A 57,671-nucleotide genomic window follows, 5' to 3' on the forward strand; every position below is an offset into this window, starting at 1 on the left:
GGACTCCATTTCCTCCGGGGCGTGCAGCCGTTTGGTGATCGCTGGCAGGATGATCACCTCCGGTACATGCTGTCCCATTCCTCCCAGCCAGGCCAGTGCATGCGCGTGGCCATGCTCTCCAGTGTTGGCCAGGGTTTCCAGTGTGTCCATGAGGTGGGTGGCCGCATAGGGGTCGGCATCCTGCTCCACCTCACTCAGGTACAGGTGCTGCACAAGCCAGTAGACCGCCTCCGGGTCTTCCTCCAACGCGGCGTCCACTACCAAACGGGCACTGTCCAATTCGCCTTTGGTTATGTACAACCCCAAGACGCTTTGGGCGGAGGTATACAACGGATACGTCTTGTGCGCGTGCAGGGCGCTATCCAATCCTTCGGCCACACTATCCCGCAAGGCCAAGGCCGTAAGGCGGTGCATGGCTTGAGCTTTCAGCTGGTATTGTTGTCCCCCCTCTTCAAGACTCTCTGACATGGACTGGCTGGCCTCGGCGCTGGCTGCGATAGCCATTTGTCCGCCCATGCTGAACAACAACCCCTGGAGGAAGGGGCACACAGTCGACTTCACAAAGGCATGTTCGGTTTCTTCATACCAGCTATCCATTCCACTCACTTCTATCGGGTCCGAGGCACACTCGGGCACGACCTGCAAGCTGGTGCTGAGCGGATCATGGTGGAAGTACTTGAACTCCGCCATGTCCTCCTCATTGTTGTGGAAGTGCTGTGAGCCGGAGCAATTGGGCGCGAAGGTGTTACCGGCTGGATCGGTTTGATCTTCATTTCCTCCCTGCGCATCACCGATCTTCACATTGGGTCCTGTGAAAGCCACGTCGAAATCGTTGGGGCTGATGAGGCTGTAGTCGTTGCATTTGATCACGAGGCCATCGCCGGGGTTGGGCCCATCATTATTGCCCATGATGATGGTGCCTGCGCTTTGCCCGCCAGCGTTGGTGAAGGCATTGAAGGTGTTGTTGTAGTACACGTTGCTTTCCGGGCCTATGGCGTTGAAGACCGCGCCCACAGTGGGCTCTTCGGCGCCATTGCCGGGGCCTGTGAAGCTGTTCTCCTCGAAGATGAAGCCCGAGGAGCCGTGCATGTAAGCACCGTAGGCGGCCGCCACACCGGTGAAGGACACATCCACATCCGGCACCTGGAAGGTGTTGCGTGTGATGGTGGCATGGTCGCTCGCACGGATGTACGCGCCGGCCGCGCAGCCAATAAAGTCCGCCTCGTCCACCATGGCCGCACCGCTGGTGATCGTGGTGGCGATGGTTGTCCCCATATGCAAGTTCATGAAAGTGCTGCGCCGTTGCTCAGAGGCCAGGATCCAGGGTGTGCTGCTGGAGGCGGTGATCCCTCGCCCCCAGAGGGTGGGCGAACCAGAATCCAGGCCACTGGTATTGGCGAAGGTGCAGCCGGCGATGGGCAGGTTGCGCACCCCGGCCAAATAGATATGGTGCTTGGGCTTCAGTACGGGGTTGTTCAAGGCCCGGGTGGTGAGGAAGCGGCTGTCTCGGATCGTGGCGCCGAGCAGTGGAATGGGGGCGGCCAGTGATAGGGGCGCCAGCACCACATCATGCTGGTTGTTCAGCAGGTAGGCGTCGGTGATGGTGAGCTCGGGCCGTGCACCATTGGTGGTGATGCCATAGATGGGGTCGCTGGGTGGTTTGTTCACGAAGAGCAGTGCGGTGTACGCATCGCTGATCTTGGCGCCGGCGGTCAACCCGATCGCGGGCCGCGTGGCATAGCCGCTGGGCGCGATCACGCCATCCCACATCGCGGGGGCTTCGCGATCGGGCAGGCTGGTGAGGTGGCCGTTGGGTGACACGTAGGAGGACGTCTAAGCTTGCACAGCCGTCACCAGCACGGCGAGCACCAGGCCGGCCCAACGTTCAGGACGCGCACCGCCCTGGCGGCGGCACAATGCTTCGGTACGAACGCTCTTTTCCATGGCTACCATATTTGGTGGTTGTGGTCATGGGAGTGTGTACCGGAGTGGAACGAATGTAATGGCATCGCAGGCCGATCCCAGATCTTTTCGGCAGCGTGTGCCGCTCGCACGCATCCTTTCCGCAGCAAGGCCGGCCCTTCGGACTATCTTCGATGCCATGTCCGCCCCGCCCCTGAAACGCTGGCGCCTGAAGCCTCCCGCCGATGAAGCGGTGGCGCGCGGCCTCACGCATGAGCGCTGCCCGGCGCCCGCCGCACGGATCCTGGTGCAGCGCGGCATCCACAGCCCAGAGGCGGCCCGCCTCTTCTTCCGTCCCGGCGTGGAGCAACTGCACGATCCCTTCCTCATGGCCGGCATGCGCGAAGCGGTGGAGCGCATCGAACAGGCGCTGGGCGATCAGGAGAAGATCATGGTCTACGGCGACTACGATGTGGACGGCACCACGGCGGTGGCGCTGGTGTACAGCTTCCTCTCGCGCTTCACCGGCCGCATCACCTTCTACATCCCCGACCGCTACACCGAGGGCTACGGCATCTCCTTCGCGGGCATCGACCACGCGCAACGCGAGGGCGTGTCATTGATCATCGCGTTGGATTGCGGTATCAAGGCCATCGACAAGGTGGCCTACGCGAAGGAGCGCGGCATCGGCTTCATCATCTGCGACCACCACCGACCCGGCGACACGCTGCCCGATGCGGTGGCCGTGCTGGACCCCAAACGCGCGGACTGCTCCTATCCCTACGATGAGCTCAGCGGCTGCGGCGTCGGCTTCAAACTGATGCAGGCCCTGGCGCAACGGAACGACATCTCCTTCGCCGAGCTGGAGCCGCTGCTGGACCTGGTGGCGGTGAGCATCGCCTGCGACCTGGTGCCGGTGACGGGCGAGAACCGCGTGCTGGCGCATCTGGGCCTGCAGCGCCTCAACACGGAAGCGCGCCCGGGCTTCCGTGCCATGATGGGCATGGCCAACGTGAAGAAGCGATTGACGGTGACCGATCTGGTCTTCGCCATCGGGCCGCGGATCAACGCCGCCGGGCGCATCGAGCATGGGAAACAGGCGGTGGAATTGCTGCTGGCGCGCGACATGGCCCAGGCCGAGCAGATGGGCCTGCGCGTGGACGGCAACAACAGCCAGCGGCAGGAGTTGGACAAGGACATCACGCGGCAGGCGCTGGAACACTTCGAGACCGATGCGGTGCTGCGCGACAGCTGGAGCACGGTGGTGTACAGCGAGGACTGGCACAAGGGCGTGATCGGCATCGTGGCCTCGCGGCTGATCGAGCGGCACTACCGCCCCACGGTGGTGCTCACCGAAAGCAACGGCAAGGCCGTGGGCAGCGCGCGCAGCGTGAAAGGCTTCGACGTGTACGAGGCCATCGACGCCTGCGCCGACCTGCTGGACCAGTTCGGCGGCCACATGTACGCGGCGGGCCTCACCATGCCGCTGGAGAACGTGCAGCGCTTCCGCGAACGCTTCGAGGAGGTGGTGCGCGCCACCATCGCCGACGAGCAACGCGTGCCCGAAGAGGAGGCCGACCTGGAGATCCGCCTGGCCGACATCACCGATCCGCTGGTGCGCGTGCTGCGGCACCTGGCGCCTTATGGACCCGGTCACATGCGGCCGGTGTTCCTCACACGCGGCGTGGTGGACACCGGCAACGCGCGGCTGGTGGGCGACACGCACCTGAAGATGACCCTGCGCGATCCCGCCGACCCGCAACGCATGATCGACGCCATCGCCTTCAAGCAGGGCGCCCACCTGGACCTGGTGCGCAGCGGCGAACCCTTCAGCGTGCTCTACTGCATCGAAGAGAACGAGTGGAACGGCCGGGTGACGGTGCAACTCAACATCAAGGACATCAAGCCCGGGGTCGTGGGGCTGCTGGCGGACGAGACGCCCGCAACGAAGCGATCCACCAGGAAGGAAGATCTGAAGGAAGCATGAAGCACACCGCGACCATCGTGCTCGCCGCCATGGGCATCGCCACGGCGCAGGCCCAAAGCCCCACCTGGCACGAGGACATCTCCTGCATCGTGTTCTCGCATTGCGCGCCCTGCCACTACGACGGCGGCCCCGGGCATTTCAGTCTGGCCGACTATCAGATGGCGCATTGGATGCGCGATGAGATCAAGTTCGCGACCTCCACAGGCTACATGCCGCCCTGGCCGCCGGATCCGAATTACCGGTCACTCGCCCATGAGCGGTTGTTGACCCAGGAGGAGGTCGACCTGATCGCCGCATGGGCCGACGCCGGTGGGCCCGAGGGCGATCCCGCCAACGCGCTGCTACCACCGCCCACGCCGGGGGCCTGGCTCATACCCCAGCCGGACCTTACCGCCATCATGGAGGACTACATGATCCCTTCCTCCAGCAGCGACAACTACCGCTGCTTCGTGCTGGACATCGACAATCCGACGGACCGCTTCATCACCGCACTGGAAGTGGTGCCCGGCAACGGCGAAATGGTGCACCACGTGCTGGTGTTCCAGGACACCAGCGGCCAGGCGCGCATCCTGGACCAGAATGAGATGGGGCCGGGCTACACCAGTTTCGGCGGCATCGGCGTGCAAAGCGCCAAGCTCATCGGCATCTGGGTGCCCGGCGCACTGCCCTTTGAGACCCCGCCGGGCTTCGGCATCCGGCTCTTCGCCGACGCGGACATCGTGATCCAGGTACACTACCCGGCCAACAGCACGCCGCAACTCGATTCCACACGCGTCAACCTGAAGCTCACCACCAGCCCGCTCACCCGCCCGATCAGCATCGATCCCGTGCTGGACCACCTGATCACAATCACCAACGGGCCGCTGGTGATACCGCCCAACCAGGTGAAGACCTTCCACGCGCAGTACACCACCACCTTCCCGGCGACGGTCACCGCCATCGGACCGCACAGCCACCTGCTGGGCAAGCGCATGTGGGCCTACGCGATACCGCCCGGTGGCGACACCATCCCGTTGATCGACATCCCCGATTGGGATTTCCGCTGGCAGGACATGTACCAGTTCCGCCAGCCGGTATACCTGCCCAGTGGCACCGTGCTGCATGGCCATGCCACCTATGACAACACCACCAACAATCCCAACAATCCGAACAACCCACCACAGTGGGTGTGGCTGGGTGAAAGCACCACCGACGAGATGATGCTCTTCTACTTCGCGTGGACGGTGGGCGTGCCTGGTGATGCGAACATCGTGGTGGATACCGCGGCCCATGGCGCGCACCACCAGGATTGTGTCCCGGGCCAGCTCGTGGGCATCCCTGAGCTGCCAGCGCCGACGATCTCCGTGTGGCCTTCGCCGGCACGCGGGGAGCTCTTCGTGGACGGTGCCACGGCGGGTGCCCGGCTGCGCATGTTCGATGCGATGGGCCGCGTGGTGCTTGACCTGCGGCTCACCGGTGGTGTGCAGCGCATCGCGGTGGCGCAGCTGGCACGCGGAACCTACCTGGTGGAAACGATCGCGCCTTCGGGTGGCAGGCCCGCGCGGCACAAGGTGATGCTGGAATGATCGCACCACCGGGCGACGAACACTTCATGCGGCAGGCCCTGCGCGAGGCCGAGCAGGCCTTCAAGGGCGACGAGGTGCCCGTGGGCGCGGTGATCGTCTGCGGCGACCGCATCATCGCCCGCGCGCACAACCTCACCGAGCGCCTCAACGATGTGACCGCGCACGCCGAGATGCAGGCCATCACCAGCGCCGCCAGCGACCTGGGCGGCAAATACCTGAAGGACTGCACGCTCTACGTGACGCTGGAACCCTGCGTGATGTGCGCCGGCGCGTTGCACTGGGCTCAGATGGGCCGCATCGTCTTCGGCGCCTTCGACGAGAAGGCCGGCTACCGCCGCATCGGCGCACGCTTGCTGCACCCCAAGACCCAGGTGGTGGGCGGCATTCTCGAAGCCGAATGCGCCGACCTGCTCAAAGCCTTCTTCAAGAAGAAGCGCGCGTTGTGATCGCCGCTCAGCGCACCACCAGTTTGCGGTCGTGCAACAGGGCGCCATCCGCGCCGAACACGCGCAGCAGGTAAAGTCCCGCCGCACCGCCGATGCGCAACTGTGCGCCGCTCCTGCCCGCTACGTGCGCTTCATCCACGCGGCGGCCCAGCGCATCGAACACCAGCAGATGCGTGGGTGGGTTCGTGGCGTTCGCCGGCCACTCCAGAAAGAACTCGCCCGAGGAGGGGTTCGGATGCACGGTGAAGAGGCCTCCGGCCAATTGCTCGCCGATGCCCACGCAGAGTTCGGTGCTGGCCGTGACGGCCGTGCGCGTGCTGACGCAGCCCGGCTCCTGCACCTCCCAGTCGTAGAAGTAGTACCAGTAGTTGAAGGCGTTCTGCACCACGGCGTTGGTCTCGGTGATGGTGATGGTATTGCCCACCTGGTAGGGGAATTGCGCGCCAGCATTGTTCCGGTACAGGTTCAGCGCGGTGCCGGTGAGCTTCAGCAGGTATTGCTGGCCAGGCGGTATGTCGATGTCCAGCGTGATGCGGCTCTCGCCGTTGGGAACGGGCACCACGCGCGTGGCCACCACGTTGCCCGCATTGTTCAACAGCTGCACGGTACGGCTGCCGGTGCTGTTGGCGTAGACCTTCACCGACATGAGCTTCACCGGAGCGGTGACATCGAAGACCAGGCCCCAGTTGTCGTTGGTGCTGAAGTAGCCGCCCGTGCCGATGTTGTTGCTGAAGGCGCCACCGAAGACCGGGGCTTGCAGGCTGCTGTTCTCCGCGTGGAAGGTGGTGGTCTCCGTGAGGAAGGGAGAATAGAGCGCACCGGTGTGGAGCAGGGTGCCGCCCGTGGGCTGGTCGTACCATTTCACGGTGTGCGAGGCCGAGGCGAAGAGCGGCACGGTGCCGGGACCGCAGATGCCGTTGTCATCGGCCACCGGCGCCTGCAACAGTTGCACATTCACCAGCGCGGCCTGCGTGGTGGTGGCCTGCCCGCTCGGGTTGGTCACGGTGAGGGTCACATCATAGGTGCCGCTGGCGGAGTAGGTATGCACGGGGTTCTGCTGCGTGGAGGTGCTTCCATCACCGAAGTTCCACAGCCAGGAACTCGGCGACTGCGTGCTCTGGTCGGTGAAGGCCACCGTGCCGTCGCAGGTGATGGTGGTGCTGGCGGAGAAGGCCACTTCGGGGATCAGCAGGCAGGAGGGGCCCAGGCAGGTGCGCGTGTTCTTGTGCTGCACTATGGAGCCGATGGTGACCTGGTCCCAGTTGACGTTGTTCACGCTGGCTGTGGGCGCCATGATCCACTGGCCCGGCGCGGTGGTGTGCTGGGCGTTCCAGTTGTGGCCCAGCTCGTGGGCCTGCACCACGCTGGGGCCTGCCATGCCGGTGGTGTAGTGCTCGCAGAGGTTGTAGCGGTTGTTGGTGCACACCACGCCCACCCAGGCGAGGCCGATGGTGCCGCTGCTGCCGTTGCTCTGGATGTCGCGCCGCGTCCACAACGTGGCCACCCCGTAGGAGATGCCCGGCCCGAAGCCGCCACCATTGCCCCAGTTGCGGAAGGAGGTGAGCAGCGTGATGGCGTCCTGCGAGGTGGTCCAGGGATCGCTGGCGGTGTTCGGTGAAATGAAAAGCGCCACCAGCTGGTAGCGGATGTTGATGGAAGGCTCCTGGTATTTGGCGTCCACCCAGTTGAGGATATCGAGCACGCGGGTCTCCACCTGGGCCACGCTGCCCATCCAGTTCACCATGGAACCGTCAGCCGCCAGGGCGATGTTGGCCAGCTTGCAGGTCTGGCCACCCTTGGCGTCGCTGTCATCCTCCAGGGGCATGTCACGGACCAGGTCCTGCATGTGCGTCACGCCGCAGGTGGCGTTCTCCGCGCCTTTCACGTCGTCCATGGTGTAGACCACGATGCGGCCGTCCGGTGCGCCCCTGGTGAAATGGTGCAGCGGTTCGATGAAACGCTCTTCGCCATCCGCCACAATGCGGCCCAGCAAGGCGTCCGGCCGGATGGAGAAACGCACCTGTCCGCCCTCATCCCCGAGGATCTCGCCGCGGTAGGTGGATGTGGCGCTCCACGGCAGTGGGCCTTCGCCCGCCACGGTGGCGACATAGTCCGGAGCCCGGAGTTCGTTCGGTTCCAGCGTGAAGGTCCATTGCCAGGCCTGGCCGAGTTCGAGCGTCAACGTTGTGACACCATGCGCCAGGTGGACATGCTGCGCGATGCCCGCCACATCCAGGGTGAAGAGGTCCGCCCCGTGCAGGGCCTCATCCAGCGCGGTACGCTCCTGGGTGGTGAGCGAGGAGCGGTCCACGGGTGATGCGATGATGCGCTCGGCCTGGCCCCAGGTGAGGCCGATGCCGAACACGAAGCCGATAAGGACGGTGAGGATGCGGAGAAGAATTCGGGTCATGGTCCGGTCGTTCATGTGCCGGCCTGGTTCCGCGAAGGCGCGGTCCATCGTCCGGCGGGTTGATACGAGGGGCTGGTCAGGCCCCATTTCACTTGCAGTGTGCGTGAAAATAGGGCATTGGGCCCAATGGTGCGCGGGAACTTCGACACGCCATACTGGAAAAGCCGCCGGAGGGCCCTGCATGGCGATGGATGTTCATCCGGCCATGCCCAGGAGATGCGCGACCGCGCTCAGCGATCGCCGGTCACCACCACACGTTCCTGGCCATCGCCCATGCGCACCAGGTAGAGGCCGGAGCGTGGTTCCAGAAGGCGCACGTGCACCAGGCCATCGGCCACGGCTTCCAGACTGAAGGGCACCGAACGGCCCAAGGCATCGATCACTTCGATGGGCATGTCCGATGCCAGGCGGGAGATGGTGAACACACCCGTGTTGGGGTTGGGGAAGAGTTGCGGACGCATCGCGCTCCACCAGGCGTTCACCACCGGTGAGTGCTCGCTGCTGCCATCTTGGTCCACCTGGTCCAGCCTGTAGTAGTTCACGCCTTGCGATGGGGCGCGGTCCAGGAAGTGGTAGGCGATCGTGGTGAGGCTGTATCCGGCCGCGTCCACGGTGCCGATCATCTCCCACTTCTCCAGATCGGCGGAGCGCTCCACCACGTAGTGGTCGCTGTTGGTCTCGGTGGCCGTGCTCCATTCCACCGCGATGCCCTGGTCCACGGACTTCGCGGCGATGGACAGGAATTCCACGGGCAGTATGGTGCCTTGGCTCTGCACGGACACATTGTCCATGTAGAACCAATTGCCGAAGCCGTTGATGGAGACGAAACGGATCATGATCATCTGCCCGTCGAAAGCGGCCAGGTCCACGATGTTGTTGCGCCACTGGTTGCACGCGGGGCTGAATTGGGCCGTGGTGTTGGGCGCGGTGGCGAGCGGTGCGCCGATCTGCTGGAACACGGTGGTCCACGCGGCACCGCAGTCGGTGCTCACATCGATGCGCAGCCCGTCGAAATAGTTGTTGTCATAGCGCGCATAGGCGTGGTCGAAGACGAGCCGCGCGCCAAAGTGGGTGGTCAGGTCGATGCGTGGCGTGATCAGGAAGTCCAGTTCGCCCATCGCCGGGTAGTTGTAGTGGTCCACCGCCCACACGCGCTCGCCGGCGTTGCAGTTGGGGCCTACGCCCGCAGCCAGGTTGCCCGATATCCAGGTGAAGCTGTTGTCCGGGTTCACCAAGGACCAGCCCGGGGGCGTGGTACCCGGCACCGCGAGTCCTTCGGTGAAGGGCACATCAAGGGTCACACCCGCCACCACGGTCACCGCCACGCTCTGTTGGTTGTCCGCGGCATATCCATCGCCGGCCAGTTCGGTGCGCACCGTCACGGTGTGGGCGCCCAGGGGCAGCAGGAGACCGGTGCTGAAATTGAAGTCGAACGACGCGCCGGAAGCGAGCGTGCCGGTGAAGGTCTCCGTCACCCAGGCACCCGCGTTCAAGCGGTACGATACCGGGAAATTGCCTTGGGGCTGCATGCCGTAGTTGCGGATGCGGGCGCGCACCGTCACCGGGGTGCTGCCGCACAAGGGCATGTTGCCGGCCAGGGGGGCGAGGATCGTTTGGATGCCCACGTTGTTGGCCATGGGCACGTCGAAGGCCTCCACCTGATCCGTTCGGCTGCTGGTCAAACCCTGGCTGGCGCTGACACCGAGGCCACGGCGCGCGAAGGCCGCCCAAAGCGCGCCTTGGTTCACCCCGCCGTTGTTGATCTGGTCGGCGAGCAGGATGGCATCACGGGCGTCCACGAAGCCGGGATTGCAGGGCGTGAGCTTCATGCCGTCCATCACCAGCTGCATGGCGATGTTGTTGCCACCGGTACCGTTGTACAGGTCTGGATCGAGACCGTAGATGCCGATCAGCTCCCAGGTCACTTCCCACAGGATCGTGCACCACACGAAGCCGATGCCGTGGGGCATGCTGATCGCCGCCGTGTTGTTGGTGGCGCCATAGGTGTAGCCGTTGACCCCGAAGTTGGTGCTGTAACGCGCCGGGCGGATGCCCACGCCCGTGGTGGGCTGGCCCAGCAGGTAGGTGCCGATGCCACGGCCGGTGGTGCCCAGATCGCCCGCCTTCAGGGTGGTCATCAGGCTGAAGTAGTCGCTCCAGCCCTCGCCCATCTGCTCGGCGTTGCCCAGGCACCCGGTGTTGCTGGGGCCGCCCACCAGGCGGTTGCTGATACCGTGCGCATACTCGTGCGCGATCACCCCATTGTCCAGGTCGCTGGTGCGGTTGGGGTTGGTGATGGTCCAGACGAACATCTGCATCCGTGGCCGCGCCCCGTCCGGCGGTGTGGCGAAGTTGGCGTTGTTGGTGCCGCTGCCGTCCAAGGCATCTGCGTTCACTCGGTCATTTTGCATCCCACCCCGGCCATAGTTGTTCGCTTGGAAATTGCCGCTCGGCTCATCGAAGCCGTACTGGTAGCTCATGTCGTGCAGCACATTGTTCCAATAGAACAGGTTGGTGATGGCTGCGCTCTGATAGTTGTTGGGCTGCTGGGCGAAATTGATCGGGAAGTCGAACTCCAGGGTGGCGCCACCGTTCGGGCGGAAGCCTCCTGTATTGTTCGCATCCATGTCCTCTTGCGCCCAAACGTTATTGCCCCGGGTATCGAAATATTCAGGACCGGCAACGCCTGAAGTGTCATGCCAGCCGAAGGGCGAGGCGATCCCACCCTGCAGCCAGGGCGCGTTCTCCATGGTGCGCGCCCCGTGGGAAGGACTTTCGATCGGCCAGGCGTACACGCGGTAGTCGTTGGGCCCCATCATGCCCAAGGCCATCTCCTCTTCAGGCAGGGGGTCCGCCAGGAAATGATCGTGGGGGCATGCCATATCGTGGTGGGGGTGGAAGTCGCACTGGCTCACCCAATCGTTGCGGTCCAGTTCCTCGCTGGTGTGGGCGTCGATGCGGATGTTCCACCAGTGCGAGCCGTCCGGCGTGTAGTGGTTCACGTTCCAGGCCAGGCGGGCGCTGTCGCCCATGGGCTGCCACACCAGTTGCACCACCACGGGTTCGCCGCCGAAGCCATCGCCTTGGTAGATGTGACGCTTGCCACCGTCCTCCACCGACACGAGTTGTGGCATGGCCACACCGGGCAGGGTGGTGGGCAGCACGCGGCCCAGGGCGTCCACAGCGTTGATGGACGGGCTTGGGGCATTGGCGCGCTTGCCCAAGTGTTTGAAGGCGCCTGCATGGAAGGCGAGGACATCGCCGCCGGGAGCCAGGTGCAGGGCCACGTCGCCGTTCCACACTTCCATGCCCTGCCAGAGCTGGCGCAGGAACACGTGCCGCACACCGTTGTGGGCGGTGGTGTAGTCGTCCTTGATGACGAAGTGCTGCAGGTCATCCGCGTGGAAGCCTTGTTCCAGCAGGCGTTCCTTGGCCAGGGAAACGGCATCGGCACCCGCACCCTGCCCATGCACGAGGGTCGCGGACAGCAGAAGAACAGCCAGAGCAGCGTTCCAGTTCCTGAAGGTCATGGTCTTGGGGGCCCTCGAAGGTAGGCAAGAAGGGGATACGCCCGCCACCGGCTGGGCGCCATGTTGGGGATCCTGACCCGGCGGCCATAGGGGTGGGATCGGCAAGTGCGCCGAAGGGCGGCCGTAACTTCGCCCCCGCACCGGGAATTCCCGCGTGCGAGGACCGACAACGACAACGATCAACCAGAGCAGCAGATGTATCCACCAGAACTCGTCGCACCCATGAAGACCGACCTGGTGTCGGCCGGCTTCGAGGAACTGCATACGCCCGACCAAGTGGACAAGGCCCTCACCCAGCCCGGCACGGTGCTGTGCGTGGTGAACAGTGTTTGCGGCTGTGCCGCAGGTGCCGCCCGCCCCGGTGCCAAGCAGAGCATCCAGGGGGGCAAGCGACCGGACAAACTCTACACGGTATTCGCCGGTGTGGACACCGAGGCCACGTTGCAGGCCCGCAGGCACTTCCTGCCGTACCCGCCCAGCAGCCCCAGCATGGCGCTGTTCAAGGACGGCAAGCTGGTCCATTTCCTGGAGCGCCACCACATCGAGGGCCGCACCGCGGAGATGATCGCCGACAACCTGCGGATGGCCTACGAGGAGTTCTGCTGATCGGAAGTTTTCCGCGCGGGGATCATGCACGATCTTCGCGCCTCGCGGCGCAAGCCGCGAGCACCCCACCCAGGTGGCGGACCTGCCTGCCGAAGGCAGGATCGGTAGACCTGCCTTCGGCAGGCAGGCGCGCTGGCCCCAAGGACACTGTCGAACACATGGAATGCGCTGTGTACGTTCTTTCCAGTCTTGTCCGGGAGTACATCTATGTGGGTATCAGCACCGATGTGGCACGCCGGGTCGAGGAGCATCAGCGTGGCAAGGAACCGACGACACGGCCGTATCGCCCCTTTGAAGTACTGCTTGTGGAGGCCAAGTCGGACAGACGCGAGGCCCGTCAGCGGGAAAAGTACCTGAAGTCGGGTGTCGGTAAGGAATTTCTGAAGGATCTTCGCGCCTCGCGGCGCAAGCCGTGAGCACCCCACCCAGGTGGCGGAATCGGTAGACGCGCTGGTCTCAAACACCAGTGACGCAAGTCGTGCGGGTTCGAGTCCCGCCCTGGGTACTGAGGTGATGATCCAGCGAGGAGTTCGGCGGGCCCGCCTGCCGGAGGCAGGTTCGAGTCCCGCCCTGGGTACGATAGGCATGTGCCCATGCGCTCGTGCGAGCATGTGGCCATGGCGGGGCATGGCGCTTTGGTGCACTTGATGGCACATGGGCACAAGGCCTCGGGGGCTCATGACATCAGCGCGCATGCAGAACGACCAACTGGTCTACTCCGATCCGAAGAAGCAGGACCGCTACGACCGGGCCTACATGCGCATGGCGCTGGAGTGGGCCAGGTTGAGCCATTGCCGCCGCAAGCAGGTGGGGGCCTTGCTGGTGCGGGAAGGGATGATCATCAGCGACGGCTACAACGGCACGCCCACGGGATTCCCCAATGACTGTGAGGATGAGGCGGGCCTGACCCATTGGTACGTGCTGCACGCCGAGGCCAACGCCATCATGAAAGTGGCACGCAGCACCAACAATGCCCGGGGCGCCACGTTGTACCTCACGCACAGCCCCTGCCGCGAATGCAGCAAGCTCATCCTACAGGCCGGCATCAAGCGACTGGTGTACCTGGACGCCTACAAGGACCCCTCGGGACTCGAGCTCCTCGAGCGCGGCGGGCTGCTGGTGCATAAATTGGAGATGTCCTGAACGCCATGGCCCAAGATCGCCGCCCCATCACCCCCTTGCTGCCGCTGCTGTTGTCCCTGGCGGTGGTGGCCGGACTGTTCATCGGCCACGGCCTGGATCGCGGCCGGGGAGGCCCGCTCGCATTGCTGAAGTTGCGCCAGCCTTCCGCCGCGGACAAGATCGTGCAGGTGCTCGACCTGATCGACAGGCAGTACGTGGACACCGTGGAGAAGAACGCGCTGGTGGAGGAAGTGCTCCAGGAGCTGTTGCAGCGGCTCGACCCCCACAGTTACTACATCAGCGCGGCCGAGTTGCGCGCCGCACAGGAGCCGCTTGAAGGGAGTTTCGATGGCATCGGCGTGGAGTTCTCCATCCAGCGCGACACCGTGGTGGTGGTCGCCGCCGTGGAAGGTGGCCCCAGTGAGGCCCTCGGCATTCGCGCCGGCGATCGCATCCTGGCCGCCGATGACAAGCCGCTCTCCAACGTGGGCATCACGAACGACGGTGTGATGCGCACCTTGCGCGGCCCCAAGGGCAGTGAAGTGACCGTGTCGCTCAAGCGGCCCGGACGCGCCGAAGCCTTCGATGTCACCATCCGGCGCGGCAAGATCCCGATCAACAGTGTGGCCGTGGCGCTGCTCTCCAGCGATGGCACGGGCTACATCAAGCTGTCGCGCTTCGCGAAGAACACCCACCAGGAGTTCCTGGATGCGGCGCGGAACCTGCGCGATGCGGGGATGCAGCGGCTGGTGCTGGACCTGCGCGGCAATGGGGGCGGCTACCTCAACTCGGCCATCGAACTGGCGGACGAGTTCCTGAAGCGCGACCAGGTGATCGTATACACCCAGGGCAGGAATTCGCCACGTCGCGACGTGAAGGCCACCGACCGTGGCATGTTCCACGACCTGCCGCTGGCCGTGCTCATCGATGAAGGCTCGGCCAGTGCGAGCGAGATCGTGGCGGGCGCGGTGCAGGACCACGACCGGGGCGTGATCGTGGGTCGGCGGTCCTTCGGCAAGGGGCTGGTGCAGGAGCATGTGGACCTGCCGGACCGCAGCGCGATACGCCTCACCACGGCGCGCTACTACACGCCATCGGGCCGCTCCATCCAAAGACCCTACGGCGAGGGGGTCGATTATGGCCGTGACCTGGAGGCGCGCCAGGCGCACGGTGAGTTCTTCTCCGCCGACAGCATCCGCACCGACTCCGCCCTGCGTTACACCACGGCGGCGGGCCGCATCGTGTTCGGCGGTGGTGGCATCATGCCCGACGTGTTCGTCCCTGCCGATACCGCGGAAGGGTCCCAATACCTCACTGAGCTTTTTTTCAGCGGCACCCTCAACCAGTTCGCCTTCGATGTGGCCGATCGCGATCGTGACCGGCTCCTGCGCTTCGGCTCCTACAGGTCCTTCAACGAACGCTACCAGATCTCCGACGCCTTGCTGCGCGAACTGGGGCGTTTCGCCGAAGAGCAGGGCATCAAGGAGCGGCCGGACGACCTGGCCCGTTCCCGCCAGTGGATCGCCACGCGGCTGAAGGCCAACATCGCCCGCAACCTGTGGGGCAACGCAGGCTTCTACGACATCATGCTGGGCACCGACCGCATCTACCTGCGGGCGGAAGAGGAGCTCGGCGCGGGTACCTGAAAACGAAGAAGGGGACCCCGCAGGGCCCCCTTCACCAATGTCCTGTGCGCGAGGGTCACTCGTTCACGGCCTCTTCCACCTCGGCGGCGGCTTCCTCGGTGCCTTCAACGGCTTCCTCGGCGGCGGCTTCGGTCTCTTCGGTGGCGGCGTTCATCTCGGCTTCCAGCTTGTCCATCATTTCCTGGGTCTGGGCCTCGATCTCCTTGGCCTTGGCCTCCATCTCAGCTTCGTTGCTGCTGCAGGCGGCGAACAGGGCCGCCACAAAGGCGGCGAGGACGAACTTCTTGGTCATTTCCTTGTGTGTTTGGTGAAAGAATTCGCCGCAAAGGTAGCGTTGTGGATACACGCCCAACAAGAGGCGGCATGGTGCCTGGTTATCTTTGCTGCATCTTTTCGACCGACCACGACCCAACCCCGACCGACATGGCCTTCAAACTTCCTGACCTGCCTTATGCGCACGACGCGCTGGAGCCGCACATCGACACCCGCACCATGGAGATCCACCATGGCAAGCACCATGCGGCCTACGTGGCCAACCTGAACAAGGCCATCGAGGGCACGCCGCTGGATGGCAAGACCTTGGAGGAGATCCTCAAGGGGCTCGACATGGGCAACATGGCCGTGCGCAACAACGGTGGCGGCCACTGGAACCACGAGCTTTTCTGGCAGGTGATGTCGCCCAAGGGTGGCGGCAAGCCCGAGGGTGAATTGGCGGCGGCCATCGAACGGGACTTCGGCTCCTTCGATGCCTTCAAGGAGAAGTTCGCCACGGCCGGCGCCACCCGCTTCGGCAGCGGCTGGGCCTGGCTTTGTGTGCACAAGGGCGGCAAGCTGGAAGTGTGCAGCACCCCCAACCAGGACAACCCCCTGATGCCCGGCACCGGCTGCGGTGGCACGCCCATCCTGGGCATGGACGTGTGGGAGCACGCCTACTACCTGCACTACCAGAACCGCCGTCCGGACTACATCGCCGCTTTCTGGAACGTGGTGAACTGGGCCGAGGTGACCAGGCGCTACGCTTCCGGGAAGTGATCACCCATCAGACGCCATTGAAGGGCGCCCGTGCCGCGAGGCCGGGCGCCCTTTCCTTTGTGGTGCGCATCCCATGATCCTCGCAAGCCTTCGGCGGATCCTTTTGTCAGCATCCATCGCGTGGGTGGCCTGCTCCGCACATGCCGCCGGTCCCTGGCTGCCGCCGATCCCGGAACATCCAGGGTTGGAAGAAGTGTGGGTCCTGCTTCCGGAGGGCGGGGAGGAGTTGGCGAAAGGCGAGGACCAGCGCCTCATCAGCAGTACCCTGGCCGTGCTGTTGGGGCCATTCGGTGCGCACCGGCTCTACCTGGGCACCACCCCCCGCGTGGCGGTGATCTACGGACTCACCTTCGGCGGCTTCGGTGTGCTGGCCCTGATCGACCTGGGCCACCTGCTCTTCACCAAGGACCTGGCGCCCTACCGCGGCAGCGACCGCGTGTTCATGTGGGGCGAGGGCGGACGTGGCGTCACTCCACCGTGACGCTCTTGGCCAGGTTGCGCGGCTGGTCCACGTTGCAGCCACGCATCACCGCGATGTGGTAGCTGATCAGCTGCAGAGGGATCACGCTCAACAGCGGCACCAGCGCGTCGGCCGTTTCGGGGATCTCGATCACGTGGTCGGCCATGCCGCGCACCACGGTGTCGCCCTCGGTGACGATGGCGATGACCTTGCCCTTGCGCGCCTTCACCTCCTGGATGTTGCTCACCACCTTCTCGTAGCTGGCGCCCTTGGTGGCGATCACGAACACGGGCATCTCCTCGTCGATCAGGGCGATGGGGCCGTGCTTCATCTCGGCGGCCGGGTAGCCCTCGGCGTGGATGTAGCTGATCTCCTTCAGTTTCAATGCGCCTTCCAGCGCCACCGGGAAGCTGTATCCACGGCCCAGGTACAGCGCGTTCGTCGCGTCCTTGTAGATGTCCGCGATGTACTTGATCTGCGCTTCGCTGCCCAGCACCTTCTGCACCTTGTCGGGGATGCTGTCCAACTCGTTGATGAGCCGGTGGAACTGGCTGGTGTTGAGCGTGCCCTTGCGCTGGCCCACCATCAGGGCCATGAGGGTGAGCACCGTGACCTGCGCGGTGAAGGCCTTGGTGCTGGCCACGCCGATCTCGGGGCCGGCGTGGGTGTAGCTGCCGGCGTGTGTGACACGGGCGATGCTGCTGCCCACCACGTTGCAGATGCCGATGATGGTGGCGCCCCGGCTCTTGGCGAGTTCGATCGCCGCCATGGTGTCGGCCGTTTCGCCGCTCTGGCTGATGGCGATCACGATATCGTCCTCGCCGACCACGGGATTGCGGTAGCGGAATTCGCTGGCGTACTCCACTTCCACCGGGATGCGCGCGAGTTCCTCGAAGAGGTATTCGCCCACCAGGCCGGCATGCCAGCTGGTACCGCAACCCACGATGAGGATCCGCTTGGCGTTCACGAAGCGCTGCTCATGGTCCTTGATGCCGCCGAGCACCACCTCGCCCTTGGCCAGGTTGAGCCTGCCGCGCATGCTGTCGCGGATGCTGCGCGGCTGCTCGTGGATCTCCTTCAGCATGAAGTGGTCGTAGCCGCCTTTCTCCAGCGCCTCCAGGTGCATCTCCAATTCCTGGATGAAGGGGGTCTTCTCCTGGTTGCGCAGGTTGCGCAGGCGCAGGCCCTGGTGGCGGTCGATCACGGCGAGCTCGCCATCCTCCATGTACACCACGTTCTTGGTGTGCTCCACGATGGGGGTGGCGTCGCTGGCCACGAAGTGCTCGCCATTTTCTCCGATGCCGATCACCAGGGGCGAGCTGCGCCGCGCTGCCACGATGGTGTCGGGGTCCTTGCGGTCGATGACCACGATGGCGTAGGCGCCTACCACGCTGTCCAGGGCCTGGCGCACGGCCTCGGCCAGGTCCACACCCTCCGTGCGCTGGATGTCGTCGATCAGGTGCGTGAGCACCTCGGTGTCGGTGTCGCTGCGGAAGGTGTGGCCGCGATGCAGGAGCTCCTCCTTGATGGTGGCGTAGTTCTCGATGATGCCGTTGTGGATCAACGCCAGGTCGCCGCTGGAACCCTGGTGGGGGTGCGCGTTCACATCGTTGGGCGGGCCGTGCGTGGCCCAGCGCGTATGGCCGATGCCCACGGTGCCGCGCAGGTCCAGGCCGTTCACATGGGCCTCCAGGTCGCTCACCTTGCCCTGACACTTGTGGATGCGCAGATCATCACCGTCCAGCAGGGCCACACCGGCGCTGTCGTAGCCGCGGTACTCCAGGCGGCGCAGGCCATTGATCAGGATGGGGTAGGCGTCCTTGTCGCCCAGGTATGCCACGATGCCGCACATCTCCGCTTCAGTAGGTGGTAAATGTAAGCCGCAAGCGCAAGGGCTTCACGGGGTTGGCGGGGCCTGCGAGCACGGCCCTGTTCGCTGAGATGCCATTGCTGGCCGGCACCAGCTCCACACCGTCGTTGGGCAATTCGCCCGTGAGCACCTGCTGGATGTAACGTGTGATGTTGAAGCGGTATTCCCGGTCGGCGGTGGAATAGAGCCCGCCGATGGGTTCCGAGCCGCCCACCTGATCGGGCAGGAAGAGGTCGGTGCCCGCCGTGTCCTTGCGGAAGATGAACAGCTGGGTGGGCGGCAGCAGATAGGGATTGAAGGTGCCCGACACCGGCACCACCAATTCGGCTTTCGCCAGCACGCGGCCCGGCTGTGCCATCTCCATCAGATGGGGAAAACGGATCGCGGTGCGCAAGCCGCCCAGGGCCTGCACCCAGGTGAGCGCGGCTTCGGCGGTGGTGTCCGCCAACGCCATCGGCAGGGCCTGGTCCAAGGCCTGGGCGTGATCGAAACTCGCCACGGTGTAACGCACGCTGTTCTGGTTGATGGGCAGGTCCAGCGTGAGCGTGGAGTCGGGCGCATCGCTCAGCAGGTCGCGGAAGTAGAGTGTGGCCTTGGAAGTGGGACCGATCAGGTTGAAGTAGAGCACACCCTGTTGGAAGGGCAGCTGGTTCCCGTTGTCCACTTTGACATACACACCGCGGAAGAACTGCAGAAAGGCGTCGTTGCTGGCCAGGTCGGGTGTGCCGAAGGCTTGGATGAAGCGGTCCGCGAGCGCGTCGTTCAGCCGGATCCGCAATTGGGGCTGCAGTGAATCGCCCCCGATCACCACCGGCTTGTTCGGCTGGGGCTGCAGGCGCCCACCACGTTCGGCGGCCAGATCCTGCGGCAGGAACTCCGGCACCTTGTCGGTCTGGTACACCGAGTCCACCGTGAGGGTGTCCAGGATCTCGAAGACCTGGAAGATCTGCGACTCGAGGTTGCCATACACGTGCACCGGGGCATCAAAGCCCAGGGCCAGCACCAGGCTGTCGGCCACCAGGCCGCTGTTGTCCTGCCCGGCGCCCACGTTGTTCACGCTCAGGCGCAATTGGGCCACCAGGCCGGCGTTCACATGGCCGAATTGCGGGTCCAGATACGATCCCAGCAGATTGCGTGTGAGTCCGCTGGTGCGGATCGCTTCGGGCTGGAAGGTGAAGGCATGCAGCGTGGCCGTATCCACCAGGATCCCCAAGGGGTCGCCGGGGAGCAGGTCAAGCCCCAGGTCCTTTTCGGGCTTGCGGCAGGCCGAGGCCAGCAGGGCCGGGACCAAAAGGAACACGGCCCAACGGGTGGGCCGTGCCGATATCAGGGATGCGTTGCGCACGGGTGGCGGTTGCTCAGACCAAAGCCTCCTCCAATACGCTGTGGTAGAACTCCGCGTGGGCCTGCACATCGGCCACGCTGCTGGTGGTGAGCACGGGCTTCTCCAGCCCCTTGATCGCCGTTTCCAGCGTCTTGTTCAACTTGTTGTTGCCACGCACCACGCCATCGCTCAGCGCCATGGCCAGCTTCTGCATCTCGTCGGTGGATGGCTTGTTCAGGCCCTTCACCACCTCCTTGTCGAAGCCTTCCATCGTCAGCTTCTTCACCAGGTCCTTGTCCAGGGCCTCGGTCTTCTGGTCGTACGCGGTGTACACCAGCTTGGCGTTCTCGAAGTGCGGGTCGTCGGCGAAGTAGTGGCGCACATACAGGGGCACGAAGGCGGTCATCCAGCCGTGGCAGTGGATGATGTCGGGCACCCAGCCCAGCTTGCGCACGGTCTCCAGCACGCCGCGGCCGAAGAAGAGCGCGCGCTCGTCGTTGTCGGCGTGGAACTTCCCTTCGCCGCAGTGGGTCTCGCTCTTGCGCTTGAAGTACTCCTCGTTGTCGATGAAGTACACCTGCATGCGGGCGCTGGGCACGCTGGCCACCTTGATCAGCAGGGCGTGGTCCGTGTCGTTGATGATCAGGTTCATGCCGCTGAGGCGGATCACCTCGTGCAGCTGGTGGCGGCGCTCATTGATGCAGCCGAACTTGGGCATGAACACCCGGATCTCGTTGCCTTGGTCCAGGATGCCCTGCGGCAGGTGGCGCGCGTTCTGGGCCATCTCTTCGGGTCCATCAAGGAAGGGGTGGATGGATTGGGAGACGGTCAGGACTTTCGCGTTCTTCAAGCTCATGATGTGCGGGGGGAATTCGGGGTACAAAAATATAGACTTTTCATCGGACCATCAACGCGGGGGCTTAGCTTGGCCCCCCCCGGCCCCTCGCGGAAGCCGCGCCGATCGTGGAGATCCTGAGGAATCCAGCCCTTACGGCCCAGTGGTCGGCCGATGCCCGGCGGGCGGGCCACCAGGTGGGGGCAGTGCCCACCATGGGCGCCCTGCATGCGGGACACCTGGACCTGGTGCGACGGGCCTTGGACCAATGCGGCCGGGTGGTGGTCAGCATCTTCGTCAACCCCCTGCAATTCAACGACCCCCGCGACCTGGCGGCCTACCCCCGGCGCGAGGCCGAGGACCTGGCCCTGCTGCGTGCAGCGGGCTGCCATGCGGTCTTTCTACCGGACGCGGAGGCGCTCTTCGCCGGGCACCAGCCGCTGACCTACGACCTGGGCGGACTGGACCAGTACTGGGAAGGCCCTTCACGCCCCGGTCACTTCCAGGGCGTGGTGAATGTGGTGGAGCGGCTCTTCCACTTCATGCGGCCCGATGCGGCCTTCTTCGGCGAGAAGGACCGGCAGCAGCTGGCCATCCTGGCCCATGTGGCGCGCAGCCTGCGCTGGCCGGAGCGCATCGTGCCCTGCCCCACGGTGCGCGAGCCTGATGGCCTGGCCATGAGTTCGCGCAACATGCGCCTCTCCCCGGCGGAGCGCCAGCAGGCCACCGTGCTGTACCGGGCACTGCAGACCGCCGCAGGGGCCGCCTTTCGCGAAAGCGTGGAGGACTCCCGCGCCAAGGCCCTGGCCGTGCTGGCCACCGAACCGGCCGTGGTGCTGGACCATTTCGGCATCGCGCACCCGGAGACCTTGGCGCCACTTTCAAATTGGAATGGTCTGGATGAAGCCGTGGCTTTGATCGCGGCTTTCGTGGGGCCGGTGCGGTTGATCGACAATGTGACGCTGCGGCGGTAGATCTTGGATCTTGCGCTTCCTCCGTCAGACCTGTATGGAAATGAAGTAATTCGGATCCGCATTGCTTGGAAATTCGATATTGGCATGCTAGGTTCGTTCCACCCTATTCCATCGATCATGCGCTTTTATCCCCCCCCCCGGCAAGATCTCTTTCCTGCTGATCGCCTGCGCGGCCGCAGGTCTTTGTGCTGAAAGCGCCTTCGCCCAACCGCTCAACATCACGCTCGTCCGCAGCAATTACAACGGCTATGGCGTCAGTTGCTTCGGGGGCACCAATGGTAGCATAGAAGCCATCGTCACCGGGGGAACAGTGCCCTACACCTATTTGTGGTCCAACCAGGACACCACCGCCGCCACCAGCGGCCTGGCAGCGGGTTACTACCGCGTAACGGTGACGGATGCGGACAGCACAAAGCGCTATGCGGAGATCACCCTCTCGCAGCCCAGGGCCCTCATTGTGGGATTGACGCCCTACACCTGGCCGAACGGCTACAACGTCAGCTGCCACCAATGCTACAACGGCAGCATCCAGACCGGTGTGCAGTATGGCGTGCCACCCTACAGCTACCTGTGGCAGGATGCCGTCACCACGCAGCACCGCACGGCCATCGGTGCAGGCAACTACCAATTGGTGGTGACGGACCACAATGGCTGCCAGAACCAACCCGGGGCGCTGTTCCTCTCGGAACCCGCCGACAACAACTGGGACAAGGGTGGCAATGCGGGCACGGATCCGGAGGTGGACTATCTGGGCACGTCGGATCCCACGGACTTCGTGCTGAAGAGCAACGGAACGGAACTCGTCCGCCTGCTTGCAGGAGGGGGTATCAAGCTGGGCCTGCCGTCCGGGATCCTCGGTCTGGACGATGACGGCGAGCTGCGCGCTTTCCTCACCAAGCCTTGGTGCTGGCCGGCCGGGGATACGACGGTGGCTCCTTGGTACACCTGCGGGAATGTCATCGACAACCCGAATGGCATCTACTTTATCGGCACGGTGAACAACGCTCCACTGCCTTTCCGCACCAACAACCTGCAACGCATGGTCATCACCAGCGAGGGGCGGGTGGGGATCGGCACCAACCCACCGGCTGGCGCAGTGGATGGTTACCGGCTCTTTGTGGAGGATGGCATCGTCACGCGGGATGTGCTGGTAAAGTTGGGTGAATGGCCGGACTATGTCTTCGATGACGGCTACCGTTTGATGCCCTTGACGGAACTGCGCGCTTTCATACAGGAGCACAAGCACCTGCCAGGTCTACCGTCTGCGACAGATCTTGAGGTTAGAGGCGGGGTGGAACTGGGTGGGATGCAGCGAACTCTGGTGAGGATCGTGGAGGAACAGGCACTGTACATCTTGGCATTGAAGGATGAGGTCGGGGATCTGAAGCATCTCATGGAGGAGATCCTCAAGAACCGCTAAGCCCACATACCATGCGCTGGACATTCGCCTTCGTTTGGCTATGCCTTGTCGGGAATGGTACTGCGACCGGACAGACCCCTGTTGACCACTCACGCCAAGATTTCGGCGAACTCCTCCATCGGCTTCGGATCAAGTACGACAGCTTGATCGCCGCAGGCGATACATTGGAGATATTCAGGGAGGGGGGCGATTACACCAAGTTCAAGAAGTGGGAAAGCCAGTGGTCGTTGAGGATATCGCATGGCCAACCGTTCGAGGAATTCATGGCCGCTGAGCAGGCTGGTGAGGCCATCCTTCCCGATCGAAAAGCCCATGCCAAAAGCAATCAGGACATGTGGCATGAGGTGGGTCCATTGGACAAACCCTATTCTGATGTACCATATGGATTGGGGAATCAAGGCCAGAGAATGGAGCCTGGAATTGGGCCGGTCCACTTCATCACCATCTGCGAAGAGGACCCGGATCTAATGTTGTGTGGCTCAGCCCTTGGTGGATTATTTTATCGTCGCTTGTCCACGATGAGCAAATGGCAGAATGCAGGAAGTGACCAATGGCTCAGGAGTCCATGCCGGCATGCTGTATTCAAAGTGGATGACCCTAACGTTTGGTACGCGGCGAACTCCGAACATTTGGGCTTCGTAAGGGGGATATACCGAAAGAATCTCAATGATTTGACGTTGGATATGATAGCGGACCATTCGGACCTGGGTGAATGGAACAAGATCGCACAACTGCAAACGGATCCCGATAATGCCGATGTGCTATACGCAGCGACTTGGGATGGTCTGTTCCGGAGCACGAATGTGAACGAGCCTGATCCGACATGGGTGAAGATCATGTTACCTGCGCCAACTAACGACCTGACCTACGGGGACTACACCTACCTGCCATGGCAACGGATACACGACATCGCCATAGAACCCGGCAATGGACAGCATTTGTATGTGGCCGTCATGTTCAGCGGTGAAAAGACGGTCGACGTGGGAGGGACTCCTACTGTACTCAAAGTTGAGTATTGGCGGCTCCTTCAATCATTCGATGCCGGAGCCAACTGGGTGGTGGTGTCAAACATGCCTTCAACCAATTGGGTGACGGATCCCGACGACCCCAGTCTTCAACGAAACCACCGACGCATCAACATCGAAACATCGATGCACGACCCGGAACTCCTCTATGTCATGCTTGACATATACAGTCCACCATGGGCAGGGAAGGTGTATCGTGTTTCCGACCTTGATGTACCTGCTTCTACAACATGGACACACTTGGCTGATAACCAGGTAGTGTATGGAGATGGTTATGGATATGGCGTGTCACAAACAACGTTCAACGACATCTACATCGGGCATAGTGATCGTTACAAGACCGCTCTCAATGTCACGACAGTACAGTATGGAAACCTACATGCTAATGCCGAACAATATCATGTGGATGTCGAGGATTTCGTGGGGCATCCAACGCAAGCCGGGGAGGTATGGATGGCCAACCATGGAGGTGTACATCGGTCCACGGACGATGGAGCGAATTGGGAGTGGTTGGGCCATGGGCTTGGTGTAGCAGAGGTATACCGCATGGCGGATTCATACTCGGAGCCGGGTCGTATTGCACTCGGTTTGTACCACGATGGAGTCGTACTTTCTGATGATGTATTCGCTCCGGACTGGGTTCCTAGTTGGCGTCAACTGGGAGGTCTCGATGGACAACGACCACTTATACATCCTATTGAGGGTAATAGGATATACTGGAATTCGCAGCATAATTATAGCAGTTTCAATTATAGAAGCGCAGATTATGGGGTGAACAGAACTTTGCTAAATAGCCCTGGGTCAACGGATTGGAACACGGATTGGGCCTTGCACAGAAGGGCTATCGGAGTATTGTTCACGCACAGGCAGGTGTCATCTGAAGGCCAAGAGATCCGACGATCGCTGGACAATGGAAGCACTTGGGAGGACGTTTCGAACTTTCATGCACTCAACTCAACGATGCCGGACTTCCTCAGTTCTGGAGTCTGGAGGATCTACCGGCCGTGGTCCGCTCCCGATCAACTTTGGGCTCATGTCATTGTTAAGCGCATCAGTGGTTCGCCAGACATTCAAAAGCTTTACCGCACCATGGACGCTCAGGCATCAGCGGCAGATGTCCTGTCAAGTTGGGAAGAGATGGCCTTCCCCATGATCCCGGACCCTGATGACCTTGGTGCGATGATCCCCAGGAACACCGGACATTGGATCGCGGATCTCGACTTCGACCATTCCAACCCCAATGTCGCGTGGATCGCCTACTCGTCGGATGCACCAGGCACTGATGCTACCGGCCGGCACATGCTGTTCCGAATGGACTATAGTTTGGCCCCGACCGATCCGGGCTACCAGGTCGATTACACCGGCAGCTCAGACAATGCTCTGCCGAATGCGGGCATAGGCTGGGATGCGTTGGTACTCGAACGTGGTAGCAATGGCGGTGTTTACCTGGGAACGGACATGGGGGTGTTCTACACGAACGCCGCGTTCATGTCCGACGGAACAGAATGGGTCCATTTGGGCTTGGGGCTCCCTCGTGTACGTATCCAGGGACTGGAGATCAACTATCAGGTGAACAAGGTCAGGGCTGGGTTGCAGGGAAGGGGGGTGTGGGAGCACAACTTGTATTGTCCCGAGTTCGATGAGCTGATAGAATCGGGCACCTATGGTGCGAACGCATTCATTGAATCCTTGAGCTTCATCGAGTCCACGGCCGAGATCCCAAGTGGGATGGAAGTGAACTATCGGGGTGGAAGCGAGGTTCGCTTGCTGCCGGGCTTCCGTGCCGAGGCAGGGTCCCGGTTCCACGCGTTCATCCACCCTTGCAACGGGCCGGGCAACAGCTTCAAGATGATGCCCTATCAGGGGACACCTACCAATGACGTAAGGAGTTGGAACGCGACAGCCACCTCGAAATTGAAAGTATATCCCAATCCGAGTATGGGTAGTTTCACCATTGAGCATCTGGAAGAGTCGCCAATTGTACGGGTGGATCTATGTGATGCACAAGGAAGGGTTGTCCCCCTCTCTTGGCGATCAGCGCACGATGGCAGATTGCTCTGTGAAAGCGGATTGCTGGTACGGCCAGGCATCTACGTGGTCCGGACGGTCACAGAAAATGGACGCACAAGTAAGGGCTCAGTTCACATTCAACATTGATTTTCATGCGCATCATTACTTCCCTGCTATTGGGCATGGTCATGCTCCCGGCTGTCATGGCGCAGCAGTCCATTGCGATGTCGAACGCCAGATGGACCGTATCAGAGCATTTGGGCCCGAACATAAACAATATATTATATATCCGGACGTCAGAAAGTGGGTATGACACGATCATTGATGGAAAGGTGTGTAGCAAACTGTTCTGGTACAACGCCGATGTTCCATTCGGAGCACTATGGGACAATATGCAAGGCCAGGTGATCTTTTATCGGTTCCAAGATAGCAGTGAACACCTTCTGTACGACTTCGATGTATCAGTGGGCGACACCGTGCATGTCTTCAATGAGCCCTATCAATGGGATCCCATCATTGTGACAGCGGTAGACACGATAACTGTGGCCGATACACCTCGGAAACGTATACACTTGTTCAATTCGGAGGTATACTGGATAGAATGGATTGGTGGCACCCAAGGCTTGCTGACCACGTGCGGTTGTATCACAGTATCCATGGCGTATTGGCTGGATTGCATGAGTGCCGACAACGTGATCCAGTTCCCTGTGGATCTGTCGGGGGGAGAGGGGCACTGTTTTTCTCCTGCCGGTATGGTGGAAGTGGGATATGGTCATGTGTTGCGGATCTACCCCAACCCCACCCCCGGCCGCTTCACCGTGGAGTTCCCCGATCCCCTGCTGAAGGACAGCTACTACAGCGTGTACGATGCCATGGGCCGGTTGCTCTACCAGCGGCCGCTGCCCACCGGCGCCACCGTGGAGGAGGTGGATCTCTCGCGCTTCGGGCGCGGCACCTATGTGCTGCGGGTCACGGACCCCGAGGGGCAGCGGCATGAACGGGTGGTGGTGGAGTAGGGCCGCATGCGCACGCGCCTGCTGCTTCGGTCCCGGCATGGCGCTACCTTTGCCGCCCTCGCTACACGGCCATGCCCATCACCATCGAAGTCATGCGCGCCAAGATCCACCGGGTGAGCATCACCCAGGCGGCGCTCAACTACATCGGCAGCATCCAGCTGGACGAGGACCTGATCGACGCCGCCGGCATGGTGGAGGGCGAGAAGGTGCAGGTGGTGAACGTGAACAACGGCGAGCGGCTGGAGACCTACATCATCAAGGGGCCGCGCGGCAGCGGCATGGTGAGCCTCAACGGCCCGGCGGCGCGCAAGGCGCAGGTGGGCGATGTGGTCATTGTGGTGGCCTATGGCAGCATGCCGCTGGAGGAGGCCCGCGCCTTCCGGCCGGTGGTGATCTTCCCCGACGAGCGTACCAACCGGCTGAAGTGACCCGGGCATGAAGAAGGCCCTCCTCGGCGGCCTCCGGATCCTGGTTCCGCTGGGCCTGGGCCTTTGGCTGGTGGTGTATTTCTACCGGCAGCTGGACGAAAGCCAGCGCGCCGAGCTCTTCACCGCCTTCGGGCAGGCCCACTGGGGCTGGCTGGGCCTCACCGTGCTGCTGGGCTGGGCCAGCCACGCCAGCCGCGCCTGGCGCTGGCGCTACCTGCTGGACCACCTGGGCCACCGCGTGGGCTTCTGGAACAGCTACCACGCCACCATCACGGGCTATTTCATGAATCTGCTGCTGCCCCGGGCCGGCGAGGCCAGCCGCGCCATGACCTTGCGCCGCACCGACGGCGTGCCCTTCGAGCGCGGCTTCGGCACCATCCTCGCCGAACGCGCCGTGGACATGGTGATGCTCCTGGGCATCGCGGCGGTCACGCTGCTGCTGCAACTGGACAAGCTGGACACGATCCAGGAGCGCATCGTCCGGTTCCGCGCCGCCCGGGAAGCCGGTCAGGTGGAACCGATATCGCCCTGGTGGTGGGCGCTGGCGGCCGCAGCGGTGGTGGCGGGCATCGCGCTGGTGCTCTCGCGGCCCGCCTGGAGGGCGGTCCTGCGCGGCGTGCTGCGCGGGCTGGTGGACGGTATCGCTTCGGTGCTGGGCACCAAGCACAAGCTGCCCTTCCTGCTGCACACCTTCCTCATCTGGGGCCTTTATGTGGCCATGTTCGCCGTGGGCTATCAGGCCCTGCCGGAAACCGCCGCCGTGCCCATGGCCGGGGTGATGGCCGCCTTCATCGCCGGATCGTTGGGCATCATCCTGGTGCAGGGCGGCATCGGCGTGTACCCGGCCTTCGTGGCGCTGATCACCGGCATCTACATGGCCGCGCCCGAGGGTGGCGGCCTCATCCGGCCCGATGCCCTGGCCATGGGCTGGCTGCTCTGGACCGTGCAAACGGTGATGATCATCGCGCTCGGAGGTCTCTCGCTACTTTTGGTCGCCCGCAAAAGCGCCCCGCCCCAGCCATGAGCACCGAGACCACCACCGCACCTGCCGACCGCCGCGTGATGGACCTGGTGCAACTGCAGCGCCTGTGCAACATCTGGCGCATGAAGGGCGACCGCATCGTGTTCACCAACGGCTGTTTCGACATCCTGCACCGGGGCCATGTGGAGTACCTGCGCGAGGCCGCCGCACTGGGCGATCGTCTGGTGATCGGGCTGAACAGCGACGCCAGTGTGCGCCGCCAGGGCAAGGGTGCCGACCGCCCCTACAACGACCAGGACAGCCGTGCGCTGGTGCTGGCCGCCATGCGCCTGGTGGACGCCGTGGTGATCTTCGATGAGGACACCCCGCTGGAACTGATCCAGGCCATCGGCCCCGATGTGCTGGTGAAGGGCGGCGACTGGACCGAGGACCGCATCGTGGGCGCTGAACTGGTGCGCGCCAATGGCGGCGAGGTGCACAGCCTGAAGCTCGTGGAGGGCTTCTCCACCACGTCCCTGGTGGAACGCATCCGCCATGGCGGCTAAGGTCCGATCCAGGTTCGTCTGCCAGAGTTGCGGCGCCAGCCAACCGCAATGGCTGGGGCAATGCCCGCAATGCAAGGCCTGGAACACCTTGGTGGAGGAGGTGGCCGACCGTGTGGAGGAGAAGCGCGGGCTGCCCCGGTCCCTGCAGGACAAACAACCCAAGCCGGTGGCCATCGCGGACATCCCCGCGCAGGACGGGCCACGCATTCCGCTGGGCGATCCCGAACTCACACGCGTGCTGGGTGGTGGGCTGGTGCCCGGCAGCATGGTGCTGCTCGGTGGTGAGCCGGGCATCGGCAAAAGCACCCTGCTGTTGCAGGTGGCCATGAACGGGCCGCACACACGCACACTGTATGTGAGCGGCGAGGAGAGCGAGCACCAGGTGAAGATGCGCGCGGAACGGCTCGCGGCACCCGGCCGCGCAGCATCGGCGGACAGCGACTGCTTCGTCCTCACCGAAACGAACACGCAGCGGATCTTCAAGCACATCGAAACACTGAAGCCGGACCTGGTGGTGATCGACAGCGTGCAGACGCTGCACACCGCCGTGCTGGACGCGAGTCCCGGCAGCGTGGGCCAGGTGCGCGAATGCACTTCGGAGTTGATGCGTTTCGCGAAGACCACCGGTGTGCCCATGCTGTTGATCGGCCACATCACCAAGGATGGCTTCATCGCCGGGCCGAAGGTGTTGGAGCACATGGTGGACGTGGTGCTGCAATTCGAGGGCGACCGCGACCATGCCTACCGCTTGTTGCGGCCGCTGAAGAACCGCTTCGGCAGCACGAACGAACTGGGCATCTATGAGATGCGCGGCAGCGGGCTGGCCACCGTGGAGGATCCGAGCCGCGTGCTGCTGGGCGACCGCCGCGAGCGCCCCAGCGGTGTGGCCGTGGCGGCGACCATGGAAGGGCAGCGTCCGTTGCTGATCGAGGTGCAGGCCCTGGTGAGCAGCGCGGTCTATGGCACGCCCCAGCGCAGCAGCACGGGTTTCGACCTGCGCCGCCTGAACATGCTGCTGGCCGTGCTGGAGAAGCGCTGTGGCTTCCGGCTTGGTGCGAAGGACGTCTTCCTCAATCTCGCCGGCGGCTTCCGCGTGGAGGAGCCGGCCATCGATCTGGCGGTGGTCTGCGCCGTGCTCAGCTCGAATGCCGACATCCCGATCCCCATGGACACCGTGTTCTGCGGCGAAGTGGGCCTCACGGGCGAGATCCGCCCCGTGGCGCGCAGCGATCAGCGCGTGGCCGAGGCCGCCAAGCTGGGCTTTGGCCGTGTCTTCCTGCCGGCTGGCACCAAGGGCTTGTCCGTGCCCAAGGGCATCGAAGCGGTGCTGGTGGATCGGGTGGACGATGTGCTCGCCCGCTTGTTCGGCTGAAGTGCTGACGGGCGATCAGGGCTGGAACTTCCGCTGCGCGGCCTGCATCACCTCGTAGCCGTCCGCGCGGTAGAGGTAGGCCACCAACGAACAGTTCGCCGGGTTCCAAGCGGGGTCCATGGCCACACCGGCATAGCTGAGCGTGAGCGTGTCACCGGGCTGGGCCCCCGTGGGTACCATGGCTTCGCCCCAGGTGCCGTTCAGGTTGGTGCGCAGCACGTAGCGGTGATCGTAGTCGGGAATGTCCGGCGGCGTGGCCTGCTGGTTGATCTGCCAGTCGATCACATGGTCCTCCAGCAGATACAGGGTGAGTTTCAATTCGGTCCCGATGGGCTTCAACACAGCGGCCTTGATCACGGCGCCCACGGTGTTCGCGCCCGCATTGTGGTCGATGCTCTCCACCCACAGGTCCACATCGGCCTCCTGGCCGACCAGCGCACCAATGGCGCTGCCCCAATTGCCCTGGCTCAGCGTGATGCTGTTGTTGTATGGCTTGCGGCTCACCACGCCCGTGGGCAGGAAGCTCACCCCGAAGGCCGTGGTGTAGGCATCGCCCGCCGGGGTGCGGAAATCGGTGGAGTAGCTGCCGTCCGCATTCGGTGGTGAGACCGGCGCTGCGAAGGTGCTGGTGGCGTGGATGCCCACGATGATCAGCTGGTCGCCATAGAAGGTGCTCAGTTGCTGTGCCACCACGTGCGCGGCGGGACAGGTGCTGCAGCGGTGTCCGGTGAACTCCTCCAACAGCACACGGCGTGTCACCACCGTGCCGCCACCGCCGCCACCGCCGCCGCCGGGCGGAATGGGTTCATTCACCTGGTCGCAAGCGAAGAACAGGGTGGATGCGGCGAACAGGATCGCGGTCCTTGTGATGGTCATATCCTGTCAGAAAGTGCTGGTGATCGACAAGGTAAGACCGTTGGCCGCGGGCACCACGCGGCACACGCCGCCCACGCAGAAGATGCCCGCGCGCTGGCGGCCGTAGTTCACTTGGAAGCGGTTGCCGCCCCGGATGTAGCCCACCGAGCCGATGGGGTAGTGCAGGCGCAGGGGTTCCACTTCTTCCTTACCGTCCTGCAGGAAGGTGTCATCCAGCGTCACATAGTTGTACTGGTCCATCACGGCCAGGAACCAGTGCGGGCTGAAGGTGAACTCGGCCAGCACCGTGGCCCAGTTGCCCTGGTCCTGCTTGGTGCTGAGGTGCTGCGCCTCGAAACGCACCGAGTTGCGGTCGTTGAACTTGTAGAGGCCCTCCACGATGGCCATACCCGCGTAAACCACGGGTTTGCCGGGCTTGCCCTGGATGATGTCGATGTCGTATACCAGATCGATGTAGGTGAGGGCCAGTTCCCACTTCTCACTGATGCGCTTGCGTATTTCCACATTGACGTCCTGGAAGTACAGGTCCTCACCCGGGGAGAAGAACGAGGTGCGATATCCCTGGCGTGTGGTGCCCAGGTCATCCAGCGCGCTGCTGTCCAGCGACCAGGCCACACTGTAGTTGAGCGCGATGCGGGTGCCATACTTGCCGCCGAGCTTGGTGCCCTTGCGCCACTTGTAGAACACTTCGCCTTGCGCGGACACTTCGCCGTTCGGTTGTGTGGCGTAGGGGTAGAGGGTGGCGGGCAGGTTGTAGGTATGCTGCTTGGCCAGCGGCGGCAGGAAGTTGATGTTGAGGTCGAAGGGCGTGGGCGCCCCGCGATCGCTCATGTAGAACATGTTGTCGAAGGCGTGCGCGCCCGCGCTGGCACCGAAGCCCTTGGTGGACCAGGTGGCGTTCACCAGCAGCGCCTGGCCGGGCTTGTAGATGAAGCCGTTCTGCACGTTGGGGTCGTTGATCTTATAGGCGTACTCGGTATAGAAATTCAGCCTCGGGGTGGTCCAGTTGGCGCGCAGGGCCCAGGCGCCCACATTCTCGGGCAGCACCAACAGGGGGTCGCGATCTTCCTGGTATTTGCTCACGAAGCCGCCGCCGATCGTCAGGTTGTGGGCACTGGTCCAGAGCGTGTCGAACAATTCGTTCAGCGATACTTCCACATCGATGCCGCGCACGAGTCCCGCGCCTTTGGTGAAGCCATTGTCGAAGGCGAAGCGCTGGCGGCCGTAGACACCCTTGAGGCGGACGCCGCGGTAGGGCGTGTAGCGGAGGCGCACACCATCCATGGCATTGTCCACGCCGAGGTAGCGCTCCTCGTAGCTGCGGAAGATCATGCCCTGCCCGAATTGCTCGAAGAAGTTGCCCACGGTGACCTCCAGGTCGCTCATGGTGTACTTGGCGTAGCGGTAGCCCACGCCGCTGCCGCGCCAAGGCTGGCCGGCGGGATAGCCCGCCAGGGCCGGTTCATAGCTCTCGAAGCGGCCGCCGGCCTCGAAGTTCTTCCAGGTGTAGATCAGGTTCATCCAGCCCTGTGCCGACAGTCTTTCGGGTGGCACCACGGCATTGATGTCCTCGTCCTCGTTGTAGTACTGCGCGTCGGTGCTGAAGTTGCCACTGATCTGCGCGCCTTCCTGCGACCGGCCCATGGCGGCCAGGAACAGCAAGGAGATGGACAGCGCGCACCTCAGGGTGCGGTGGTCGGGGCACATGTGGCGGATCACTTCTTGCCGGCCACTTCCAGCACCTTCTTGAAGAGCTGGTTCTCGTCGCCGGGCACGTAGTTGTTGTGCTGCCACACCACGTCGCCGTTGCCATCGATCAGGAAGGTGTGCGGCACGTTGTTCACGTTCAAGGCGCGCTTCAGGTCACCATTGGGGTCGAGGTACACCTCATAATCCCAGTCCTGGCCATCCACATAAGGCTTCACACGGGCCATGCTGCGGGCATCGTCGATGCTCACGGCGATGAGCTTCACACCGGTCTTCGCGCGCCAGTCATCGTACACGTCGGCGATGGCCGAGAGTTCCTTCTTGCAGGGCGCGCACCAGGTAGCCCAGAAGTTGATGATGATGGGCTTGCCTTCGTTGCTCCACTTGCGCACGTCCACCTTCTTGCCGTCCAGGGTGGAAAGGTGGGTGGCCGGAAGCTTGGCGAGGTTCTGCGCCGTGGCGAGGGAGAGACCGAACAGGGAGACGAGGAGTATGGCGATGGAGCGCATGGAGATGACTTCGTGGGGGAGGGTACGCACGAAGGCCAGCGGACGGACGATCATCGTGCCGAACCGCTGGCCTTGTGCTTCTTCTCTATTCGTACGTCACGCGATCAGCGGTTCACGACCACTTTGCGCGTGGCGGTCATGCCATCGGCGAGGATGTTCAGGTAGTAGGTGCCGTTGGCCAGGCCGTTGAGGTCCAGGGTGGCACGCTGCTCGCCGGGGCCGAAGCCATGGGCGTTCTGCATCACCACCGCGCCCAGCATGTCGAACAGGGTGAGGTTCACCGTGGCGGCCGTGCGCAGGTCCAGGTTCACGAAGAGCAGTCCGTCGGTGGGGTTGGGGTAGATGGCCAGCCCCTCGTCCAGCAGGTTCTCCTCCACGCCGGTGACGGTCTGCAGCATCTTGTGCTTGGTGCTGCCGCCGAAGTTGCCGCCGTTGATCACGATCTGGTTGTTGGACAGGTTCTTCACCTCGAAGAATCCTTGACCGTAGGCGCAGCAGATGCCATCGCCGAAGAAGTCATAGGCCTCGAAGGTGTAGCAACCCACGTTGGGCAGGTTCACCACCTGCGTGTACGTCTGGTTGTTGCCGTAAGTGCCCGGGGGGGTCTGCGGCGGTGGGAACTGGCCCGTGCCGTGGTTATTGGCCACATAGGAGTTGCCGCCCTGGCCCATCACGGCGCCGTTGCCGTCCACGATGCGCCAGTAGAACTCGTTGCCATAGTTGTCCGTGCGCACCTTCACTTCCACCGCTCCGGAGATCTGCGGCGCGATGGCCACCTGGATGTTCTCCGAGTTGCCCTGCGGATTGTCATCCGTTTGCCCGTTGGGGCTGGAGACCACGGCCTCATAGGTCATGGGCGTGGTGGCCGTGGCGGCGAAGTTGATGTTCTGGAACTGGTGCGGGGCCAGGCTGCCGGTCCAGTTGATGGTCTCCACCACGGTGTTGCCGTTCTTCAACTGAACGGTGGCCGAGGTGAGCGGGCTGGTGCCGGCGTTGTATAGAATGGTGTTGATCGGGTCGCCGGGGCAGCTCTCCTTGTCGTCGTTCAGCAGGGTGGCGTCGTTGGGGCCGTTCTGGAAGGGGGCCGGGCACATGTTGCGCCAGTTCTGGAAGAACTGCCACAGGTTGCTGCGCTGGATGGTCTGCGCGGGGCCGCCGCCGGGGCAGTGGACGAACAAGGTGGGGAAGGCATTGAAGTTGTACTGGCTGCCCACCACATTGCCTTGGCCGTTGGGGCCGATGATCGGGTAGTTGGTGCCAGCTGCCCAGTTGCCCTGGGTGGAGCCGATGCCGTTGATCAGGTTCATCGTGCTCGGCGGGTTGGTGGAGGCATCGATGAAGAAGATCATCAGATCATTGGTGCCCTCCGGGCCGAATTCATGCATCAACTCATGCATCACGCCGCCGGTGTGCCACTGCCAGCAAGGACCGCACCAGTGGGCGCTCAGGTCCACCAGAACGGTCTTGCCCTGGTTCAGGTAGCTCTGGAGGTTGTGTTGCACACCGTTGATGTCGGTGGCCGTCCAGTTCTGCGCGGTGGCGGCTGCCGCGATGCCCATGGCCAGGGCGGGCGTAAAGAGTAGTCTTCCGTGTGTCATGATCATCCGATTGGGTTTGTCGAGAGCGATATGCCTTCGGGCCCGGACGTGCTGTGGTGCGGCCGGCGGGTTTGGGCGGAACGAACATAGTGCAAGGCGGTACACCTCAATAGACCCCTTGCCCATGGAAAGAGATCGCCGTTGGGATCCTATCCCCGGCCCATGATGCATCAGCTTGATCCTTACCCTGATGACCTCCATGCCAGTGGCCTATTTTTGTGTCGCCGTCCTAGTCCACCACGACCGTCGATCCCCATGATCCTACGCTACGCCCTTTTCCCCCTTGCCGCCCTGTCGTTGCTCCAAGCCGCCGCCCAGGGCATTGTGACCCTGACCGATGGCGGGGGCAACACGGTGAACGGTTCCCTGATCCACAAGCCGCTCACGCCGGGCTACCATACGGATACGGTGAAGGTCTATGCCGAACTCACCGGATCCACACCCAAGCAGGTGAATGTGCGCCGCTATGAGATCTGGCCGGTGGCGGGTTCGCAGAACTTCTTCTGCTGGGGCGTCTGCTATCTGCCGGTGGCCTCCGGCGTCAACCTTTCATGGGATTCCCAACACCCCTTGAACCTGAACCCTGCCTGGACCTATAGCGACTTCGGAGCCTATTACATGCCGGAGGGACAGACGGCCGTGACGCGTTTCCGCTTTGTATGGTATGACATGGCCAACCCGAACGGGGCGGACAGCAGCTGGGTGGACATCGACTTCGGCGGCACGGTGGGCATTCTGGAATCCCCATTGGCCAGCCTGGACATGACGCTTTGGCCAAACCCCACAGCGGGTCAGCCGGTGCAAATGGACTACCGCCTGCCCGGCGACACGCGCAACGCCTCCCTGGTGGTATACAACGCGCTGGGCGAACGGGTGAAGACCATCGCTCCGCTGCGTGCCGAAGGGCGGTTGGTGCTTCCCACCGCCGACCTCGTCAGTGGCATCTACTTCGTGAATCTGGAGCAGGGTGGCCGCATGCTGGGCACCCGGCGCTTGGTGGTGACCCATTAAGGGACCTCCCCCGCCAACAATCTATCGGCCAGCCAGGGCACACCCTCGCTGGCCGATCGCTTGATGTGGACGATCGCTGATGCTGTCCATGCAGGGGCCTTCGGGTCCACCAGATAACGGGAACAGTCCGGTGGTGCCATATCCACCAGCCCTGCCGCAGGCCAGACCTGCAGGGAGGTGCCCACCACGATGAGGACCTCTGCCTCACCCACGATGCGTGCGGCCTGGGGAAGCAGCGGCACCGCTTCGCCGAACCAGACCACATGCGGCCGAAGTTGGGAACCCAAGGGGCATGTGGCCCCCCAGGGCAGGATGCCGCCTTCCACCGGCAGCAACAGATCGGGGTCGGCGGTGCTGCGCGCCTTGCGGATCTCGCCATGGAGGTGCAGCACGTACGAGCTGCCGGCCCGTTCGTGCAGGTCGTCGATGTTCTGGGTGACGATCCGGACGTCAAAGGCTTCCTCCAGCCTGGCCAGGGCCTCATGGGCCGCGTTCGGCGCGGCTTTCAGGACCTGGTCGCGCCGCTCGTCATAGAAACGCAACACCAGCTTCGGGTCGCGTTGCCAGGCCTCGGGGGTGGCCACGTCCTCGATCCGGTATTCCTCCCACAGGCCATCACCGTCGCGGAAGGTGCGCAGGCCACTTTCGGCACTGATACCGGCCCCGGTGAAGGCCACCAAACGCGGTCGCCGCATGGTCCGAAAGGTATCCCTATGAAAATGCTGTTCGCCCCACGCTTGCGACAGGTGTGAAGCATTCCTTTATTTTCGGGCCCCTTCCCGAGGCACCAACCCCCGCGCCCATAGCCGCACCGTTACTCCCCCTACCTTAAGGAAGCCAGTATCCCAGGGGCCAGGATGATCGACAGCCTGAACGGTGAGCTATTGCTGAAAGCGACGGACCACGTGGTGGTGGAATGCCACGGCGTGGGTTACCTCGTGCATGTCTCCGCGATGACCTTGACGCGCATGCCCGACCGCGGCGCGTGCCGTGTGTTCGTCCATTACGGGGTCACCGTGGATGTGCGTTCGGGCCAGAGCGAACATCGACTGCACGGATTCCTGCGACCCGATGAGCGCGCCATGTTCCGGCGCCTGATCGAGGTGCAGGGCGTGAGCGCCACCCTGGCCATGGCCATCATGGGCGCACGGGACCTGGCGGGGCTGGAGGAGGCGATCGCCCTGGGCGATGAGGCGAGTTTCAAAGGGGTGAAGGGCATCGGGCCGAAGCTGGCGCAACGGATCATCAGCGAGTTGCAGGGCAAGGCGCCACTGTCCACCGGCCTGCCGTCCGCGGCGGTCGCGGGGGCGGGCAATACACTCCGGGCCGAGGCGTTATCGGCACTGGTCTCGCTCGGTCTGGACCGGGCGAAGGCCGAACGGTCCCTGCAAGCCGTTCTGCGCGACCACGCCTCGGAACCACCGGCATTGGAAGAGCTGATCAAGCTGACGCTGAAGCATATCTGAGGGAGGGGCAGGGGTCATGTCACGTAGCATCATCGGATCATTCCGCCAGCGGATCGGAGCACTGGGGCCATGGGCCCTGGTGGCGGCCATATTGCTGTTGGCAGGCTCGGTGGAAGCGGCTCCTTCATTGGGGCTGGTGCTGCAGGTGGACAGCCCCGAAGTGGACCTGCCCTGGCCCATCGGCGATCCCCTGGCGCCAGGCCAGCCCGCGCCAGGCCTCATCAATCTGCAGGATCCCGACAACATCAACAACGACGTCATTTACGATCCGGAGACGGGCCAGTACATCCTGCAAAGCACCGTGGGCGAGAACTTCTACTTCCGCCCGCCCATGAGCATGTCGTTGGAGGAGTACCTCAACTACGACATGGAGCGCGCCATGGAGACCTACTGGCTGGACCGCGTGGAGCAGGACAGCGAGAGCGCGCAGCGGAGCCTGGTGCCGGTGATCAAGGTGCGGGGCGAGGCCTTCGACCGCATCTTCGGCGGCAACACCATCGACATTCGCCCGCGCGGTTCCGCCGAGGTGATCTTCGGCGTGAACACCAGCCGGACCGAGAACCCGCGCATCCCGATCAACCAGCGGCGCATCACCACCTTCAACTTCGACCAGCGCATCCAGCTCAACCTGGTGGGCAGCATCGGCGAGAAGCTGAAGATCAACACCAACTACAACACGCAGGCGACCTTCGATTTCGAGAACCAGGTGAAGCTGGACTACACCGGCTACGAGGACGAGATCATCCAGAAGATCGAGGCGGGCAACGTGAGCCTGCCCTTGCGCGGAACATTGATACAAGGCAGCCAGAGCCTCTTCGGCCTGAAGACCGAGTTGCGCTTCGGGCGCCTGACGGCCACGGCCATCTTCAGCCAGGAGAAGGGCCAGCGGCGCAATGTGCAGACCGAGGGCGGCGCGCAGACCACCCACTTCAACATCAAGGCGGACGAGTACGAGGCCAACAAGCACTACTTCCTCAGCTACTACTTCCGCGAGAACTACGAGAACGCGCTGCGCACCCTTCCCACGATCAACAGCGGGGTGCAGATCACGCGCATCGAGGTGTGGGTGACCAATACGCGGCAGGACTTCCAGCAGAACCGCAACATCGTGGCCTTCACCGACCTGGGCGAGGACGCCAGCCCGGCCGCCATCGCCGCCGGCCAGGTGAGCAACGACCTGCCGCCCGGCCTGCTGATCGACAGCCCGCTGGACTTCGCGGCCAACGAGGCCAACAACCTGTACGCGCTCGTCGCCGGCAATCCGGCCATCCGCGGCTTCTTCCAGGCCTCCGGCGCCTTGCAGGCCCTGGGCCTGCGCGACGCCCGCCACTTCGAGCGCCTTGAAAGCGCGCGCCTGCTGCTGCCCAACGAGTACACGGTGAACGAGCGCCTGGGCTTCATCTCCCTGAACCAATCGCTGAACAACGACGAGGTGCTTGGTGTGGCCTTCCAGTACACCATCCAGGGGCAGACCTTCCAGGTGGGCGAATTCTCCACCGACGGCATCGGCCCGCCCGACGCGCTGATGCTGCGTCTGCTGAAAGCCACCATCACCGATCCCCGCCTGCCGATGTGGGACCTGATGATGAAGAACGTCTATGCCTTGGGCGCCTTCCAGGTGAACCGCGACAATTTCCGGCTGGACCTGGTGTACAACAACCCGGTCACCGGCGTGGACATCAACTACATCCCGCGTGCGCCGCTGGACCAGATCCCCCTGCTGCAATCCCTGGGCCTGGACAGGCTGGACCCGCAGAACGCGCCGAACCCCGACGGGTGGTTCGACTTCATCGATGGTGCGGCCACCACCGGGGGCACCATCCAGGCGCAGAACGGCAGGGTCTTCTTCCCCGTGCTGGAACCCTTCGGCAGCTATCTGGACCGCCAACTCATCGGCCCCGACCCGAACAACCCCATCCAGCCCGAGCAGATCCGCCGCACCATCGTCTACCAGCAACTTTACGACAGCACGCGCACCGCGGCGCAGTTCCTGCCCGAGCTGAACCGCTTCAGCATGCGCGGCAGCTACCGCAGCGCCAGCAGCGATGTGATCTCCCTCAACGCGGTGAACATCCCGCAGGGCAGCGTGGTGGTCACCGCCGGTGGTGTGCGCCTGATCGAGAACCAGGACTACACGGTGGACTACAACCTGGGCCGTGTGCGCATCCTGAACCAGGGCATCCTGGAAAGCGGTACGCCGATCAACATCTCGCTGGAGAGCAACTCGCTCTTCAGCATACAGACCAAGACCCTCGCCGGTGCGCGGTTCGACTACCGCGTGAACCGCGACCTGGTGATCGGTGGTACCATCATGAATCTCTATGAACGGCCGCTGACCCAGAAAGTGAACGTGGGCGATGAGCCGATCAGCAACACCATCGTGGGCACCGACGTGAGCTGGCAGAGCAAGTCGCAATGGCTCACCAACCTGGTGGACAAACTGCCCTTCTATGCCACCAAGCAGGAATCGAACGTGACGGCCAGCGCCGAGGCGGCCTACCTGATCCCCGGCCACAGCCGCGCCATCGGCAACGCGGGCACCAGTTATATCGACGACTTCGAGGGCAGCGTGAGCGTGATCGATCTGCGCACGCAGGCCCTGTGGTTCCATTCCTCCACCCCGCAGGGCATCGACCTCTTCCCCGAAGGCGAGTTCATCGACGACCTGCGCACGGGTTTCCGCCGCGCGCAGTTGAGCTGGTATGTCATCGATCCCCTCTTCTTCCGCAACAACCCGCTGACCCCGGACCATATCCGCAACGACGCCGCCATGCGCAGCGACCACCGCATGCGCGAGGTGCTGGAGCAGGAGGTCTTCCCCAACCGACAGCTCGCCGCGGGCACGCCGGCCAACATCCCCGTGCTGGACCTCACCTACTACCCGCGCGAACGCGGCCCCTACAACTACTATCCGTTCAACCCCAACGGCAACCCCAATGGGGACCGCCTGAACCCCGACGGCACCTTCAACGACCCGGAGAACAACTGGGCGGGCATCATGCGGCGCATCACCACCACGGACTTCGAAGCGAGCAACATCGAAGTGATCCAGTTCTGGATGATGGACCCCTTCTTCAACGCCAGCAACAACCAGGGCGAGCCCGCGACCAACGTGAACTCGGTGAACAGCACCGGTGGAGACCTCTACTTCGACCTGGGCAACATCAGCGAGGACATCCTGAAGGACGGGCGCAAGTTCTTCGAGAACGGCCTGCCCAAGAACCTCTCCGACGTCGCCCAGGAGACCGACGTGACCAACTGGGGCGTGGTGCCCACCACCCAGAGCATCGTCAACGCCTTCGCCATCGTGGAGAACAACTCCAACAAGTACCAGGATGTAGGACTGGACGGTCTCAGCAGCCAGCAGGCCGATCTGGAGGGCCGCACCGAACAGAACTTCTTCTCAGGCTACCTGGACCAGGTGGCGCAGGTGGTGACCGAGCCCACCGCCCTGGCCGCCATCCAGTTCGACCCCAGCAACGATGACTACCGCTTCTTCCGCGGCAGCCAGCAGGACACCGAGCAGCTGAACATCCTGGACCGTTACAAGCGATTCAACGGCCCCGAGGGCAACAGTGTGACCGACGAGGACAGCCAGGAGAACTACCCCACCCAGCAGACCACGCTGCCCAGCACCGAGGACATCAACCAGGACCAGAACCTGAGCGAGAGCGAGAGCTATTTCCACTACAAGATCAGCATGCGGCCGCAGGACATGGTGGTGGGCCAGAACTTCATCACCGACCGCATCCTGGCCACGGCCAACACGCCCGAAGGCCCCAAGCAGGTCTACTGGTACCAGTTCAAGATCCCCATCCGCCAGCCCACGCGCGTGGTCAACGGCATCCAGGATTTCCGCAGCATCCGCTTCATGCGCATGTACATGCACGGCTGGCAGCAGGAGGCCACCCTGCGATTCGCCCGCCTGGAATTCGTGCGCGGCGAATGGCGCAAGTACCTCTTCAGCCTGGAGACCCCCGGCGAGGTCATCGGCAGCGACCCCGACCCCACGCTCTTCGAGGTGGCCGCCGTGAACATCGAGGAGAACGGCAACCGCACGCCGATCAACTACGTGCTTCCGCCGGACATCAACCAGGAGATCGACGTGGCCAGCGCCAACCTGCGCAACCTGAACGAGCAGAGCCTGCAGCTGAAGGTGTGCAACCTGCGCGACGGCGACGCCCGCGCGGTGTTCCGCAACGTGAGCTTCGACATCCGCAGCTACAAGAAGATGCGCATGTTCGTCCACGCCGAAAGCAGCGACCCCAACCTGCCGGTCGAGTTCGGCGACGTGAGCGTGTTCATCCGCCTGGGCAACGACTACGAGCAGAACTACTACGAGTACGAGATCCCCGTGCGGCCCTCGGAGTTCTTCAACCGCGACCCCTACAGCGTGTGGCCCGAGGCGAACAACATGGTGATCGAGTTCGCGCGTCTCAACGACCTGAAGATCCAACGCGACCAGGCGGGCATCGCGCGCAACCAGCGCTACGCGGGCAACGATGGCGACCGGCGCGTGTTCGTGAAGGGCAATCCCAACCTGAGCCGCATGACCACCATCATGATCGGCATACGCAACCCGGCCAAGGACGGCGAGGAGGGCAATCCGTGGAAGGCCGATGACGGGTTGCCGAAATGCCTGGAGGTGTGGGTGAACGAATTGCGCCTGACCGACTTCGACCAGCGTGGTGGCTGGGCGGCGCTGGCCCGGGTGAACGCGCAGCTGGCCGACCTGGGCAACGTGAGCATCGCCGGCAACTACAGCACACCCTTCTGGGGCAGCATCGACAAGCGCGTGAGCGAGCGCAGCCGCGAGACCACCTACGGCATCGACGTGGCCGCCAACTTCGAGATGGGCAAGTTCCTGCCGGAGTCCAGCAACATCCGCGTGCCCATGTTCATCGGCTACGCCGAACAGGTGAGCAACCCCCAGTTCGATCCGCTGAACCCCGACATCGAATGGGCCGACGCCACGCGCACCCTCACCCGCGAGGAGCGCAGGGAAAGGCTGAAGCAATCACGCACCTACACGCGCAGACGGTCGATCAACTTCACCAACGTGCGCAAGGAACGCGCGCAGGGCAAGAAGGAGCACTTCTGGGACGTGGAGAACCTCAACTTCACCTATTCATACAGCGACCAGGAGTATTTCGACATCAACACCGCCTTCGAGAACACGCGCATCTACAAGGGCGCCATCCAGTACATCCACAATCCGAAGCCACGGCCCATCGAGCCCTTCAAGGAGATCGCGCTCATCAAGAAGAGCAAGTGGCTGAAGGGCATCCGCGACTTCAACGTGAACATGGGCTTCAAGCAGGTGAGCCTGCGCACCAGCGTGGACCGCATGTACATGGAAAGGCTCATCAGGCCCAACCCGGACATCGAGAGCCTGCCGCAGCTGCCCACCTACAACAAGAACTTCAACTGGACCAGCCAGTACGGATTCCGGTACGAGCTCACCAAGGCGCTGAAGGTGGACGTGAACGCCAACAACATGGCGTGGATCGGCGAACCGCCCGGCCGCGTGGACCCGAAGATCCGCGGCGAGTACGAGGTGTGGAAGGACAGCGTGCTCACCAGTCTGCGCAACTGGGGCGAAGTGACGCGCTACGACCACACCATCGGCGTCACCTACACGCTGCCCTTCGACAAGCTGCCCATCACGGACTGGATCACGGCGAACACGGCCTACACCGCGGGCTACCAGTGGGACCGCGCCCCGCTGACGCAGGACAGTCTGGGCCACACCATACAGAACTCCCAGAACATCTCGGTGAACGGCCAGTTGAACTTCGTGAACCTGTACAACAAGGTGAAGTACCTGAAGAAGATCAACGACAAGGGCCGATCGCGGGCACCGGCACGGGCCCCCTCCGCGCGGCCGGGCGGCGGCGCGCAGCCCACCCAGCCCACGGAGCCGGAGAAGTTGAAGATCGATCCCCTGGAAGGCCTCGCGCGCGTGCTGATGACCATACGCACGGGCACCATCACCTACAGCCAGAACTCCGGCATGATGCTGCCCGGCTGGGACCGCAAGACCAACGCGATGGGCATGGATCCCGGCTTCGGAGCGCCCGGCTGGGGCTTCATCACAGGCCAGCAGAACCACGACCTCAGCGGCGACATCGTGCGCGACTTCGCGCAGGAGGCGGCGCGCAACGGCTGGCTCGTGCAGACACCGTCCATCTTCAACCCCTATACCCAGACGCGCAGCGAGAACATCAACGCGCGCCTCTCCCTGGAGCCCTTCCGGGGCATGCGCGTGGAACTGCTGGCCAACCGCACCAAGGCCGAGAACCGCCGCTCCTTCTTCCGCTGGAACGAGGAGTTGGGCGATTACGTGAACGACAGCCCGCAGGACATGGGCAGCTTCAGTGTGAGCATGCTCACCTGGCGCACCGCATTCACTTCGGACAACGAGAACTTCGTGAACCGCATCTTCGAGAACATGCTGGAGTTCCGTCCCGTGATCAGCCAGCGCCTGGGCGAAGCGAACGAACTGAGCTCGCTCGATCCGGAGACCGGCTTCTACACCGGGTATGGTTCCACCAACCAGGATGTGGTGATCCCCGCCTTCCTCGCCGCCTATACCGGCCGCGATCCGGACAAGGTGGATCTGGATCCATTCTCCTTGATCCCCGCGCCCAATTGGGACATCACCTACGACGGCCTCACCAAGCTGCCCTGGTTCTCCAAGCGCTTCCGCACCTTCACGGTGAAGAACAGCTACCGCAGCAACTTCAACATCGCCAACTACATGACCAACCTGCTCTATGTGCCGGGCGGGTTCGAGGTGGACGCGGCGGGCAACTACATCCCCGAGCGGCAGATCATGACCATCACCGTGCAGGAGGTGATGCGGCCGCTGATGGGTTTCGACGCCACGCTCACCAACAGCCTGCTGGTGAAGGTGGAGTACAACCGCGACCGCAACCTGAGCATGAGCCTGACCAATTACCAGGTGACGGAGGTGCGCGGCAAGGAATACGTGGTCGGCACGGGCTACCGCTTCAAGAACGTGCCCTTCCCCTTCGCCATCGGTGGCAACAAGCCCAAGAGCGACTTGAATCTGCGTGTGGACCTGACCCTCCGCGACAACGCCACGGTGATACGCAAGATGGAGGAGCGGCAGAACCAGGTCACCGCCGGGCAGAACATCCTTTCGATCAAGACCAGCGCCGACTATGTGTTCAACGAGCGCCTCAATGTGCGGGCCTTCTACGAACGCGTCGTGAACACGCCTGTGATCTCCACCAGCTTCCCCAGCGCCAACACCAATGCGGGCATCAGCCTGCGCTTCACCCTGGCGCAATAGCGTGCGCCGGAGGCGGCTATCTTGGCGCCCTCATTCCCACATCCGCACGCCATGAACATTCCGCAGGACCTGCGCTACACCAAGGACCACGAGTGGATCCGCCTGGAGGGCGGTGAGGCCGTGGTGGGCATCACCGACTTCGCCCAGGGCGAACTGGGCGACATCGTCTTCGTGGACATCGGCACCGAGGGCCAGGACCTGGACGCCGAGGCCGTGTTCGGCACCGTGGAGGCGGTGAAGACGGTGAGCGACCTGTTCATGCCCATCGCGGGCACCGTGCAGGCCGTGAACGGCGGCATCGCCGATGACCCCTCCGTGGTGAACAAGGATCCCTATGGCGCGGGCTGGCTGGTGCGCCTGAAGCCCCGCGATGTAGCCGACCTCGACTCCCTGCTCACGGCCGACCAGTACCGCGAGTTGGTGGGTGCTTGATGCCCGCGACCTGGCCAGCGGTCCTCTGGGGCCTCCTGATCCTGCTCCTCACCCTGGCCCCCATGCCGGAAACGGCCACGCCGGGCTGGTTGCAGGCGTGGCACCTGGACAAGGTCGTCCACGCCTTCCTCTTCGCCGTATGGACCGTGCTCGTGGTGCGCGCCATCAGACGCGTGCGTGGCGGATCCGCCATGGCACGCCACGCCATCGCCATCGGCATCCTGCTCGCGCTGCTCTACGCCGGCCTCACCGAGTTGTTCCAGGAGCACATGTCCCTGGGCCGCCGGGGCGATCTGGCCGATGTGGCCGCCGATGCGGCAGGCATACTTGCAGCGGCGGCATGGTTGAAATGGGCAACGGCGGCCGGGCGTGCCCACCACAAGCCTCCTGCGGCCTAACTTTGAACCCATGGACCGTTCGCGTGTACGGTCCACCAAACCGACCACCCGATGAGAGCCCGCAAGACCGCCGAAGCGGACCTGGAGCGCCGCAAGACCAGCTTCACGTTGATCGGCCTGATGGTGGCCCTGGCCCTGACGCTCGTCGCCTTCAACTGGGCGGCCTTCGAGAAGGAGCTTGGCGACCTGGGCCGCTTGGAACTCGATCTCCTGGAGGAGGAGATCATTCCGCCCAGCGCCACGCCACCCCCGCCGCCGCCACCGCCACCCGCGCCCACCACGGTCCTGGAGATCGTGGACGACAAGGAGGACATCGAGGAGACCGTGGTGGAGGACATGGAGATCAAGGAGGACACCAAGGTGGAGATCATCCAGCGGGCGGAGGAAGTGGAGGAGGAGCAGATCTTCACCATTGTGGAGGAGATGCCCAGCTTTCCCGGCGGTGAGGCCGAACTCTTCAAGTACCTCGGCAAGAACATCAAGTATCCCCAGATGGCCACCGACGCCGGCATCAGCGGCGTGGTCTACGTCACCTTCGTGGTGGACAGGGACGGCAAGATCCGCGACGTGAAGGTGCTGCGCGGCATCGGCGGCGGCTGCGACGAGGAGGCCGTGCGCGTGGTGAAGGCCATGCCGCCCTGGAAGCCCGGCAAGCAGCGCGGCAAGCCCGTGACGGTGCAGTACAACCTGCCGATCCGCTTCACGCTGCGTTGAACATCTGCGCAAGGAACAATGAAAAGGCCCCGGGAACGGGGCCTTTCCCTTGACCGGGGATCCGCTCGTTTCAGATCACCATGCCGGCCGCCACCGTCTCATTGGTGCCTTCATCGATGAGGATGAGGCTGCCGGTGATGCGGTTGCGCTTGTACTTGTCCACCGCCAGCGGCACCGTGGTGCGAAGCTTCACCCTGCCGATGTCGTTCATGCCGATGATCCGGTCGTCGGCCTTGTGCAGGGTGTTGATGTCCATCTTGTAGGTCACCTCCTTCACCATGCAGCGCGCGTCGCGGCTGGTGTGCTTCAGCGCGTACTTGCCGCCCACGGCGAGCGGCCGTTCGTTGAACCAGCACAGCATCACGTCGATGTCCTGGGTGACTTCCGGCTGGTTGTTGGGGCTCACGAGCATGTCGCCGCGGCTGATGTCGATCTCATCCTCCAGGGTGATGGCCACACTTTGTGGCGCGAAGCATTCCTCAACCCCTTCGTCGCCGATGTGGATGCTCTTGATGGTGCTGGTGAAGCCGCTGGGCAACACCTGCACGGGTTCACCCTTGCGGAACACGCCACTGGCCATGCGTCCCGCGAATCCCCGGTAATCATGGTGTTCAGTGGTATGCGGGCGGATCACGAACTGCACGGGCATGCGCCGGTCGATGTGGTTGATGTCGCCCGCGATGTGGATGTTCTCCAACAGGTACATCAGGGTGGGCCCCTGATACCAGGGCATGTTGCCGCCACGGTCCACCACCATGTCGCCTTTCAGCGCGCTCAGGGGGATGTAGCGGATATCCTGCACGTCCAGTTTGCTGCTGAAGTCCTCCAACTCGCGCTGGATGCGGGTGAAGACCTGCTCGTCGTAGCCCACCAGGTCCATCTTGTTCACGCAGAACACCACGTGTGGTATGCCCAGCAGCGAGGCGATGAAGGCGTGGCGATTGGTCTGCTCCTGGATGCCCCTGCGCGCGTCCACCAAAATGATCGCCAGGTTGGCCGTGCTGGCGCCGGTGACCATGTTGCGCGTGTACTGGATGTGGCCCGGCGTGTCGGCGATGATGAATTTGCGCTTGGGCGTGGCGAAGTAGCGGTAGGCCACATCGATGGTGATGCCTTGTTCGCGTTCGGCACGGAGGCCGTCGGTGAGCAGCGAGAGGTCCACGTCGCCGTTGCCGCGCTTGGCACTGGCCTTCTCCACGGCCTCCAACTGGTCGTCGAAGATGGCCTTGCTGTCATACAACAGCCGGCCGATCAAGGTGCTTTTGCCGTCGTCCACGCTACCCGCCGTGGTGAAGCGGAGCAGGTCCATATCGAGATATCCGTCCTTCATAGTTCCAAGTTGTCTGTTGTCCGTTGTCATGTGTCAGTGGGAGCCGGGGTCTGACCACTGACAACCAACAACTGTCCACATCAGAAATACCCTTCCTTCTTCCGGTCTTCCATGGCCGCTTCGCTCCGCTTGTCATCCTGCCGGCTGCCCCGTTCGGTCACCCGCGACGACGCCACCTCCGCGATGATCTCCTCCAGCGATGCCGCCGGACTGTCCACCGCGCCGGTGCAAGTCATGTCGCCGATGGTACGGAAGCGCACGCGCATGGTGCCGACGGTCTCCTCGGGCCGGCGGTTGATGAAGGGCGAATCGGCGTAGATCACCCCGTCGCGCAGGAACACCGGCCGCTCGTGGCTGAAGTAGATGCTGGGGATCGGGATCTTCTCCAGCAGAATGTACTGCCACACGTCCATCTCGGTCCAGTTGCTGATGGGGAAAGCGCGGAAGTGCTCGCCGGGGCGCTTGCGGCCGTTGTACAGGTTCCACAGTTCGGGCCGCTGGTTCTTGGGGTCCCACTGGCCGAATTCATCGCGGTGGCTGAACACCCGTTCCTTGGCGCGGGCCTTTTCCTCGTCGCGTCGGCCGCCGCCGATGGCGCAGTCGATCCTGTGCGCCTCGATGGTGTCCAGCAGGGTCACCGTCTGCAGCTTGTTGCGGCTGGCATACCAACCGGTCTCCTCGGTCACCTTGCCTTGGTCGATGCTCTCCTGTACGCTGCCCACGATCAGCTTGGCGCCATGCTCGGCCACCAGCGCATCTCGGAAGGCGATGGTCTCCTCGAAATTGTGGCCGGTGTCCACATGCACCAGCGGGAAAGGCACCTTGGCCGGGAAGAAGGCCTTGCGCGCCAGGTGGAAGCACACGATGGAGTCCTTGCCGCCGCTGAAGAGCAGCGCGGGGTTCTCGAACTGGGCAGCCACCTCGCGCAGGATGTGGAGGCTCTCGCTCTCCAGTTCCTTCAGGTGGGTAAGTCGGTAGGAATGCATGGTCGGTCTCAGGTCCGGTGTATCCGTGGCAGGATGACGTTCAGCAGGTCTTGGGCGTTCTCCTCCATGGGGCGCCCCACGGTGTGGATAACGATGTCGGCCGCAGGCGGTGGCTCGAAGGGCGCACTGATGCCTGTGAAGTCCTTCACCTCTCCGGCGCGTGCCTTGGCATAGAGGCCTTTCACATCGCGGCGTTCGCACTCCTCCAGCGGCGTGTCGACGAAGACCTCCACGAAGTCGTCGATACCGATGATCGCCTTCGCCTGCTCCCGGATGGCGATGGTGGGCGAGACGAAGCAGCAGATGGTCACCGTGCCATTGCCCACGAAGAGCCTGGCCACTTCGGCGATGCGGCGGATGTTCTCCGTGCGGTCGGCCTCGCTGAAGCCCAGATTGTTGTTGATGCCGGTGCGCACATTGTCACCGTCGAGCACCATGGTGTGGATGCCCTCGGCATGCAGGCGGCGTTCCAGTTCAGCGGCGATGGTGCTTTTCCCGCTCCCGCTGAGGCCGGTCATCCAGAGGCACAGCCCGCGCTGGCCGAGCAGGGCCTCCTTGTCGCGGCGCGCGAGCAGGCGGTCGAATACGGGGTGGATGTGGGCTGGCCGAGGCGCCATGGAAAAGCGGCGCGAAGGTACTGGATCCGAGGGGGTGGCGAAGCACCCGCCTATCTTTGACCGACCATGTCCGCCGCCACCAGGATCCCACCCCGCCCAGCCTTCGACCCGCGCCAGAGCCCCACTGTGGACCAGGTGGGCATCGAGGAGCGCGTGGCACGCATCAAGGCCCGCAGCATCAAGAAGGAGGCGAAAGTGCAGGGCATGATGCTGGCCCTGAGCATGATCGACCTCACCACCTTGGAAGGTGCCGACACCACCAGCAAGGTGCGGCAGATGTGCTTCAAGGCCATGCACCTGCACGACCAGTTGCCCGGCCTGCCCACAGTGGCCGCGGTGTGCGTGTATCCCTCGCTGGTCAAAGTGGCGAAGAAGGCCCTTGATGGCAGTGGCGTGAAGGTGGCCAGCGTTTCAACGGCCTTCCCCAGCGGCCAGGCCCCACGCAACGTGAAGATCGCCGACACCAGATTCGCCGTGAGCGAAGGCGCCGATGAGATCGACATGGTGATCAGCCGGGGGAGGTTCCATACGGGCGACCACAACTTCGTCTTCGACGAGATCGCCGCCATCAAGGAAGCATGCGGCGAGGCGCGCCTGAAAGTGATCCTGGAGACCGGCGAACTCGGCACCTACGATAAGGTGCGCCTGGCCAGTGACATCGCGATCGCAGCTGGTGCCGACTTCATCAAGACCAGCACCGGCAAGATCAACCCGGCCGCCACCATGGAGGTGACGCTCGTGATGCTGCACGCCATTCGCGACCATTACCTGAAGACCGGGGAAATGATCGCCATGAAGCCCGCCGGTGGCATCCGCACCAGCAAGCAGGCGCTGCACTACCTGATGATGGTGAAGGAGGAACTCGGCCCCGAATGGCTGAGCAACCACTGGTTCCGCTTCGGTGCCAGCAGCCTGGCCAACGACATCCTGATGCAGTTGCAGAAGGAGGCCGATGGCCACTACCAGAGCGCCGACTACTTCAGTCTGGACTGAGGGGTACCCCGTGTACCTCTTCTGATGGTGCCCTGAAAAAGCAGGACCCGGCTTGGTGAAGCCGGGTCCCGGATAAGGCGGGGCTATAACGATAGTATTTCCGGTACACCATTACCCCGCCGGATAGTTCAGCGCAGTATGCTGTGCAGGCCGAAGAGGGCGGCAAGAGAAAGCAGCAGGGCCAGCCACCACAGCATGGTGGCCATGCGCACCCCCTTCTGGGAAGAGGTGTCACGGCCTTTCATCCCGCTTTTCATCATCGTTTCTTCCATGGTCAGCTTGTCCGCCGCCAAGTTCGGGGCATGGAAAACGGGAATCAATGGGGATTTTTCACAGTATGGCGGGTCGCACCCGGAGGCCCTTGCATTGGCCTGCGGACCGCGCCAGACTTAGGGGAAAGCCCGTCAGTCATCAGCCGGCAGGGGTCTATCTTTGGTCGCATCGTCATCAGCTCCGCAACCATGCCCACGAAGAAGAGTTCCACCTCCTGGACCCTCGCCCCAGCCCCCGAAAGCAAGGACCACTTCACCCTGAAGAGCGAGTACGACCTCTTCATCAACGGCAAGTGGCAGAAGCCCAAGAGCGGGAAGTACTTCGACACCATCAACCCCGCCAACGAGAAGGTCCTCTCGCGCATCGCCGAGGCCAATGAGGCCGATGTGGACGCCGCCGTGAAAGCCGCGCGCAAGGCCTACGACACCGTGTGGAGCAAGATGCCTGCGAGCGAACGCGCCAAGTACATCTACCGCATCGCGCGGCTGCTGCAGGAGAAGGCCCGCGAGTTCGCCGTCATCGAGAGCATGGACGGCGGCAAGGCCATCCGTGAAAGTCGCGACGTGGACGTACCGCTCGCCGCCGCACATTTCTTCTACTACGCCGGTTGGGCCGACAAGCTCCACTATGCCTTCCCTGGCAAGACCGTATCGCCGCTCGGCGTGGCCGGACAGGTCATCCCCTGGAACTTCCCGCTGCTCATGGCCGCGTGGAAGCTCGCCCCCGCGCTCGCTTGCGGCAACACCGTGGTGCTGAAACCCGCCGAGACCACGCCGCTCACCGCGCTCAAGCTCGCGGAACTGTTGCAGGAAGCCGAGCTCCCCGATGGCGTCGTCAACATCGTCACCGGTGCGGGCGCCACGGGCGCGGCGGTGGTCAACCATCCGGATGTGAACAAGGTCGCCTTCACCGGCAGCACCGGCGTGGGCAAGCTCATCCAGCGCGCCACCGCGGGCAGCGGCAAGAAGCTCACCCTCGAGCTCGGCGGCAAAGCGGCCAACATCATCTTCGCCGATGCCACCATCGACCAGGCCGTGGAAGGCATCATCAACGGCATCTACTTCAACCAGGGCCACGTGTGCTGCGCCGGCAGCCGCCTCTTCGTGGAGGAAGGCGTGTACGACGAAGTGATCCGCAAGCTCAAGCACCGCATGCGCTCGCTCGTCGTGGGCGATCCACTCGACAAGAACACCGACATCGGCGCCATCAACAGCCGCGAGCAGCTCGGCACCATCAACAAATACCTCAAGGTGGGCCAGGCCGATGGCGCGGAGATGTACCAGCCCGCCTGCGACCTGCCGAACAAGGGCTTCTGGTGCCGCCCCACGCTCTTCCTCAACGTGGCGCAGAGCGCGCGCATCGCGCAGGAGGAGATCTTCGGCCCCGTGCTCGCCGTGCAGACCTTCCGCACCGTGGACGAGGTGATCCAGAAAGCCAACAACACGCCCTACGGCCTCAGCGCCGGCGTATGGACGGACAAGGGCAGCAAGATCTTCAACCTCACCAGCAAATTGCGCGCGGGCGTCATCTGGGCCAACACCTACAACAAGTTCGATCCCACCTCACCCTTCGGCGGCTACAAGGAAAGCGGGTATGGAAGGGAAGGTGGGTTGCATGGACTGGGGGCGTACTTGAATTTGAATTGACTTTGGGCGTGCCCCCGGCTCAAATGCAGCCGGGGTCGGGCTATCCGCAGTAGAAGCCATCTCAAAATAGTTTGCGCATGAGGATCATGGCACAAGCGAGCTGGACGAAGCCCAGGAAGTTGATGCTGTGATACTCGTAGCGGACCACAGTACGCCTGAAGTTGTTGAGCCAGGCGAAGCATCGCTCCACCTTCCATCTCCGCTTGTATCTGCGAAGCTCCCTTCCATCTTGGGATTTTGAACGCCCTGCGCGGTTCGGTGCGATCATGCGGACCTTCCTGCGCTTGAGCTTGCGATCGAGCTGATCGCTATCGTAGGCCTTGTCGCCGATGAGCACTTGGGGCAATTCTTCCATGAAACGCGCGGCCAGCGTTTGGGTCACGAGCTTCACTTCGTGGGTGCTGGCTCCGAAGGTCCGTACGGCGATAGGAAGACCAGCAGCGTCTGTGACGACCATGATCTTGGTGCCTTTACCTCGCTTAGTCGGGCCGATATGGAGCCCCCTTTTTTGGCACTGGAGAAGGTGCCATCGATGAAGCATTCTGTGATGTCGATCTTCCCTCTTCGTTTGAGGTCCTGCGCCAAGGCCCACAGCACCTTGTCCCATACGCCCTGCTGACACCAGCGCTGGAAGTACCGATGGCACGACTGGTAAGGAGGGTAGCGCGGTGGAAGATCCTGCCATCTGGCTCCTGTCCGGCAGATCCATAATACCCCATTGAACACCTCCCGAGCATCCAGTGGCTTCCTGCCACGCGTCTCGGTCCTCTCTTGAATAGGTGAGAGCAGGTCCTTGACCGCTTCCCACTGGGCGTCCGTGCAGTCCATCGTTTTGGACATCGAAAGAGGACATGCACGGTGAAAGGATCAAGACCCTCCCTTCTTCGGTTGTCAAACGCCCGTTGTTCATGGCTCAGGACACCTCAACTATTTTTGAGATGGCCTCTAGTCCTCGCTGCGCTGCGGGCTACTTGCTCCTATCCCTCACGCGAATTCATCGCCCTAAGACAAGAGTCGAGACGCCTACTACCCGAAGAACACTTCGATATTTGTAGACTTCAGCGCGTCATGATTGCCGAAAGATTAGCCCAGCACATCGATGCTGAGGGCTATGCAATTCTCTCAACGCTTGTCGATGAGATTCAGGAGAAGGTGCAGCCCGACGTGCGCGTGGGCTCTCAAGCTGAACAGCAAGCAATCGACATAACGGATAGGATTGTTGGGGGCTCCATTATCTACGGGTCTGCACTTGAAGGAAGCGGAGAGTACATGAAAAGATGTCGACACGGTCAATGCGTGGTTCTGCGCGGGAAGGGCATGGAGCGTTTTCGCAAGCTCATCCACTCAGTTTCAAGGGAGCGTGAAGTATATGCTTCGGTCACGACCAATTTCGTGGAGCAGACCTTGTTCGCATGGCTACTTGATTCTCACGATAGCAAGAGGGTCACGCAATCGTTGTCTGTTCATTTGAGCAACGCTATTGAAGCGGCCATTCGCACTTATAAAGTGCATTTCTTGATAATGCACTTGGACATCAAGCGTCCATTCCAAATTGGCCGATGTGACTTCGGCTTCTTTTCCGGTAGCTTCTTTGATTCGCTACAAGGCAACAGTCCGGAAGACCCAAATTCAGGTTTTGAGGTAGCTCGAGAGAAGTACCAAGGGAAGGTCTTTGTCGCGATTGAAGTAAGAGCAGAGGCGCAGCGCGCTGGCGAGATCGCGCTTGAGCATTGTAGCCTGGCCGTGGATGTTCTCAAGATCTGCTCTGACACCTTGGATGACCCAACCTACAAGCTCAGCTTTGATATGGATCGCCGAGTCCGTGAGAACTTGATGAACGAGACCATTCTGTGTGAGGTAGGAAAGGCCGATTCATTTAATGTGACCTATACCCGACAGCCAAACCACCATGCTATAGGCGATGAAGAGTTCGCCCGCATGAAGTCTCGTCAATGTGGTGACATTCACCGGTTCATTCGCTCTCTTTCAGCAAGCCCAAGCGAAATAGAGAGGCTTATCCTGAATGCGATACGACGATTCGGTGCTGCAATCTCAACCACCGTGCTTCATCAACGCACCAGTGAATTGTTCACCATTCTAGAGTCCCTGGTAGTGGAGGATAACGATTCCCGAATAATTGACTCACTCTGCAAGTATTGTTCTCGACTGATTTTTAGGAAGGTTGAAGATCGTGTCGACGCCATCCGGATTCTCAAAGCGATGTATAAGGTGCGAAGCGCATGGATGCATCATGCCAAGGCCAAGGAATTCGACATGAACGACATGCGCCGACTTCAGTTAATCGTGCTCATGGTACTTCTGAGTTTGATACAGAAGTCAAAGTCGGTCAAGACGAAGAGGGAGGTTCTTGCCGAGATAGACAGCGCTATTCTGGCAGCAGGTTAACCCCCCGCTGGCGCGGATCTGTGATCCGTGGCCTCTCTACGTTCTTCCTCACCCACCATGCCCCACCCCGCTCCCGCGGATCTGTGATCCGTGCCTTCGTTGTCACATAGTGCCCACTTGATGCGATCCAGCACATGCTGTGATCCGCTTTAACTTCGTCACATAAGCCGCTGCCATGTCCACCGAATCTCTCAAGCTCCAGCTCATCGAGCGCCTGCTGCGCACCACCGATGAAGGCCTTCTGAAGAAGGTGGCGGACTTGTTCCGTTCTGAGAAAGGCGAGGATGAGGACGGCCTCACCGACGAGCACTACAACATCGTGAAGGAGCGTGAGGCGGCCTACAAGCGTGGTGAAGGCAAGAGCTACACCTGGGAAGAAGTGCGGGAGATGGCGCGCAAGGCAAAGAAGGGATGAGCTACCGGCTGGAGGTCCGGGATGATGCCAGTGCGGAGTTCATAGAAGCCTACCTCTGGTACGAAGGTCAGCGTGAGGGCCTGGGAGAAGAATTTCACGATGAAGTACAGGAGTACTTCATCGTGCTCCATCAGCGCCCGACTGGGTTCGCGAAATGGCGAGGGCCTTTCAAGAAGATCAACCTGAAGCGCTTCCCATACATCATCGTGTTCCGGGTAATGAAGGACGCGATCATCATCTACAGCGTGTTCCATTCCAGTCGCAACCCCAGCCGATGGGGGCGCCCTCGCTGATCGCATCTTTGAGGAACATGGAACCCGCCGCCAACAACGAACGCGTCTTCCGCATGGCCTTCGCCAGCGTGTACCCCCACTACGTCACCAAGGTGGAGAAGAAGGGCCGCACGAAGGAGGAGTTGCACACCATCATCCACTGGCTCACGGGCTACACGGAGAAGGGCCTGCAGAAGGTCCTCGATACGCAGGTGGACTTCCGCACCTTCTTCGAGAAAGCGCCCAAGCTGAACCCTAACGTGGACAAGATCACCGGCGTGATCTGCGGCTACCGCGTGGAGGACATCGAGGATCCGCTGATGCAGAAGATCCGCTACCTGGACAAGCTGGTGGATGAACTGGCCAAGGGCCGGGCCATGGAAAGGATCCTGAGAGCCTGAGCCGTACGGGCCCTTTACTTCGTGAAGACGATCCGCCCGCAGGGCACCATGGCGTAATGCCGGGGTGGATCTATGGCGACGCCGAGGATGAGGTCAAGGTCCTGCGGGTTCCTTGTGCCAGCCGGTGCATATCCGTTCGGAAAGAAGGACGCATCGGGCTTTTGCCCATCGATGAACAGCTCTGCACGTCCAAGGCCACCAAGGCCATGGGGCGGGAAGGTCACTCCGATGTAGAGGAGATGGTCTTCGCCGGGTTGTACGGTCGTGTTCAGCGATGTAGGCCCGCTGGATCGTGCACGGATGAAGGTCTCTGCTGATGTGATCCCGTAGTTGATCACATCCTGTGCGGTGTCCGGGCAGACCTCCTCCGGGAACAGGAACACACTGATGAATTTGTCGGTATCGGGTAACAGCGCAACGGGGCCGCCCGGGAGGTCCACCGACAGTTCAGCCGGAACGGTCGAGTTGTTCAGGACGTGTACCCGGAAGATCCGATACTCAAGCTCAGTTCCGTTCGGTTCGGGCAGAACGCCCCCTCTGGGTCCGTCCGTCCGCAGGACGATACCGCGATAGGCATCCGGATCCCTGGAGGTCTTGCTGGTCCCACAACAAGTGACCGCTACGAACAGGGCGATGATCCATGACGCCTTCATCGCTTCGTGTGCAGTTGACAACAAAGGGAGATCATTGAACAACAGCTCAAGCCTTCGGCTCCCACAGTTCGATCTTGTTCCCTTCCGGATCATACACCCACGCGAAGCGGCCGTAGTCCTCGTCCATGCGTTTGAGGTCGATGCGCACACCGGCGGCCTCGAGCTTCTTCAGCAAGCCATCCATGTCCTGCACGCGCAGGTTCAGCATGAACTGCTGCTTCGCATCGAAGTAATCGCTGTCGTGCTTGAAGGGCGAGAAGACCGTGGGGCCGGCATCCTGTTGCCAGATCCATCCGTGCTCCTGGTCGTTGATTCCGAAATGGTCGTTGTACCACTTGGCGATCGCCTTGGGATCGTCCGCGCGGAAGAAAAATCCACCGATGCCGGTGACGTGTCGGGACATGTACTATGGTTCGGTTCTGCCAAGGTAAGCGGCGGTAAGGCTTCACTAAGCACGAACGCCCGTAGCTTTGGCTACGCAAGATCATGAGCAAGACCATCACCAAGCCCGCCTCTGCGAAGGCCGACCTCAATGGCCACGCTACCAACGGTTCGACAAAGAAGACCGAGCGCCTGCCCGTGATGAAGACCTACAAGATCTTCATTGGCGGGAAGTTCCCGCGTACCGAGAGCGGACGGTACTACCAACCGAAGGGCGCCGATGGCAAGGCCCTGGCCAACGTGTGCCGCAGCAGCCGCAAGGACGTGCGCGACGCCGTGGTGGCCGCACGTGGTGCAGTTGGTGGTTGGGCCGGGCGAAGCGCCTTCAACCGCGGGCAGATCCTCTACCGCATCGGTGAGATGCTGGAGGGCCGCAGCGCTCAGTTCGTGCACGAGTTGGTGCTGCACGGCGCCACGCAGAAGCAGGCCGAAGCCGAGGTGGCCGCCGCCATCGATCTGTGGATCCACTATGCCGGTTGGTGCGACAAGTACCAGGCGGTCTTCAGCAGCGTGAACCCCACCAACAGCAGCCATTTCAACTTCAGCGTGTACGAACCCACCGGCGTGGTGGGCGTGATGGCCGCAGGAAGCAACGGCCTCCTGCAACTCGTGGGCCTCATCGCACCGGTGATCGCCGGCGGCAACACCTGTGTGGTGGTGGCCAGCGAGAAGCACCCACTACCGGCCGTCACCTTCACCGAA

General features: G+C 62.8%; 50 protein-coding genes and 1 tRNA gene (2 of these 51 cut by a window edge). 31 read left to right on the top strand and 20 right to left on the bottom strand.

Features of this window, described 5'->3' with window-relative positions; all coding sequences use genetic code 11:
* Window positions 1–1,821: the 5' portion of a hypothetical protein gene (locus KIT10_12680; protein MCW5900115.1), read on the bottom strand. It extends 255 nt beyond the left edge of the window; 1,821 of the gene's 2,076 nt are visible here — the first part of the coding sequence; its start codon is at window positions 1,819–1,821; its stop codon lies beyond the left edge, outside the window.
* A gap of 280 nt (window positions 1,822–2,101) precedes the next feature.
* Here KIT10_12680 and recJ point away from each other — a divergent pair, with 280 nt between their 5' ends.
* From recJ to KIT10_12695, 3 genes are read left to right on the top strand one after another with little or no spacing between them, the layout of a single operon-like run.
* Entirely contained in the window at window positions 2,102–3,889 is a 1,788-nt protein-coding gene (recJ, locus tag KIT10_12685; protein ID MCW5900116.1) for a single-stranded-DNA-specific exonuclease RecJ, read from the top strand.
* Entirely contained in the window at window positions 3,886–5,454 is a 1,569-nt protein-coding gene (locus tag KIT10_12690) for a hypothetical protein (GenBank protein MCW5900117.1), read from the top strand. The genes recJ and KIT10_12690 overlap by 4 nt, the downstream gene beginning before the upstream one ends.
* A complete protein-coding gene (locus KIT10_12695; protein ID MCW5900118.1) occupies window positions 5,451–5,900 on the top strand; it encodes a nucleoside deaminase in 450 nt (149 codons plus the stop codon). Before KIT10_12690 ends, KIT10_12695 begins: the two co-directional genes overlap by 4 nt.
* A gap of 7 nt (window positions 5,901–5,907) precedes the next feature.
* Here KIT10_12695 and KIT10_12700 read toward each other — a convergent pair whose 3' ends face one another.
* Window positions 5,908–8,325: a PKD domain-containing protein gene (locus KIT10_12700; protein MCW5900119.1), complete on the bottom strand. Its 2,418-nt coding sequence runs from the start codon at window positions 8,323–8,325 to the stop codon at window positions 5,908–5,910.
* A 215-nt stretch (window positions 8,326–8,540) separates the two neighbouring features.
* Window positions 8,541–11,840, bottom strand: a complete 3,300-nt coding sequence (locus KIT10_12705) for a M36 family metallopeptidase (GenBank protein MCW5900120.1) — start codon at window positions 11,838–11,840, stop codon at window positions 8,541–8,543.
* 195 nt (window positions 11,841–12,035) lie between these two features.
* On the opposite strand from KIT10_12705, the gene KIT10_12710 reads away from it, so the two are divergent.
* The 5 genes from KIT10_12710 (at window position 12,036) to KIT10_12730 (ending at window position 15,214) form a co-directional block, all read left to right on the top strand.
* A complete protein-coding gene (locus KIT10_12710; protein MCW5900121.1) occupies window positions 12,036–12,446 on the top strand; it encodes a BrxA/BrxB family bacilliredoxin in 411 nt (136 codons plus the stop codon).
* Window positions 12,447–12,604: 158 nt separating this feature from the next.
* Window positions 12,605–12,862, top strand: coding sequence for a GIY-YIG nuclease family protein (locus KIT10_12715; protein ID MCW5900122.1), 258 nt, complete (start codon window positions 12,605–12,607; stop codon window positions 12,860–12,862).
* A 7-nt stretch (window positions 12,863–12,869) separates the two neighbouring features.
* Window positions 12,870–12,951: transfer RNA gene (locus KIT10_12720), tRNA-Leu, on the top strand.
* A gap of 188 nt (window positions 12,952–13,139) precedes the next feature.
* A complete protein-coding gene (locus tag KIT10_12725; GenBank protein ID MCW5900123.1) occupies window positions 13,140–13,589 on the top strand; it encodes a dCMP deaminase family protein in 450 nt (149 codons plus the stop codon).
* A gap of 5 nt (window positions 13,590–13,594) precedes the next feature.
* Window positions 13,595–15,214, top strand: coding sequence for a S41 family peptidase (locus KIT10_12730; GenBank protein MCW5900124.1), 1,620 nt, complete (start codon window positions 13,595–13,597; stop codon window positions 15,212–15,214).
* Window positions 15,215–15,269: 55 nt separating this feature from the next.
* Here KIT10_12730 and KIT10_12735 read toward each other — a convergent pair whose 3' ends face one another.
* Window positions 15,270–15,506, bottom strand: coding sequence for a hypothetical protein (locus KIT10_12735; protein ID MCW5900125.1), 237 nt, complete (start codon window positions 15,504–15,506; stop codon window positions 15,270–15,272).
* A gap of 131 nt (window positions 15,507–15,637) precedes the next feature.
* Here KIT10_12735 and KIT10_12740 point away from each other — a divergent pair, with 131 nt between their 5' ends.
* A complete protein-coding gene (locus KIT10_12740) occupies window positions 15,638–16,246 on the top strand; it encodes a superoxide dismutase (protein MCW5900126.1) in 609 nt (202 codons plus the stop codon).
* Between the two features lie 184 nt (window positions 16,247–16,430).
* The gene (locus KIT10_12745; GenBank protein ID MCW5900127.1) at window positions 16,431–16,727 is read left to right on the top strand and encodes a TM2 domain-containing protein; all 297 of its coding nucleotides are present in this window, start codon (window positions 16,431–16,433) and stop codon (window positions 16,725–16,727) included.
* On the opposite strand, the gene glmS is transcribed toward KIT10_12745, so the two are convergent.
* From glmS to KIT10_12760, 3 genes are read right to left on the bottom strand one after another with little or no spacing between them, the layout of a single operon-like run.
* Window positions 16,714–18,558: a glutamine--fructose-6-phosphate transaminase (isomerizing) gene (glmS, locus tag KIT10_12750; protein MCW5900128.1), complete on the bottom strand. Its 1,845-nt coding sequence runs from the start codon at window positions 18,556–18,558 to the stop codon at window positions 16,714–16,716. The two genes, KIT10_12745 and glmS, sit on opposite strands and share 14 nt — an antisense overlap.
* A gap of 7 nt (window positions 18,559–18,565) precedes the next feature.
* On the bottom strand, window positions 18,566–19,921 hold the full coding sequence (locus KIT10_12755; protein ID MCW5900129.1) for a DUF4270 domain-containing protein: 1,356 nt from the start codon (window positions 19,919–19,921) through the stop codon (window positions 18,566–18,568).
* 13 nt (window positions 19,922–19,934) lie between these two features.
* Window positions 19,935–20,750: a glycogen/starch synthase gene (locus tag KIT10_12760; GenBank protein MCW5900130.1), complete on the bottom strand. Its 816-nt coding sequence runs from the start codon at window positions 20,748–20,750 to the stop codon at window positions 19,935–19,937.
* Between the two features lie 113 nt (window positions 20,751–20,863).
* On the opposite strand from KIT10_12760, the gene panC reads away from it, so the two are divergent.
* The 8 genes from panC (at window position 20,864) to radA (ending at window position 30,507) form a co-directional block, all read left to right on the top strand.
* The gene (gene panC / locus KIT10_12765; protein ID MCW5900131.1) at window positions 20,864–21,709 is read left to right on the top strand and encodes a pantoate--beta-alanine ligase; all 846 of its coding nucleotides are present in this window, start codon (window positions 20,864–20,866) and stop codon (window positions 21,707–21,709) included.
* Window positions 21,710–21,836: 127 nt separating this feature from the next.
* Window positions 21,837–23,129 carry a SprB repeat-containing protein gene (locus KIT10_12770; GenBank protein MCW5900132.1) on the top strand — a complete coding sequence of 431 codons (1,293 nt, stop codon included), beginning with the start codon at window positions 21,837–21,839 and terminating at the stop codon, window positions 23,127–23,129.
* Window positions 23,130–23,140: 11 nt separating this feature from the next.
* Window positions 23,141–26,311, top strand: coding sequence for a T9SS type A sorting domain-containing protein (locus tag KIT10_12775; GenBank protein ID MCW5900133.1), 3,171 nt, complete (start codon window positions 23,141–23,143; stop codon window positions 26,309–26,311).
* A 509-nt stretch (window positions 26,312–26,820) separates the two neighbouring features.
* A complete protein-coding gene (locus KIT10_12780; GenBank protein ID MCW5900134.1) occupies window positions 26,821–27,180 on the top strand; it encodes a T9SS type A sorting domain-containing protein in 360 nt (119 codons plus the stop codon).
* Window positions 27,181–27,257: 77 nt separating this feature from the next.
* Window positions 27,258–27,608: an aspartate 1-decarboxylase gene (panD, locus tag KIT10_12785; protein MCW5900135.1), complete on the top strand. Its 351-nt coding sequence runs from the start codon at window positions 27,258–27,260 to the stop codon at window positions 27,606–27,608.
* A 7-nt stretch (window positions 27,609–27,615) separates the two neighbouring features.
* On the top strand, window positions 27,616–28,632 hold the full coding sequence (locus tag KIT10_12790; protein ID MCW5900136.1) for a flippase-like domain-containing protein: 1,017 nt from the start codon (window positions 27,616–27,618) through the stop codon (window positions 28,630–28,632).
* A complete protein-coding gene (rfaE2, locus tag KIT10_12795; GenBank protein MCW5900137.1) occupies window positions 28,629–29,135 on the top strand; it encodes a D-glycero-beta-D-manno-heptose 1-phosphate adenylyltransferase in 507 nt (168 codons plus the stop codon). The genes KIT10_12790 and rfaE2 overlap by 4 nt, the downstream gene beginning before the upstream one ends.
* Window positions 29,125–30,507, top strand: coding sequence for a DNA repair protein RadA (gene radA / locus KIT10_12800; protein MCW5900138.1), 1,383 nt, complete (start codon window positions 29,125–29,127; stop codon window positions 30,505–30,507). The genes rfaE2 and radA overlap by 11 nt, the downstream gene beginning before the upstream one ends.
* 15 nt (window positions 30,508–30,522) lie before the next feature.
* Here the strand turns inward: radA and KIT10_12805 are convergent, their stop codons facing one another.
* The 4 genes from KIT10_12805 to KIT10_12820 form a co-directional block, all read right to left on the bottom strand.
* Entirely contained in the window at window positions 30,523–31,383 is an 861-nt protein-coding gene (locus KIT10_12805; protein ID MCW5900139.1) for an Omp28-related outer membrane protein, read from the bottom strand.
* Window positions 31,384–31,389: 6 nt separating this feature from the next.
* Window positions 31,390–33,090 carry a hypothetical protein gene (locus tag KIT10_12810; protein ID MCW5900140.1) on the bottom strand — a complete coding sequence of 567 codons (1,701 nt, stop codon included), beginning with the start codon at window positions 33,088–33,090 and terminating at the stop codon, window positions 31,390–31,392.
* 8 nt (window positions 33,091–33,098) lie between these two features.
* Window positions 33,099–33,599: a TlpA family protein disulfide reductase gene (locus KIT10_12815; protein ID MCW5900141.1), complete on the bottom strand. Its 501-nt coding sequence runs from the start codon at window positions 33,597–33,599 to the stop codon at window positions 33,099–33,101.
* A gap of 104 nt (window positions 33,600–33,703) precedes the next feature.
* On the bottom strand, window positions 33,704–35,197 hold the full coding sequence (locus tag KIT10_12820) for a T9SS type A sorting domain-containing protein (protein ID MCW5900142.1): 1,494 nt from the start codon (window positions 35,195–35,197) through the stop codon (window positions 33,704–33,706).
* A gap of 255 nt (window positions 35,198–35,452) precedes the next feature.
* Here KIT10_12820 and KIT10_12825 point away from each other — a divergent pair, with 255 nt between their 5' ends.
* Complete coding sequence (locus KIT10_12825; protein MCW5900143.1) at window positions 35,453–36,208, top strand: T9SS type A sorting domain-containing protein; 756 nt, start codon at window positions 35,453–35,455, stop codon at window positions 36,206–36,208.
* Here the strand turns inward: KIT10_12825 and KIT10_12830 are convergent.
* Entirely contained in the window at window positions 36,205–36,903 is a 699-nt protein-coding gene (locus KIT10_12830; GenBank protein ID MCW5900144.1) for an NAD-dependent deacylase, read from the bottom strand. The two genes, KIT10_12825 and KIT10_12830, sit on opposite strands and share 4 nt — an antisense overlap.
* 162 nt (window positions 36,904–37,065) lie before the next feature.
* On the opposite strand from KIT10_12830, the gene KIT10_12835 reads away from it, so the two are divergent.
* From KIT10_12835 to KIT10_12855, 5 genes are read left to right on the top strand one after another with little or no spacing between them, the layout of a single operon-like run.
* The gene (locus KIT10_12835) at window positions 37,066–37,674 is read left to right on the top strand and encodes a Holliday junction branch migration protein RuvA (GenBank protein MCW5900145.1); all 609 of its coding nucleotides are present in this window, start codon (window positions 37,066–37,068) and stop codon (window positions 37,672–37,674) included.
* 16 nt (window positions 37,675–37,690) lie between these two features.
* Window positions 37,691–44,992, top strand: a complete 7,302-nt coding sequence (gene sprA / locus KIT10_12840) for a cell surface protein SprA (GenBank protein MCW5900146.1) — start codon at window positions 37,691–37,693, stop codon at window positions 44,990–44,992.
* Window positions 44,993–45,043: 51 nt separating this feature from the next.
* Window positions 45,044–45,424, top strand: a complete 381-nt coding sequence (gene gcvH / locus KIT10_12845) for a glycine cleavage system protein GcvH (GenBank protein ID MCW5900147.1) — start codon at window positions 45,044–45,046, stop codon at window positions 45,422–45,424.
* The gene (locus KIT10_12850) at window positions 45,424–45,822 is read left to right on the top strand and encodes a VanZ family protein (protein ID MCW5900148.1); all 399 of its coding nucleotides are present in this window, start codon (window positions 45,424–45,426) and stop codon (window positions 45,820–45,822) included. Before gcvH ends, KIT10_12850 begins: the two co-directional genes overlap by 1 nt.
* A 51-nt stretch (window positions 45,823–45,873) precedes the next feature.
* Complete coding sequence (locus KIT10_12855) at window positions 45,874–46,536, top strand: energy transducer TonB (protein ID MCW5900149.1); 663 nt, start codon at window positions 45,874–45,876, stop codon at window positions 46,534–46,536.
* Window positions 46,537–46,606: 70 nt separating this feature from the next.
* On the opposite strand, the gene KIT10_12860 is transcribed toward KIT10_12855, so the two are convergent.
* The 3 genes from KIT10_12860 to cysC all read right to left on the bottom strand — a co-directional run bounded on the left by KIT10_12860 (window position 46,607) and on the right by cysC (window position 49,469).
* Window positions 46,607–47,866, bottom strand: a complete 1,260-nt coding sequence (locus KIT10_12860; GenBank protein ID MCW5900150.1) for a 50S ribosome-binding GTPase — start codon at window positions 47,864–47,866, stop codon at window positions 46,607–46,609.
* Between the two features lie 80 nt (window positions 47,867–47,946).
* Window positions 47,947–48,852: a sulfate adenylyltransferase subunit CysD gene (gene cysD / locus KIT10_12865; protein MCW5900151.1), complete on the bottom strand. Its 906-nt coding sequence runs from the start codon at window positions 48,850–48,852 to the stop codon at window positions 47,947–47,949.
* 8 nt (window positions 48,853–48,860) lie between these two features.
* Entirely contained in the window at window positions 48,861–49,469 is a 609-nt protein-coding gene (cysC, locus tag KIT10_12870) for an adenylyl-sulfate kinase (GenBank protein MCW5900152.1), read from the bottom strand.
* Between the two features lie 66 nt (window positions 49,470–49,535).
* Between cysC and deoC the strand changes: the two genes are divergently transcribed.
* A complete protein-coding gene (gene deoC / locus KIT10_12875; GenBank protein MCW5900153.1) occupies window positions 49,536–50,462 on the top strand; it encodes a deoxyribose-phosphate aldolase in 927 nt (308 codons plus the stop codon).
* Window positions 50,463–50,590: 128 nt separating this feature from the next.
* On the opposite strand, the gene KIT10_12880 is transcribed toward deoC, so the two are convergent.
* Window positions 50,591–50,755: a hypothetical protein gene (locus KIT10_12880; protein MCW5900154.1), complete on the bottom strand. Its 165-nt coding sequence runs from the start codon at window positions 50,753–50,755 to the stop codon at window positions 50,591–50,593.
* Between the two features lie 168 nt (window positions 50,756–50,923).
* Between KIT10_12880 and KIT10_12885 the strand changes: the two genes are divergently transcribed.
* Entirely contained in the window at window positions 50,924–52,381 is a 1,458-nt protein-coding gene (locus KIT10_12885) for an aldehyde dehydrogenase family protein (protein ID MCW5900155.1), read from the top strand.
* Window positions 52,382–52,442: 61 nt separating this feature from the next.
* Here KIT10_12885 and KIT10_12890 read toward each other — a convergent pair whose 3' ends face one another.
* Window positions 52,443–52,838, bottom strand: a complete 396-nt coding sequence (locus KIT10_12890) for an IS5 family transposase (protein ID MCW5900156.1) — start codon at window positions 52,836–52,838, stop codon at window positions 52,443–52,445.
* A complete protein-coding gene (locus KIT10_12895) occupies window positions 52,769–53,209 on the bottom strand; it encodes a transposase (GenBank protein ID MCW5900157.1) in 441 nt (146 codons plus the stop codon). The genes KIT10_12890 and KIT10_12895 overlap by 70 nt, the downstream gene beginning before the upstream one ends.
* A gap of 240 nt (window positions 53,210–53,449) precedes the next feature.
* On the opposite strand from KIT10_12895, the gene KIT10_12900 reads away from it, so the two are divergent.
* The 4 genes from KIT10_12900 (at window position 53,450) to KIT10_12915 (ending at window position 55,875) form a co-directional block, all read left to right on the top strand.
* On the top strand, window positions 53,450–54,787 hold the full coding sequence (locus KIT10_12900) for a hypothetical protein (GenBank protein MCW5900158.1): 1,338 nt from the start codon (window positions 53,450–53,452) through the stop codon (window positions 54,785–54,787).
* 175 nt (window positions 54,788–54,962) lie between these two features.
* Window positions 54,963–55,202 carry an addiction module protein gene (locus tag KIT10_12905; GenBank protein MCW5900159.1) on the top strand — a complete coding sequence of 80 codons (240 nt, stop codon included), beginning with the start codon at window positions 54,963–54,965 and terminating at the stop codon, window positions 55,200–55,202.
* Complete coding sequence (locus tag KIT10_12910) at window positions 55,199–55,495, top strand: type II toxin-antitoxin system RelE/ParE family toxin (protein ID MCW5900160.1); 297 nt, start codon at window positions 55,199–55,201, stop codon at window positions 55,493–55,495. Before KIT10_12905 ends, KIT10_12910 begins: the two co-directional genes overlap by 4 nt.
* On the top strand, window positions 55,477–55,875 hold the full coding sequence (locus KIT10_12915; protein MCW5900161.1) for a DUF2200 domain-containing protein: 399 nt from the start codon (window positions 55,477–55,479) through the stop codon (window positions 55,873–55,875). Before KIT10_12910 ends, KIT10_12915 begins: the two co-directional genes overlap by 19 nt.
* A 14-nt stretch (window positions 55,876–55,889) precedes the next feature.
* On the opposite strand, the gene KIT10_12920 is transcribed toward KIT10_12915, so the two are convergent.
* Both KIT10_12920 and KIT10_12925 read right to left on the bottom strand, forming a co-directional pair.
* Entirely contained in the window at window positions 55,890–56,570 is a 681-nt protein-coding gene (locus KIT10_12920; protein ID MCW5900162.1) for a hypothetical protein, read from the bottom strand.
* Window positions 56,571–56,574: 4 nt separating this feature from the next.
* Window positions 56,575–56,931, bottom strand: coding sequence for a VOC family protein (locus KIT10_12925; protein ID MCW5900163.1), 357 nt, complete (start codon window positions 56,929–56,931; stop codon window positions 56,575–56,577).
* A gap of 83 nt (window positions 56,932–57,014) precedes the next feature.
* Between KIT10_12925 and KIT10_12930 the strand changes: the two genes are divergently transcribed.
* Window positions 57,015–57,671, top strand: the 5' portion of a protein-coding gene (locus KIT10_12930) for an aldehyde dehydrogenase family protein (GenBank protein ID MCW5900164.1). Its footprint extends 294 nt past the window's final position; only the first 657 of its 951 coding nucleotides appear in the window; the start codon lies at window positions 57,015–57,017; the stop codon falls past the right edge of the window.

It is taken from the genome of Flavobacteriales bacterium, from assembly GCA_026129465.1.
Classification (GTDB): Bacteria; Bacteroidota; Bacteroidia; order Flavobacteriales_F; family PHOS-HE28; genus PHOS-HE28.

Bases quoted from the DNA above. Each gene is read 5' to 3' on its own strand.
- KIT10_12820 (MCW5900142.1), bottom strand. From the start codon at position 35,197: ATGACACACGGAAGACTACTCTTTACGCCCGCCCTGGCCATGGGCATC.
- KIT10_12825 (MCW5900143.1), top strand. From the start codon at position 35,453: ATGATCCTACGCTACGCCCTTTTCCCCCTTGCCGCCCTGTCGTTGCTC.
- KIT10_12850 (MCW5900148.1), top strand. From the start codon at position 45,424: ATGCCCGCGACCTGGCCAGCGGTCCTCTGGGGCCTCCTGATCCTGCTC.
- KIT10_12810 (MCW5900140.1), bottom strand. From the start codon at position 33,090: ATGTGCCCCGACCACCGCACCCTGAGGTGCGCGCTGTCCATCTCCTTG.
- KIT10_12895 (MCW5900157.1), bottom strand. From the start codon at position 53,209: ATGGACTGCACGGACGCCCAGTGGGAAGCGGTCAAGGACCTGCTCTCA.
- KIT10_12885 (MCW5900155.1), top strand. From the start codon at position 50,924: ATGCCCACGAAGAAGAGTTCCACCTCCTGGACCCTCGCCCCAGCCCCC.
- deoC (MCW5900153.1), top strand. From the start codon at position 49,536: ATGTCCGCCGCCACCAGGATCCCACCCCGCCCAGCCTTCGACCCGCGC.
- KIT10_12905 (MCW5900159.1), top strand. From the start codon at position 54,963: ATGTCCACCGAATCTCTCAAGCTCCAGCTCATCGAGCGCCTGCTGCGC.
- KIT10_12690 (MCW5900117.1), top strand. From the start codon at position 3,886: ATGAAGCACACCGCGACCATCGTGCTCGCCGCCATGGGCATCGCCACG.
- KIT10_12815 (MCW5900141.1), bottom strand. From the start codon at position 33,599: ATGCGCTCCATCGCCATACTCCTCGTCTCCCTGTTCGGTCTCTCCCTC.
- KIT10_12715 (MCW5900122.1), top strand. From the start codon at position 12,605: ATGGAATGCGCTGTGTACGTTCTTTCCAGTCTTGTCCGGGAGTACATC.
- KIT10_12910 (MCW5900160.1), top strand. From the start codon at position 55,199: ATGAGCTACCGGCTGGAGGTCCGGGATGATGCCAGTGCGGAGTTCATA.
- KIT10_12900 (MCW5900158.1), top strand. From the start codon at position 53,450: ATGATTGCCGAAAGATTAGCCCAGCACATCGATGCTGAGGGCTATGCA.
- cysD (MCW5900151.1), bottom strand. From the start codon at position 48,852: ATGCATTCCTACCGACTTACCCACCTGAAGGAACTGGAGAGCGAGAGC.
- cysC (MCW5900152.1), bottom strand. From the start codon at position 49,469: ATGGCGCCTCGGCCAGCCCACATCCACCCCGTATTCGACCGCCTGCTC.
- sprA (MCW5900146.1), top strand. From the start codon at position 37,691: ATGTCACGTAGCATCATCGGATCATTCCGCCAGCGGATCGGAGCACTG.
- KIT10_12925 (MCW5900163.1), bottom strand. From the start codon at position 56,931: ATGTCCCGACACGTCACCGGCATCGGTGGATTTTTCTTCCGCGCGGAC.
- KIT10_12775 (MCW5900133.1), top strand. From the start codon at position 23,141: ATGCGCTGGACATTCGCCTTCGTTTGGCTATGCCTTGTCGGGAATGGT.
- gcvH (MCW5900147.1), top strand. From the start codon at position 45,044: ATGAACATTCCGCAGGACCTGCGCTACACCAAGGACCACGAGTGGATC.
- KIT10_12710 (MCW5900121.1), top strand. From the start codon at position 12,036: ATGTATCCACCAGAACTCGTCGCACCCATGAAGACCGACCTGGTGTCG.
- glmS (MCW5900128.1), bottom strand. From the start codon at position 18,558: ATGTGCGGCATCGTGGCATACCTGGGCGACAAGGACGCCTACCCCATC.
- KIT10_12835 (MCW5900145.1), top strand. From the start codon at position 37,066: ATGATCGACAGCCTGAACGGTGAGCTATTGCTGAAAGCGACGGACCAC.
- KIT10_12915 (MCW5900161.1), top strand. From the start codon at position 55,477: ATGGGGGCGCCCTCGCTGATCGCATCTTTGAGGAACATGGAACCCGCC.
- KIT10_12725 (MCW5900123.1), top strand. From the start codon at position 13,140: ATGCAGAACGACCAACTGGTCTACTCCGATCCGAAGAAGCAGGACCGC.
- rfaE2 (MCW5900137.1), top strand. From the start codon at position 28,629: ATGAGCACCGAGACCACCACCGCACCTGCCGACCGCCGCGTGATGGAC.
- KIT10_12890 (MCW5900156.1), bottom strand. From the start codon at position 52,838: ATGGTCGTCACAGACGCTGCTGGTCTTCCTATCGCCGTACGGACCTTC.
- KIT10_12855 (MCW5900149.1), top strand. From the start codon at position 45,874: ATGAGAGCCCGCAAGACCGCCGAAGCGGACCTGGAGCGCCGCAAGACC.
- recJ (MCW5900116.1), top strand. From the start codon at position 2,102: ATGTCCGCCCCGCCCCTGAAACGCTGGCGCCTGAAGCCTCCCGCCGAT.
- KIT10_12780 (MCW5900134.1), top strand. From the start codon at position 26,821: ATGGCGTATTGGCTGGATTGCATGAGTGCCGACAACGTGATCCAGTTC.
- KIT10_12790 (MCW5900136.1), top strand. From the start codon at position 27,616: ATGAAGAAGGCCCTCCTCGGCGGCCTCCGGATCCTGGTTCCGCTGGGC.
- KIT10_12735 (MCW5900125.1), bottom strand. From the start codon at position 15,506: ATGACCAAGAAGTTCGTCCTCGCCGCCTTTGTGGCGGCCCTGTTCGCC.
- KIT10_12705 (MCW5900120.1), bottom strand. From the start codon at position 11,840: ATGACCTTCAGGAACTGGAACGCTGCTCTGGCTGTTCTTCTGCTGTCC.
- KIT10_12830 (MCW5900144.1), bottom strand. From the start codon at position 36,903: ATGCGGCGACCGCGTTTGGTGGCCTTCACCGGGGCCGGTATCAGTGCC.
- KIT10_12730 (MCW5900124.1), top strand. From the start codon at position 13,595: ATGGCCCAAGATCGCCGCCCCATCACCCCCTTGCTGCCGCTGCTGTTG.
- KIT10_12695 (MCW5900118.1), top strand. From the start codon at position 5,451: ATGATCGCACCACCGGGCGACGAACACTTCATGCGGCAGGCCCTGCGC.
- KIT10_12805 (MCW5900139.1), bottom strand. From the start codon at position 31,383: ATGACCATCACAAGGACCGCGATCCTGTTCGCCGCATCCACCCTGTTC.
- KIT10_12740 (MCW5900126.1), top strand. From the start codon at position 15,638: ATGGCCTTCAAACTTCCTGACCTGCCTTATGCGCACGACGCGCTGGAG.
- KIT10_12860 (MCW5900150.1), bottom strand. From the start codon at position 47,866: ATGAAGGACGGATATCTCGATATGGACCTGCTCCGCTTCACCACGGCG.
- radA (MCW5900138.1), top strand. From the start codon at position 29,125: ATGGCGGCTAAGGTCCGATCCAGGTTCGTCTGCCAGAGTTGCGGCGCC.
- KIT10_12700 (MCW5900119.1), bottom strand. From the start codon at position 8,325: ATGAACGACCGGACCATGACCCGAATTCTTCTCCGCATCCTCACCGTC.